59 protein-coding genes (2 of these 59 running past the window's edge) are annotated in these 56960 nt (G+C 42.7%); 27 read left to right on the top strand and 32 right to left on the bottom strand.

Translation table 11 applies throughout. The annotated features are described in order from the left end of the window. From FSB76_RS06895 to trmB, 3 genes are all read left to right on the top strand, one after another. Positions 1–266 carry the 3' portion of a phage holin family protein gene (locus FSB76_RS06895; RefSeq protein WP_147052899.1) on the top strand. The gene continues 85 nt to the left of window position 1, outside the view, so 266 of the gene's 351 nt are visible here — the last part of the coding sequence; its start codon lies off the left edge, out of view; it ends in the stop codon at positions 264–266. A 5-nt stretch (positions 267–271) separates the two neighbouring features. After that, positions 272–718, top strand: a complete 447-nt coding sequence (locus tag FSB76_RS06890; RefSeq protein ID WP_147052898.1) for a hypothetical protein — start codon at positions 272–274, stop codon at positions 716–718. 65 nt (positions 719–783) lie between these two features. Continuing rightward, positions 784–1434, top strand: a complete 651-nt coding sequence (gene trmB, locus FSB76_RS06885; protein ID WP_147052897.1) for a tRNA (guanosine(46)-N7)-methyltransferase TrmB — start codon at positions 784–786, stop codon at positions 1432–1434. Positions 1435–1469: 35 nt separating this feature from the next. On the opposite strand, the gene FSB76_RS06880 is transcribed toward trmB, so the two are convergent. Continuing rightward, a complete protein-coding gene (locus FSB76_RS06880; RefSeq protein WP_147052896.1) occupies positions 1470–2282 on the bottom strand; it encodes an SMI1/KNR4 family protein in 813 nt (270 codons plus the stop codon). A 174-nt stretch (positions 2283–2456) separates the two neighbouring features. Here FSB76_RS06880 and FSB76_RS06875 point away from each other — a divergent pair, with 174 nt between their 5' ends. Beyond that, positions 2457–2789, top strand: a complete 333-nt coding sequence (locus tag FSB76_RS06875) for an MGMT family protein (protein WP_147052895.1) — start codon at positions 2457–2459, stop codon at positions 2787–2789. A gap of 214 nt (positions 2790–3003) precedes the next feature. Here FSB76_RS06875 and FSB76_RS06870 read toward each other — a convergent pair whose 3' ends face one another. Continuing rightward, positions 3004–3363 (bottom strand): VOC family protein, encoded by a 360-nt coding sequence (locus FSB76_RS06870; protein WP_147052894.1) that lies wholly within the window; start codon positions 3361–3363, stop codon positions 3004–3006. A gap of 218 nt (positions 3364–3581) precedes the next feature. Here FSB76_RS06870 and FSB76_RS32335 point away from each other — a divergent pair, with 218 nt between their 5' ends. After that, positions 3582–3758 carry a DUF6496 domain-containing protein gene (locus FSB76_RS32335; RefSeq protein ID WP_192910132.1) on the top strand — a complete coding sequence of 59 codons (177 nt, stop codon included), beginning with the start codon at positions 3582–3584 and terminating at the stop codon, positions 3756–3758. Positions 3759–3825: 67 nt separating this feature from the next. Here FSB76_RS32335 and FSB76_RS06865 read toward each other — a convergent pair whose 3' ends face one another. The 10 genes from FSB76_RS06865 to FSB76_RS06820 form a co-directional block, all read right to left on the bottom strand. Next, positions 3826–4329, bottom strand: coding sequence for a hypothetical protein (locus FSB76_RS06865; protein ID WP_147052893.1), 504 nt, complete (start codon positions 4327–4329; stop codon positions 3826–3828). A gap of 70 nt (positions 4330–4399) precedes the next feature. Continuing rightward, a complete protein-coding gene (locus FSB76_RS06860) occupies positions 4400–5371 on the bottom strand; it encodes a Gfo/Idh/MocA family protein (RefSeq protein ID WP_147052892.1) in 972 nt (323 codons plus the stop codon). Positions 5372–5484: 113 nt separating this feature from the next. Next, the gene (gene mgrA / locus FSB76_RS06855) at positions 5485–6471 is read right to left on the bottom strand and encodes an L-glyceraldehyde 3-phosphate reductase (RefSeq protein ID WP_147052891.1); all 987 of its coding nucleotides are present in this window, start codon (positions 6469–6471) and stop codon (positions 5485–5487) included. Positions 6472–6624: 153 nt separating this feature from the next. After that, a complete protein-coding gene (locus FSB76_RS06850) occupies positions 6625–7950 on the bottom strand; it encodes a bifunctional folylpolyglutamate synthase/dihydrofolate synthase (protein ID WP_225976441.1) in 1326 nt (441 codons plus the stop codon). 159 nt (positions 7951–8109) lie between these two features. Further along, positions 8110–8928: an energy transducer TonB gene (locus FSB76_RS06845; protein WP_147052890.1), complete on the bottom strand. Its 819-nt coding sequence runs from the start codon at positions 8926–8928 to the stop codon at positions 8110–8112. Between the two features lie 86 nt (positions 8929–9014). After that, a complete protein-coding gene (locus FSB76_RS06840) occupies positions 9015–9413 on the bottom strand; it encodes an ExbD/TolR family protein (protein WP_090643595.1) in 399 nt (132 codons plus the stop codon). Next, positions 9410–10120 (bottom strand): MotA/TolQ/ExbB proton channel family protein, encoded by a 711-nt coding sequence (locus FSB76_RS06835; protein WP_147052889.1) that lies wholly within the window; start codon positions 10118–10120, stop codon positions 9410–9412. Before FSB76_RS06835 ends, FSB76_RS06840 begins: the two co-directional genes overlap by 4 nt. Then, the gene (locus tag FSB76_RS06830) at positions 10117–11253 is read right to left on the bottom strand and encodes an HU domain-containing protein (RefSeq protein WP_147052888.1); all 1137 of its coding nucleotides are present in this window, start codon (positions 11251–11253) and stop codon (positions 10117–10119) included. Before FSB76_RS06830 ends, FSB76_RS06835 begins: the two co-directional genes overlap by 4 nt. Positions 11254–11288: 35 nt before the next feature. Continuing rightward, the gene (locus tag FSB76_RS06825) at positions 11289–13166 is read right to left on the bottom strand and encodes a TonB-dependent receptor (RefSeq protein WP_147052887.1); all 1878 of its coding nucleotides are present in this window, start codon (positions 13164–13166) and stop codon (positions 11289–11291) included. A 36-nt stretch (positions 13167–13202) separates the two neighbouring features. Continuing rightward, positions 13203–16322, bottom strand: a complete 3120-nt coding sequence (locus FSB76_RS06820; protein ID WP_147052886.1) for a tetratricopeptide repeat protein — start codon at positions 16320–16322, stop codon at positions 13203–13205. Between the two features lie 382 nt (positions 16323–16704). On the opposite strand from FSB76_RS06820, the gene FSB76_RS06815 reads away from it, so the two are divergent. The 3 genes from FSB76_RS06815 (at position 16705) to FSB76_RS06805 (ending at position 18847) form a co-directional block, all read left to right on the top strand. Then, entirely contained in the window at positions 16705–17688 is a 984-nt protein-coding gene (locus FSB76_RS06815; RefSeq protein ID WP_147052885.1) for a hypothetical protein, read from the top strand. A 204-nt stretch (positions 17689–17892) separates the two neighbouring features. Further along, positions 17893–18399: a GbsR/MarR family transcriptional regulator gene (locus FSB76_RS06810; RefSeq protein ID WP_147052884.1), complete on the top strand. Its 507-nt coding sequence runs from the start codon at positions 17893–17895 to the stop codon at positions 18397–18399. Between the two features lie 73 nt (positions 18400–18472). Further along, complete coding sequence (locus FSB76_RS06805) at positions 18473–18847, top strand: hypothetical protein (RefSeq protein ID WP_147052883.1); 375 nt, start codon at positions 18473–18475, stop codon at positions 18845–18847. An 86-nt stretch (positions 18848–18933) separates the two neighbouring features. Here the strand turns inward: FSB76_RS06805 and FSB76_RS06800 are convergent, their stop codons facing one another. Both FSB76_RS06800 and FSB76_RS06795 read right to left on the bottom strand, forming a co-directional pair. Beyond that, positions 18934–19305, bottom strand: a complete 372-nt coding sequence (locus FSB76_RS06800; protein ID WP_147052882.1) for a response regulator — start codon at positions 19303–19305, stop codon at positions 18934–18936. Positions 19306–20266: 961 nt separating this feature from the next. Continuing rightward, on the bottom strand, positions 20267–20626 hold the full coding sequence (locus FSB76_RS06795) for a response regulator transcription factor (protein ID WP_147052881.1): 360 nt from the start codon (positions 20624–20626) through the stop codon (positions 20267–20269). A 372-nt stretch (positions 20627–20998) separates the two neighbouring features. Here FSB76_RS06795 and FSB76_RS06790 point away from each other — a divergent pair, with 372 nt between their 5' ends. The 5 genes from FSB76_RS06790 to FSB76_RS06770 all read left to right on the top strand — a co-directional run bounded on the left by FSB76_RS06790 (position 20999) and on the right by FSB76_RS06770 (position 26748). Continuing rightward, on the top strand, positions 20999–22315 hold the full coding sequence (locus FSB76_RS06790; protein ID WP_147052880.1) for a gluconate:H+ symporter: 1317 nt from the start codon (positions 20999–21001) through the stop codon (positions 22313–22315). 9 nt (positions 22316–22324) lie between these two features. Next, a complete protein-coding gene (locus FSB76_RS06785) occupies positions 22325–23134 on the top strand; it encodes an alpha/beta fold hydrolase (protein ID WP_225976440.1) in 810 nt (269 codons plus the stop codon). 414 nt (positions 23135–23548) lie between these two features. Then, on the top strand, positions 23549–23902 hold the full coding sequence (locus FSB76_RS06780; protein ID WP_147052879.1) for a hypothetical protein: 354 nt from the start codon (positions 23549–23551) through the stop codon (positions 23900–23902). A gap of 256 nt (positions 23903–24158) precedes the next feature. After that, positions 24159–25331 (top strand): BamA/TamA family outer membrane protein, encoded by a 1173-nt coding sequence (locus tag FSB76_RS06775; RefSeq protein ID WP_225976439.1) that lies wholly within the window; start codon positions 24159–24161, stop codon positions 25329–25331. A 190-nt stretch (positions 25332–25521) separates the two neighbouring features. Continuing rightward, complete coding sequence (locus FSB76_RS06770) at positions 25522–26748, top strand: multidrug effflux MFS transporter (protein WP_147052877.1); 1227 nt, start codon at positions 25522–25524, stop codon at positions 26746–26748. A gap of 238 nt (positions 26749–26986) precedes the next feature. Here FSB76_RS06770 and FSB76_RS06765 read toward each other — a convergent pair whose 3' ends face one another. The 5 genes from FSB76_RS06765 to FSB76_RS32070 form a co-directional block, all read right to left on the bottom strand. Then, on the bottom strand, positions 26987–27670 hold the full coding sequence (locus FSB76_RS06765; protein ID WP_147052876.1) for a ClpP family protease: 684 nt from the start codon (positions 27668–27670) through the stop codon (positions 26987–26989). A 114-nt stretch (positions 27671–27784) separates the two neighbouring features. Next, positions 27785–28057, bottom strand: a complete 273-nt coding sequence (locus tag FSB76_RS06760) for a hypothetical protein (protein ID WP_147052875.1) — start codon at positions 28055–28057, stop codon at positions 27785–27787. Then, positions 28038–28583 carry an RNA polymerase sigma factor gene (locus FSB76_RS06755; protein WP_147052874.1) on the bottom strand — a complete coding sequence of 182 codons (546 nt, stop codon included), beginning with the start codon at positions 28581–28583 and terminating at the stop codon, positions 28038–28040. The genes FSB76_RS06760 and FSB76_RS06755 overlap by 20 nt, the downstream gene beginning before the upstream one ends. 207 nt (positions 28584–28790) lie before the next feature. Next, positions 28791–29198: a lipocalin family protein gene (locus tag FSB76_RS06750; RefSeq protein WP_147052873.1), complete on the bottom strand. Its 408-nt coding sequence runs from the start codon at positions 29196–29198 to the stop codon at positions 28791–28793. Between the two features lie 58 nt (positions 29199–29256). Beyond that, complete coding sequence (locus FSB76_RS32070) at positions 29257–29409, bottom strand: hypothetical protein (protein ID WP_158642856.1); 153 nt, start codon at positions 29407–29409, stop codon at positions 29257–29259. A gap of 142 nt (positions 29410–29551) precedes the next feature. Here FSB76_RS32070 and FSB76_RS06745 point away from each other — a divergent pair, with 142 nt between their 5' ends. The 3 genes from FSB76_RS06745 (at position 29552) to FSB76_RS06735 (ending at position 32312) form a co-directional block, all read left to right on the top strand. Further along, complete coding sequence (locus FSB76_RS06745) at positions 29552–29785, top strand: type II toxin-antitoxin system Phd/YefM family antitoxin (RefSeq protein WP_147052872.1); 234 nt, start codon at positions 29552–29554, stop codon at positions 29783–29785. Next, positions 29782–30180 carry a type II toxin-antitoxin system VapC family toxin gene (locus FSB76_RS06740; protein WP_147052871.1) on the top strand — a complete coding sequence of 133 codons (399 nt, stop codon included), beginning with the start codon at positions 29782–29784 and terminating at the stop codon, positions 30178–30180. Before FSB76_RS06745 ends, FSB76_RS06740 begins: the two co-directional genes overlap by 4 nt. Positions 30181–30425: 245 nt before the next feature. Further along, positions 30426–32312, top strand: a complete 1887-nt coding sequence (locus FSB76_RS06735) for an SPFH domain-containing protein (protein ID WP_147052870.1) — start codon at positions 30426–30428, stop codon at positions 32310–32312. 237 nt (positions 32313–32549) lie between these two features. Here FSB76_RS06735 and FSB76_RS06730 read toward each other — a convergent pair whose 3' ends face one another. The 3 genes from FSB76_RS06730 to FSB76_RS06720 form a co-directional block, all read right to left on the bottom strand. After that, complete coding sequence (locus FSB76_RS06730) at positions 32550–33308, bottom strand: hypothetical protein (RefSeq protein WP_147052869.1); 759 nt, start codon at positions 33306–33308, stop codon at positions 32550–32552. 64 nt (positions 33309–33372) lie between these two features. Then, positions 33373–33876, bottom strand: a complete 504-nt coding sequence (locus FSB76_RS06725; RefSeq protein WP_147052868.1) for a hypothetical protein — start codon at positions 33874–33876, stop codon at positions 33373–33375. Beyond that, positions 33873–34352 carry a sigma-70 RNA polymerase sigma factor region 4 domain-containing protein gene (locus FSB76_RS06720; protein ID WP_147052867.1) on the bottom strand — a complete coding sequence of 160 codons (480 nt, stop codon included), beginning with the start codon at positions 34350–34352 and terminating at the stop codon, positions 33873–33875. Before FSB76_RS06720 ends, FSB76_RS06725 begins: the two co-directional genes overlap by 4 nt. Before the next feature lie 200 nt (positions 34353–34552). Here FSB76_RS06720 and FSB76_RS06715 point away from each other — a divergent pair, with 200 nt between their 5' ends. Continuing rightward, complete coding sequence (locus FSB76_RS06715) at positions 34553–35290, top strand: hypothetical protein (RefSeq protein WP_147052866.1); 738 nt, start codon at positions 34553–34555, stop codon at positions 35288–35290. Between the two features lie 7 nt (positions 35291–35297). Here the strand turns inward: FSB76_RS06715 and FSB76_RS06710 are convergent, their stop codons facing one another. Beyond that, the gene (locus tag FSB76_RS06710; protein WP_147052865.1) at positions 35298–35780 is read right to left on the bottom strand and encodes a GNAT family N-acetyltransferase; all 483 of its coding nucleotides are present in this window, start codon (positions 35778–35780) and stop codon (positions 35298–35300) included. Positions 35781–35935: 155 nt separating this feature from the next. On the opposite strand from FSB76_RS06710, the gene FSB76_RS06705 reads away from it, so the two are divergent. Together FSB76_RS06705 and FSB76_RS06700 are read left to right on the top strand one after the other, a co-directional pair. After that, a complete protein-coding gene (locus FSB76_RS06705; RefSeq protein WP_147052864.1) occupies positions 35936–37096 on the top strand; it encodes an acyltransferase family protein in 1161 nt (386 codons plus the stop codon). A 161-nt stretch (positions 37097–37257) separates the two neighbouring features. After that, positions 37258–37650, top strand: coding sequence for a DoxX family protein (locus FSB76_RS06700; protein WP_147052863.1), 393 nt, complete (start codon positions 37258–37260; stop codon positions 37648–37650). A 73-nt stretch (positions 37651–37723) separates the two neighbouring features. Here the strand turns inward: FSB76_RS06700 and FSB76_RS06695 are convergent, their stop codons facing one another. The 3 genes from FSB76_RS06695 to FSB76_RS06685 all read right to left on the bottom strand — a co-directional run bounded on the left by FSB76_RS06695 (position 37724) and on the right by FSB76_RS06685 (position 39622). Then, on the bottom strand, positions 37724–38290 hold the full coding sequence (locus tag FSB76_RS06695) for a hypothetical protein (RefSeq protein WP_147052862.1): 567 nt from the start codon (positions 38288–38290) through the stop codon (positions 37724–37726). 30 nt (positions 38291–38320) lie between these two features. After that, the gene (locus FSB76_RS06690) at positions 38321–38596 is read right to left on the bottom strand and encodes a DUF4342 domain-containing protein (RefSeq protein WP_147052861.1); all 276 of its coding nucleotides are present in this window, start codon (positions 38594–38596) and stop codon (positions 38321–38323) included. A 120-nt stretch (positions 38597–38716) separates the two neighbouring features. Then, positions 38717–39622, bottom strand: a complete 906-nt coding sequence (locus FSB76_RS06685; protein ID WP_147052860.1) for a helix-turn-helix domain-containing protein — start codon at positions 39620–39622, stop codon at positions 38717–38719. 221 nt (positions 39623–39843) lie between these two features. Between FSB76_RS06685 and FSB76_RS06680 the strand changes: the two genes are divergently transcribed. Together FSB76_RS06680 and FSB76_RS06675 are read left to right on the top strand one after the other, a co-directional pair. Beyond that, the gene (locus tag FSB76_RS06680) at positions 39844–41403 is read left to right on the top strand and encodes a DHA2 family efflux MFS transporter permease subunit (protein WP_147052859.1); all 1560 of its coding nucleotides are present in this window, start codon (positions 39844–39846) and stop codon (positions 41401–41403) included. Between the two features lie 98 nt (positions 41404–41501). Next, positions 41502–41831 carry a hypothetical protein gene (locus FSB76_RS06675; RefSeq protein WP_147052858.1) on the top strand — a complete coding sequence of 110 codons (330 nt, stop codon included), beginning with the start codon at positions 41502–41504 and terminating at the stop codon, positions 41829–41831. Between the two features lie 198 nt (positions 41832–42029). Here the strand turns inward: FSB76_RS06675 and FSB76_RS06670 are convergent, their stop codons facing one another. Continuing rightward, entirely contained in the window at positions 42030–43340 is a 1311-nt protein-coding gene (locus tag FSB76_RS06670; RefSeq protein WP_147052857.1) for a phosphatidylserine decarboxylase, read from the bottom strand. Between the two features lie 512 nt (positions 43341–43852). Here FSB76_RS06670 and FSB76_RS06665 point away from each other — a divergent pair. Further along, a complete protein-coding gene (locus FSB76_RS06665) occupies positions 43853–44620 on the top strand; it encodes a PLDc N-terminal domain-containing protein (RefSeq protein WP_225976438.1) in 768 nt (255 codons plus the stop codon). 416 nt (positions 44621–45036) lie between these two features. On the opposite strand, the gene FSB76_RS06660 is transcribed toward FSB76_RS06665, so the two are convergent. From FSB76_RS06660 to FSB76_RS06640, 5 genes are all read right to left on the bottom strand, one after another. Next, the gene (locus tag FSB76_RS06660) at positions 45037–45903 is read right to left on the bottom strand and encodes an aldose 1-epimerase family protein (RefSeq protein ID WP_147052856.1); all 867 of its coding nucleotides are present in this window, start codon (positions 45901–45903) and stop codon (positions 45037–45039) included. 201 nt (positions 45904–46104) lie between these two features. Beyond that, entirely contained in the window at positions 46105–48552 is a 2448-nt protein-coding gene (locus FSB76_RS06655) for a bifunctional YncE family protein/alkaline phosphatase family protein (protein WP_147052855.1), read from the bottom strand. 436 nt (positions 48553–48988) lie between these two features. Next, positions 48989–50470: a glycine--tRNA ligase gene (locus FSB76_RS06650; protein ID WP_147052854.1), complete on the bottom strand. Its 1482-nt coding sequence runs from the start codon at positions 50468–50470 to the stop codon at positions 48989–48991. Between the two features lie 665 nt (positions 50471–51135). Further along, entirely contained in the window at positions 51136–51786 is a 651-nt protein-coding gene (locus FSB76_RS06645; RefSeq protein ID WP_147052853.1) for a hypothetical protein, read from the bottom strand. Positions 51787–52114: 328 nt separating this feature from the next. Then, entirely contained in the window at positions 52115–53287 is a 1173-nt protein-coding gene (locus tag FSB76_RS06640) for a retropepsin-like aspartic protease (protein ID WP_147052852.1), read from the bottom strand. A 174-nt stretch (positions 53288–53461) separates the two neighbouring features. Between FSB76_RS06640 and FSB76_RS06635 the strand changes: the two genes are divergently transcribed. From FSB76_RS06635 to FSB76_RS06615, 5 genes are all read left to right on the top strand, one after another. Next, complete coding sequence (locus FSB76_RS06635) at positions 53462–54130, top strand: ferredoxin reductase domain-containing protein (protein WP_147052851.1); 669 nt, start codon at positions 53462–53464, stop codon at positions 54128–54130. 297 nt (positions 54131–54427) lie between these two features. Further along, positions 54428–55132: an ATP-binding cassette domain-containing protein gene (locus tag FSB76_RS06630; RefSeq protein WP_147052850.1), complete on the top strand. Its 705-nt coding sequence runs from the start codon at positions 54428–54430 to the stop codon at positions 55130–55132. 51 nt (positions 55133–55183) lie between these two features. After that, complete coding sequence (locus FSB76_RS06625) at positions 55184–55801, top strand: hypothetical protein (protein ID WP_147052849.1); 618 nt, start codon at positions 55184–55186, stop codon at positions 55799–55801. 148 nt (positions 55802–55949) lie between these two features. After that, complete coding sequence (locus FSB76_RS06620; protein WP_147052848.1) at positions 55950–56552, top strand: hypothetical protein; 603 nt, start codon at positions 55950–55952, stop codon at positions 56550–56552. A 77-nt stretch (positions 56553–56629) separates the two neighbouring features. After that, positions 56630–56960: the 5' portion of a hypothetical protein gene (locus FSB76_RS06615; RefSeq protein WP_147052847.1), read on the top strand. Its footprint extends 275 nt past the window's final position; only the first 331 of its 606 coding nucleotides appear in the window; it begins with the start codon at positions 56630–56632; the stop codon falls past the right edge of the window.

Raw genomic sequence — 56960 nt, 5'->3', positions numbered from 1 at the left:
TAAAATATGAGGCTATTGAAAATGGCACTTCAATTTTAGCAAGCGTTATTACAGATGTTGTTGTGGTAATTGGGATGGTGCTGTTCTTCATATTTGCCAGCCTAACCTTGGCGTTTTACCTGGCCGATATACTGCATTCCAACTGGATGGGCTTTGGATGCGTAGCGCTTATTTATCTGATTATCGCTATCATTATTAAGTTGAATAAGAGCCGGATAGAAAAACCGCTGGCCAATATTTTTATTCAAAAAATATTTAAAAGGTAAACATCATGAGCTACCAGATAAGAAGTATAAACGATTTGCAGGATGAAATATTCAGGCTTAAAACGCTGGAAAGCCAGCAAAGTACTGCCTTACGGGCGAGGGTAAGCAGTCCTTCTGCCATATTTTCATCTGTTATGTCGTTATTTCCGCGTTCAGTTGATAGTGATGGTATCCGCAATCCGGGGCTTTTCCATCCGGACATTATAAACCTTATATCAAGATTTGTAATTCCGCTTACTTTAAACAAAACGCTGTTTAAAAACTCCAATTTTTTAGTTAAAACTTTGGTAGGTCTGGTGTCGCAAAAAGCATCCAATTATGTTAACGAAGATTCTGTTTCGGGTGTTTGGGGCACAGTAAAAGGGCTTTTTGAAAAATTCACCAGGAAGAAAAGTAAGGACGAATATAAACCTGAGCCTTATAAAAGACCAATTGCCGGCCCGGTAGTTTAAAGGTATTTTGAACGCCACACCGCTCAATTAGCAGAAAAAGTTATTTTTGCACTTTATTTTATAAAGTGGGAAAAGATAAGTTAAAGCGATTTGCAGAGATTGATACCTTTAGCAATGTGCTACAATTGGATGCGGGCAAACCTTTTAAAGGCGATTGGAGCAAAGGTTTTTTTAATAATGATAATCCGGTAGTTTTAGAGTTGGCCTGCGGTAAAGGCGAATACACGGTAAACCTTGCCCGGCTTTTTCCTGAAAAAAATTTTATTGGTATTGATTATAAAGGCAACCGCATTTGGCGTGGCGCAAAAACTGCTATTGAAGATGGTGTACCCAATGTTGCTTTCTTACGCATCCAGATAGAAAACCTGCTGGATTATTTTGCCGATGGCGAAGTAGACGAGATATGGATTACCTTTCCCGACCCCCAGCCGCAATTAAGCCGCGAAAAAAAGCGCTTAACTTCTCCACGCTTTTTAGATAAATATATCAGGATACTGAAACCATCGGGCTGCGTTAACCTTAAAACCGACAACGATGGCCTGCATGCCTATACAGCCGAAAAGATTGAAGAGCTTAAACTAAAACTACACATCCGTACCGAGGATCTTTACCACTCGCCCTATGCCGATGAAGTGTTATCGATAAAAACCTATTACGAAAAAAAATATTTGAAGGATAACAAGAACATTAATTATCTTAAGTTTTCGTTTGAATAAAAAACAGATGTTTAATGCGCGCGTAAGTCGCACGATTATATCAAATCTTTTAATTTATTTATTGATAATCCATTTTCTATCAGCTTATTAATTAATTGTGCTCCTTGTGTTTCGTCCGATATATTTATGATCACGCTATTTTCGGGCACTTCCGGAAACCTAAGGGCCGTACCTTCCATTTGTGTTTTTAATTCTTCATATCTGTCTTCTGTCTCGCGAATAAATCCTCGTGGTACTTTATTGGGGCTTACCCAAACCCAGCTGCCATTAAACATTCCACGGTATACAGCGTAACCATGAGCAAAATAGTCGGGCTCTTCAAATTTTATATTGGTAATATTTGAAATTTGCGTTATAGTGTATTCAATAGATAAAGCCAACTGAATTATATATTCGTCCTCAACTTCGATTTCGAGCATATTCAAATAGCAGCTAAAATTTGATGCAATTAGTTCTTCAAAATCTGATTCTGTATCAATATATGTTATCTCAGGCTCTAAATTATTCTTCCTGTAATCGAGACAAAGATTCCAGTGACCATCGCCGTCGAATGGAAATAATCCTTCAAGGCTAAAACTCATGTAATCGTCGTATGACCTAAACCATTCAAAATCTGTAATTGACGGATAATTAAGCCCTATTCCTGCAATTACTGAATGAGGAGTGTTTTTTAGTGTATATCTTATGTATCCACCATTTTGAATTTTTAAAAGATTGACATATTCGTAGGGCAACCTAAAGCCAATCAAATTTTCAGCTTCTTTAACCATCTCGTCAGTAAGCGTTGGTTGAAGATACGGTAGATATATAGGAGCTTCCCAAATAGATTTTAGGCTTGATTTATTCATAAGTATTTTAATTACTGCCTTAAAGCTACAGTTTTCTTATAATCCTCAATAAAAAGCGTTCGACATTCGTATTTTTGGGTTCGGGTATTTATAGCCGAAACAAAAAGGATAAGGAGCCGGTCCCCTTTTGGTCAACTTTGTTATCAATATAATTGTATTAAATAAATCAGCTTAATGGACGATATTAACTTTTTTGATAAAGTATACCAGGTGGCCCGGCTGATACCTAAGGGCAGGGTAACCTCATACGGTGCTATCGCGTCTTATCTGGGCACCAAGGGTTCATCGCGCATGGTGGGTTACGCTATGCAGGCGGCAGGCAGGGCCAATCCGCCGGTACCGGCGCACCGGGTTGTAAACAGGCAGGGCTTGCTTACCGCCAAGTTTCATTTCGGAGGTAATACCATGCAGGAGATGCTGGAAAGCGAAGGCGTAAAAGTAACTGACGACCAGGTGCAGGACTTTAAAACGGTGTATTGGGACCCGAATATAGAACTGGCTTTATAGGCTAATGGTTTGAATTATGAGGTAATAGACCCACAATATGCCGGCAAGCTCTATAACGGGTATTATAATTGCTATTACAGGATGGTTTTTACCCTTCAACCATTTGTAAGTTAACCAGCAAATTCCAACTGGAATAATGATGCTAAATATAAAGGCAAACAGGATCAGTGTGAAATCAAATTTGGCTTGCCTGAAGCTGTGACTCATAATAATATTATTTAAGCATCTCCAATAATTCTATCCTGTTCCCAAACGGGTCTATAAAAGAAAATCGCTCCCGGCCAGGAATTGCCGGTTCTTCCATAAACTCCACCCCATGGTTTTGCAAATGCCGGCGTGCCGCGGCAATGCCGCTTATTTCAAAGGCATTATGCCTCGATGTGCGTGGCATGGCTTCCTCGGTACTTAAATGCAGCTGAATATTAGCTATGTTAAACCAATAACCCTTCGATTTGAATTTAGGCCGCTCGATTGGTTCAAGACCTATTACATCGGTATAAAAAATCCTCGCTTCCTCTAATCGTTCGGGAGGTACAACAATCTGGAAATGGTCGGCGCGTTTAAAATTAATCATCTGATTTTTAGAAAACAAAACTACTTATTTAGCATAGCCTGGCAATCTTAGTAACCTGTTATCAGGTAGTTGCCCTTTGATGTATTAAGTAGGCGTACACTTATAGTTTTGCACGAGGCTATCAGTCAAAAGTCGGCTAAAAAAAACAAACAGCAAATAGCCGGCTAAAATTGGCCTCTATTTTGCTTTGCCAAAATATCTACTTAAAAGTAAATATTATGGCAAAGTATTCAGAAAAAGCAAGTGAAAAAGTGGAGAAAACCATGCACGAAATGAAAGAGGGGAAACTTAAAAGCGGCAGCGGTGAAAAAGTGACCAGCAAGAAACAGGCCGTGGCTATCGGTTTATCAGAAGCCCGTAAGGAAGGTGCAAAGGTGCCTAAAAAGAAAAGCTGATATTTAAAAACAACAAAGCCATCAACTTAAAAAGCGATGGCTTTGTTATTATAACTGTTTTAAATATCTACTTAAAATCGGTAGCTATCCAGCTGGCCAGGTTGCCTTCTTTATTAATCTCTATCAGTTTTTCTACATCTTCATCCTTTTTGTGCGATTCTTCCATGCTGTATTTGGTTAGCATTGCCCTTAACGCTACCAGGTTGGCTGTGTTTTTGTCAAAATCGGTTTTATGCTGTAGGGCAAATTTGGCGTATTGCGAAGTGTAGGTAAACAGCAGTTCGGGATTAAGGTCACTAAGGTCATTTACGGCTTTATTAATAGATACAGAAACGCTGTGCGAGCCTTGTACCCAGGCCAAAATAAATAAGCGGGCCGCCTGCCTTTTTTCGCGTTTGTCTTTCCATCCGGTTTGTTGCAGCCAGTCGGCGGTGTTTATTACCTGTTGCTCGTACATATTAAAATCGGCATCAGTAGTTAGTTCGTAATGCATCGGCACATCATATTTTTGGGCCTTTGCTGTTAGTGTAAAAGCTGTGATGATTATAACCAGCGACAGAATTTGTTTCATATTTTAATTGCACTGTTAAATAAATGAACATAGTACTTATGCTCAAACTTCCTTATAAAGGATTTATTGCTCATTTAGTTTTAGTAAATGAATCCATAATATCCATTAAAACAATAGCCTCGTCAATGGAGCAGGGGTTGGGGCCTTCGTTTTTAAAATAAGTTACTATTTTTTCAATCATAGGTTGCTGTATGTGTTGCGGATGCTTAAACGTTACAGTTTCATCTTCAGTATCTGTTTTCCAGGTAACATAATTGCCAAAAAACGGGAAAGTTATTTTTCCTTTTGTGCCGATGATCTCGCAGGTATCAGTGGTTAAACTTTCGGCTACGCTAAAGCACCAGGAGCCATTTACAACCACTTTGTTTTTAAACAGGATTTCGCCGCAAACATGATCATCGGCCGGTGTTGAAGCAGATTGGTTGAGCGAGAAACCATGATATTTTTCCGGTTCGCCAAAATAATATAGCATCAGGTCCAACTGGTGCGGGGCCAGGTCGTGAAAATAACCGCCGCCCGAAAATTCGGGCAATACCCGCCAGTTGGTTTCGCTTTCGGCAATTAGTTTTGGCTTGCGGCTTTGCCACATCCGGATTTGCACCGTACGCACTTCGCCAATTTTTTGTTTGTCAAGCAAATCCTTCACCATTAAAAACATAGGCACTGCCCTGCGGTAATGGGCTACAGTGAGTTTTGCATTGCTTTGTTTTACGGCCGCAGCCATGGCCCTGGCTTCATCGGCATTGCGGGTAACAGGTTTCTCCACATATACATTAAAACCCTTTTCTAAAGCAGATAAAGCATACTCCAGGTGCGATGACGGCGGGGTAGCAATATAAATAGCATTAACACCGGCTTCGGCCATCATTTTATCAGCATCGCTGTACCATTTGCCTACCCGGTGGCGGCTGGCATAGTCGGCTGCTTTTGCTGCATCACGCCGCATAACGGCTAACAGATCACTATCGGCCACTTTTTTAAAGGCAGGCCCGCTTTTAAGTTCAGTCACGTCGCCGCAACCAATTATACCCCAGTTGATCATAGGAAGCCCCCTCTAAATCTCCCCCTGAAGGGGGAGACTTTTAAGAAATTTATTTGGTTAATTATCGTGTGTTAATGCCGCGTTCCAACTTCCCCTTCAGGGGGCCGGGGGGCTTACAATATCGCCTCAATCTGCGCCAGTTCATCGGCCGAAAAAGCAATATTGTCCAGCGCCTTTAACGAGTCGGCCAGTTGTTCGGCGCGGCTTGCGCCAATAAGTACCGATGTAACGCGTGTATCTTTCAGCAACCACGCCAATGCCATTTGTGCAAGTGTTTGGCCGCGTTGCAGGGCAAGATCATTAAGTTTTTTTATCTGGCTCAGGCGTTCTTCCGTTAATTGCGAAGCCTGTAAAAAGCCGGTTGATTTTGCAGCGCGCGAATCTTCGGGGATGCCGTGTAAATATTTGTTGGTTAACATACCCTGTGCCAGTGGCGAAAACGGGATACAGCCCACACCTTCGTTGCCCAATACATCCATTAAGCCACCTTCAACCCAACGCTCAAACATGGAATATTTTGGCTGGTGGATTAGGCACGGCGTACCCAACTCTTTTAATATTTTAATGGCTTTTGCGGCAACATCGGCAGGGTAGTTGGAAATACCTGCATATAAGGCTTTTCCCTGGCGAACGATGAGATCAAGCGCAGCCATGGTTTCTTCCAGCGGTGTTTCGGGATCCGGGCGGTGGTGGTAAAATATATCTACATAATCCAGGTCCATACGTTTAAGGCTTTGATCAAGGCTGGCAACCAAGTATTTTTTTGATCCCCAATCGCCATAAGGGCCATCCCACATGGTGTAACCAGCTTTGCTGCTGATGATCATCTCATCGCGGTAGCCGCGGAAGTCCTCTTTTAAAATGCGGCCAAAATTCTCTTCGGCCGAACCCGGGGGCGGGCCATAGTTGTTGGCCAAATCAAAATGGGTAATGCCGCTATCAAAAGCAAGGTGTAAAATTTTGCGGTAGTTTTCGGTAACATCAACGTGCCCGAAATTGTGCCACAAACCCAGCGAAATAGCCGGTAATTTAATGCCGCTGTTACCACAACGGCGATATTGCATTTTCTGGTATCTGTCTGCAGACGGTAGGTATGTCATATTTATAAAAGGTATGATTGAGATGGATTGTATCGGGAGTAAAAATAGAATTTTAATCAGAATATTTTGTCTGAATCAGAATTTACAGAATTTTAGAATTATCAGAATACGCTCTTATAATTCTGCTAATCGTAAAATTCTGTAAATTCTGATTCACACCACCTCCGCCACCACGAAAGTACTGCCTCCCACAAAAACCAGGTCGTCGTCACCGGCTGCGTTTTGAGCGGCCTGTAAGGCTTGTTTAACAGACGTGTATGTTAAACCCTGTAAACCTATGCTTTCTGCCTTCTGCTTTAAGCTTTCAGCCTCTAATCCCCTTGGGATATCGGGTTTGCAAAAGTAATAGGTAGCCTCTTTAGGGAGCATGCTTAAAACCTTAGTGATGTCCTTATCATTCACCATCCCGATTACAAAGTGGAGGTGTTTATAGTTAACGAACGCAATGTTTTTTAAAACCTCCTGTATACCGTCGGGGTTGTGGCCGGTGTCGCAAATGGTTAAGGGCTTTTCAGTTAATGTTTCCCAGCGGCCATGTAAACCGGTAAGGGTTTTTACCTGCGATAAGGCGGTACGAATATCATCATCACTAATATTGAAACCTTGAATACGCAGCTCATCAATAGCCGTTAAGACAGTCTTTACATTTTTGAGCTGATATGAGCCGGTAAGATCGAGCTGGATGAGTTGTGAGTTGTGAGTTGTGAATTGTGAGTTTTTTGTAGCAGTTAAATCAAGCAGATTTTCTTTTTGGCCTTTGACTTTTGACTTTTGAATTTCCCACGTATCTGATGCAAATAAAAGAGTGGTACGTTCTTTTGCCGCTTTTTCAACAAATACCTGCGCCGTTTCCGGCTGGTTTTCGCCAATAATAACCGGGACGCCGGGTTTAATAATACCCGCTTTTTCGCCCGCTATGAGTGGTAACGTATTGCCCAGGATATTCATGTGGTCCCAGCCGATGTTGGTGATGATGGAAAGTAGTGGGTTGATGATATTAGTAGAATCCAACCTGCCCCCCAGGCCAACTTCAATAATGGCAATATCTACCTGCTCCGTTGCAAAAACGTCAAAGGCAAGACCAACAGTCATTTCAAAGAATGAGGGCCGGATCTCATCAAAATCTTTAAGATGATTTTCAACAAAATCAATCACCGTTTGCTCGCTGATCATTTGCCCGTTAATGCGAATGCGTTCGCGAAAATCTTTTAAATGGGGCGATGTATATAAGCCCGTTTTGTAACCGGCCGTTTGCAATACAGCCGCCAGCATGTGCGATGTAGAACCTTTGCCATTGGTGCCGCCAACATGTACGCTTTTAAATTTATGCTGAGGGTTATCAAGGCGTTTACAAAGTTCGATGGTGTTATCCAGGTTAGCTTTGTAAGCCGAAGCCCCATCGCGTGTAAACATGGGGAGCTGAGTATATAGGTATTGGATGGTGTCTTTATAGTCCATAGTCCATAGTCCATAGTCCATAGTCCATAGCTATGGAGATGTATCTCAAATGTATAAAATAAACTATTGCAGTGAATTGTAAGAAATGATAGGAAAACTATTTTCGTGGTCTATGGCTATAGTCCATGGACTAGAACAAACTCCAACTATGGTCTATGGACCATCGACTATGGACTAAACTCAGTTAACCTTAAATACAAACACCACCGTGCCAACCTGGGTATCCGGTGCCGAATCAAGTGCATTTAGTTTGGAGTTTTTTACAGCATCTTCGCATTTTTGCAAAAGTGCTGCATCGGTTATGGTGGTACCACGGGCGCCGGCGCGCGCATATATCACGTTGCCATCTTTATCAACTCTTATATCAACCATTATTTTGCCAGTTTGACGGTTGTCGTCGCTAACCGACGGACGGCTTACAAAATTACGCTGAGCCATGTTAAGGCTGCCACCGTTGCCAGATCCTGTTCCGTTATAATTATTGGTTAAGGTACTGCCTTCCGGTTTGCCCTGGTTGCCGGGTTTATTGCCCGTACCATCGCCCTGGCCTGTACCGGTTGTAGCTTTGCCTTTATAAAGGGCATTTTGGTTCACTACAGGTTTTGCCACCGCTTTAGTAGGCTGTGGTGTAGCCACCGCGGTTGTTGGTTTTTTGGTTGGTGCGGCCACTTCGGGCGCATCTTCGGTATTTTGGGTAACAACAGTTTTTTCGCTGGCCTGCGGCGTTGGTTTATCCTCCGACGGCGGGGCGGGGGTAACCTTATCGGGCTTGGTATGGTTAGCTTTCTCGGCAACCGAAGGTTCTTCGGTGCTCATATAATCATTGCCCATCCCTTCATCGGTGGTGCCATAATTCACCAGGATACCGCCGGTACCTTCCTCTTGTTTTGGTGGGTTTTGAAACACAATAAAATAACATGCCGCTATCAGCAGGGTCATGATAATGCCTGTTGCTAAAAACGCCTTTGGATAGTTATTTTGCTCTTCCCTGTATTCCATTATTACTTTTAGTACTTAGTTCTGAGTTTTGAGTGATGAGTTTTGAAAATTGAATCAAATCAAAACTCATTACTTAAAACTTAAAACTATTTTGGTTCCGTTGCTAAAACCAGTTTTATGTTTAATTTTTGTGCTATATCCAATACCTGTACCACATCCTGTATGGCTACGGTTTTATCTACCGATAAAACAATGGTTAATTCTTTAGCCATGGTTTTGTAGGTTGATAGTTCGTCCATCAGCTTATCCACCGGTACTACCTTTTTATCAACGGTGTATACCAAGTCTTTAGTAATAGCTACGTTGATTGTTTTTTTGGAGATAGACTGCCCGCTTGACGATTTTGGCAATACCAGCTTAACCACGTTTGGGTTGGTTACCGTAGAAGCGATGAGAAAAAACAAAAGCAGGAAGAACATGATATCGTTCATTGCCGATGTATGTACCTCGGCAGATGCACTTTTATGTCTTTTTCTTAAATTCATTTGCTTGGCTCCTCTAACAGGTCAATAAATTCAATGGCATCGGTTTCCAGTTTCAGGATCACTTTATCAACCATCATATTTAAAATATGGTAGCACACGTAGGCCACAATACCTACAAACAAACCGGCAGCAGATGTTACCATTTTTACATATAACCCACCAGATATAACGCCCATACTGATGTTATCTGTTTTAGAAATATCGTAAAATATTTTGATTACCCCGGCAATAGTACCCAGGAAACCAAACATCGGTGCAATACCGGCAACTATACCCAAAATACCAATGTTTTTTTCCAGTTTGGATACCTCCAGCTTGCCAATGTTTTCTATAGCGCCTTCAATGTCTTTTATCGGGCGGCCAATGCGTAATAAGCCTTTTTGCAGCATGCGGCCCAAAGGTGTATTGCTGTTACGACATATAGCAATAGCCGATTCCAGGTTGCCCGAATGAATGCTTGACCGTACCTGTATCATCAGGTTCGACTCATTGCGGGATGCCTTTCGGATGGTAAAATAACGTTCAAAAAATATAACAAGCCCCAGTACGGCCAGTATGCCAATAGGTATCATTACCCAGCCCCCTTTTATCAGCAGGTCGCCAAAACGTAAATCTTCTGCGGGTGCTAATTGGGTGGCTGCATGGTTAGCGGTATCTACTAAGTGCTTTGCTGTATCTGTTACTGCTTGTATTAATAATAATGTCATTTCTGATGTTTAACGAGTTGATATGGATATGATTTTATATCTATTTTTTTTTCTTTTACTAACCTGTCCTTTTGCGCTTTTGCCTCTTCGTATGTAGTGAAGCTGCCCGTTACTACTTTAATAAGCTTGCCTGTACCCGGACCGCTGTAAACACGTGCATCAACACCCTTTTTCTGAAAGTGATCTGCCTCAGCCTGCGCTTTTGCCAACGTTTTAGTTGACTCCAGGATTATGGCGAAAACAGGACCTGTTGATGAATCGGCAGGTGGAGCAACAACACTTGCTTTATTTAACGTTGAATCGGGCTTTGAAATTGCCTTTTTGATCGTATCAGCAGGTTGTGCTACTTTTTTTACAGAGTCGGTATCACTTTTGGTGACAGGAGTCGCCTTTGGTTCAGGTAGTAGTTGCGTTTCCTGCCCTTTGTTCAGATGCAGCCACTGTGGTTTAAATTTGTAAACAGTTAATGCGGCGCTGGCTAAAATGATTACCACTATTAATATAATAGCCCATAGGCTTATACCACGCCTGATTTCTGGTTCGTCATCAATATATTCTTCGGGTTGATTAACAGTTTCTGTAAACTGAATATCCCTGATTGGCGGCGGCAACGGCAATGGCTCCGGCGATTGTACGGGTGTTGTTGTTGCCTGTATTGGCGTGCTAACATGCTCCGGCGCAACAGTGCCTGGTTGGGCTGTTACCTCTGGCGCGGCAGGCTGGTTTAACTTTTTTATGCTGACAGGTGCATACCCATAAAAAGATGCATTATCGGTATTGCTTACCTTCGATTTAAAAGCAATTCTGCCTTTATCCATAAAAAACCAACCCAAATCGGCAAAAGGAACCTCCTGCAACGCGGCCTCTTGTTTTAGGGCACTAATATATTTATCGGTAAAATATTTAGATGATGCCAGCGAAATCTTTTTCTTTTCGGCAATATATTTTGTTAAAGTGTCATCGCCATCAAGGGTTTGCGGATCAAACTGGATTTTATAACCGGGGGGATAGAATTTACGCTCGGCATCGTTATACCAGGCACCCACACGTACATGTACAAAATAGCCAAGGCCCGGCACACTTATTTCGCCGTGCTGGCCCAATAGTTCACTTAAGTAATTGGCTATATCCATTTGTTAAAATGCGGTTTTATGCTAATTCAATAATCTTAAAACGAGAAACCAACGCCGCCAAAGATATTAAATCCGTAGTTAGGATAGTATACCCAGTTTTGATAACCCGAGTTTAAAATGTTATTTGCCTGTGCAAATACCGTAATAACCGGTGTAACCCGGTATTCAACACCACCATTCAAATCAGCAAATGAAGCAATTTCGCGGTTTTGCGTTAACAGGCTTGTATTTGGCGATGGCGTTCCTAACGGACCCGGTACTATGCCAAATGGCCTGTCATAGGCAGTCCCTCTTATCAATAATGAGCCGGTTATGCTTACTTTGTTGTTAATATGAATGGCTGTACCTGCTGTTAACAAAAACTTAGGCAGGTTCCAGGCTTGCGCTTCTGTTGCCATTTTATAATCCTTAAACTCCACGCGGCCAAAAATGTTTACATCTTCGGTTGCCTTAAAATCAAGCTCGCCATTAAAGCCGCTTACACGCGATCGGCCTTTATCATATATCACGTCAAATTTATAACCTTGCGCGGTTTGCGTGCTTACAAATAGGGCCATATCTTTTACGCTGTTGCGGAATACAGCTGCTTTAAAGCTTAGCCCGGGTGCCAATGTGCCTTTTAAGCCGGCGCTGATATCCAACTGATCAACCGAGTTTTGAAGCTTTATGTTTTGGTTGATATAGGGGTTTGCGTTTGCAAAATCGTGTATTGAAGCCCTGTTTACGTCACCTTTGGCCTCAACAAAAAGGCGTACATATTTAGGAACTACCTGGTATTCAAGTTTAGCGGCAGGGAAAACAAAAAAGCGGTTATAATCGCCAAATTCTTTAGCGATGGTTACGCCGGCATCAATTTTATAGTTGGTGCCCTGGAATTTGATATAAGGGTTTAACCGCAGGATGCTGTTATTTAAGTTATAGGCGCTGTCTTTAGGGTTGGCCAGATCGACAGAAGCACCCAGGCCGGTATAAAACTGCTTAATGGTTTGGTTTACAAAACCCGAAAGCACGATGTTGCTTTCGCGGGCTTTGTAGGCATTGCCAAATGAATATCCATTTAATTTTACCGAGTAGGTAAAGTCGTTTTCAACATCCTTAAAGTTTTTGGCCAGCTCAACCTCGCCGCTGATATCATTAAAATATTGCTTTTGCGGGGTAAAGGTTAAAGGGATTGAATCCGGGTGACCATAAAAATAAACACCACGGCGTTTGTAATTAATGCGGCCGCTTATGTTATTTTCTGAATTGATGCTTTTGATAAATACGCCAACTTCGTCTTTACTTTCGGTTTGCTTATCCCATGAGCCGGATTGCGAAAGGTGTTTCAGGAATCCGCCAACCTGTAAAGCCTGGTCGCGACCATTACCAAAATACGCTTCGCCAAATAAGGTTTTCATGCTACCTACACCTGCTTTAACGTAGTTGTTAAGCAATACCGAGTCCTGCTCGGCAGGCCTCTTTTGGGCGTCAAGACGCTTAATTTCCGAATCCTGATCAAGTTTTTTATCCAGTGGGGTATAGGCTAAAGGGGCTTTAAAAGGCACCTTATCTTCCAGATCGGGGTTGCGCCGAATTTTTACCGCATCGGCCAATACAGGTTTGTAAGCAGTGGTTACCACAATTTCTTCTGATAAACTGCCGCCATTTGCCGGGCTGTTACCGTTAGCACCGCCTTTTTTGGTAGTATCCTGGCTGGCTCTGCTAACTGCATCGCCCAGCTTTTTTGCACCGGCATCGGTTTTTTTAACAGTGGTTTTGGTTGCGGCTTTTTTTACAGGTGCCTTGGCCGGTGTTTTGGTTTTGGTGGTTTTTACTGTTGCCTTTTTTGCAGGTTTCTTTGTTTGCGCTTGTGCAGGAACAAAGTATAATGCTATTATTAAGGTAAGCAGCGTATAGGTGTATCTTAATTTCATTGCTTGTCTTCTTTTATATTACTCTTCGTTATCCTGTTAATTTTGGGCTGGAGTTTTGGTAGTATCTGCAGGAGCCGCTTTATTGTCGCCGGTATCGGGCACTACAGGCGCAGCAATTTTGCCCGATTTGCCACCGTTTAATACATCCAGTTTTTGTTTGGCCGTTGGCAGTATATCATCATCGGCTTTATAATTATCAATAATACTTTGCAGGGTTGCTTTAGCCTGGAAATTGTCTTTCAGCGCCTTATAATTGTCGGCCAATAAAATATACGTTTTGGCTATCCAGTAGTCGTAGTTTGGCATTTCCTTAGCCAGGTCAAAACACATTTTTTGCGATGTTTTGTACCGGCCTTTTAAATACTCAACCAAGGCTACGTTGTATTTCGCTTCGGCAGCGGCAACTGTTTTGGTATTGGTTATGGTGTAGTTTAATTCTTTAATTGCGGTGGTTGTATCACCCCTTTGCAAATAAGCCTTACCTGCATATAACCCTGTGCGGAATTTATCTTCCTGTGCAGTTTTATCGTTTTCCCTAACCAGCTTCACATAGTTCAGTGCGTCATCCGGCATTTTCATTTCGGCATAGCACAGCAACAGGTTGTTAATGGCAAAGGTATAATCGGCCTTATATTCTGAGTTGGTTTCCAGGCGTTTCAGGAACACCACCGCTTCATTATATTTTTGCTGGCTGATGTAGAGTTTAGCCATGGCTATCAACGATTTTTCGCTGTAAGCGCTCGTCCAGTCGTTTAGTATCAGGTTATAATCTACAACGGCTTCCTGTGTCCTGTTCAGGTTGGTTAAGCTTTGTGCTCTTATAAATCGTGCCTGTTTTTCGTAAATCTGTTTGCCCGGAAACTTATCAAAGTAAGCGTTTACGGCACCCAGGGCACCTTGCCAGTCATTTTTTAAATAAAGGTTGTTGGCAGCGGTTATCATAATGCTTTCCTGATCGGCAGCGGTGTAATTACCTATCGGGGTGGTTGCCGCGTAAGTAATAAATGTTTGGGCATCACCCTTATCAGTATAAATTTTTTCTATCTGTTTAAGGGCCTGTTTGGCCTCATCGGTTGATGAGTAATCCTGGATCACTTTTTTGAATGATTCAACGGCTACGTCATCGTTACCCGCATTGTAATCAATTAACCCAATGGTCACCAGCGCACGCGGAATGTAGCTGCTGCGCGGATATTTCTGGATCATCGCCTGCAAACCTGTCTTGGCTTTTTCGCCGTCGGTTTTCAGGAAATACGTGTAAGCTATCTCGAACGATGCATCATCAGCGTAATCGGAGTTAGGGAATTTGTTCAGCACATCATTCAACGTGCTTATCTTGGTATCTAACGACCCCTGCAATCCCTGGATCATCCCACGCTGAAACAAAGCGTAGTCTTCGCCCTGGCTATGCCTGGCAATAATGCGGTTGTAGTAATCAAGTGCTTTGCCATAGCTTTTCAGTACAAAATAGCTATCGCCAATACGGGTTACCGCATCATTTTGCGTGCTTTCGTCTTTAACATCGCCGGCTATAAACTTCTCAAAATAATTAGCTGCTTTTTTGTATTGCTCGCCATAAAAAGCGGCGTAACCCACGGCGTAATTGGCGTAGTTGGCTACTTCGGTTTCCCTGGCTTCGGGCATATCCAAAAACTGCTCAAAAGTTTCAACCGATTCGGCATACTTACGTACCTCGTACATAGCCTCGGCCATCCAATAAGTGGTAAGGGCTGCGGTTTTTGGGTCGATAGGGTTTTTCAGCGAACGGAGAAAAATACCTATAGCGTTTTCAAACGCGCGCTCGTTATAAAATTCCAACCCGCGGTAATAAGTCACTTTTTGATATGCTATCTGAGCGCTTTCTGATTTGTTGGGGATAGGTTCCAGTATATCTACCGCCTCCTTATAATTGCGGGAGTTTAACAGTTCTTCGCCCAATAAAACCTTCATTTCATCGTTACGACGGGAGCGGGGATAATTTTTAAGGTATAAACGGGTAGCTGCAAGTGCCTCGGTGTTAAAATCCAGCTCGTATGATAGCTTGGCGTACTCGTACAAGGCATCTTCCTGTAGCTGCTTATCATAAGTAAGTTTGGATGCATTAAGGAAAGCATTACGCGCACTTTGCTTATTGTTCATCTTCAGGAACACATCACCAAGTGTGTAGTTACCATTTTGGCTATATACATCTTTTTGCTCCACCAGTTTTTCAAGCTCGCTGGCGGCCTGGGCGTAATTACCCACCTTGTAAAAGGTGTAACCTATCTGGTAGCTGTCCTGGGTGTTTTGGGTACGCCCCTGGTCCCGGTCCTGGAAACGGCCATAGTACTTAACCGCATTATCAAAATTACCTTTCGCAAAGTATGATGCGGCAATAATGCGCAGCATTTCGGTTTCGTTTTGCTGGTGGGTACTGTTAACAATTGGTACAGCGTAGTTTATTACATCATCGTAGCGCTTATCTAAAAAGTAAACTGCAGATATATAGTAAGGGTAGCTGTTTTCATACTTCTTTGATTTTTTTAACCGCTCAAAGTTCACCAATGCCAGGTGATAATCTTTATTAAGGTACGCTATGTATGCAAAGTAATAAGTGGCATCTTCGGTAAATTCAGTTTTCTTGGTTTTTACTTCGGCAAAAAGCAATTGGGCGTCTTTATAGTTGCCCAATGAAAAATAAGCATAACCTTTACGGAATTTGTACTCGGTGTTATCGTGTCCGTTAAGTTCGCCGGCTTGTACTTTATCAAACCATTCAATTGATTTTTCGTACTTTCCCTGTTTAAAATATGATTTACCTATCTGGAAATAAGCCAGCCTGGTAAGCGGGTTTTCGGGATGCTCCTTAATAAAACGCTGAAACATGCTTTCGGCATCATCATTATTAAGATTAAGGGCGCAAAAGGCTTCGTAATATTGGCTGTTTTCTTTTACCAGCGACAGGTCTGATTCAAACTTAGGCTGGTTGGCAGATTTAAGCCGGGAAGTTTCCAATAGCCGGAATTGCTCGGCGGCGGATGCGTATTTTCCTTTACTCATCAGGTCGATGGCAGTATGGTAAGTGCGGTAAACCTGGGTAGATGGATTTTGCTGTGCCAGAGCGGTTGAAGCTATAAAAACAGGAATTAGCAGGGGGATGTATCTTTTTTTGATCATAAAGCGCATACTAACGATGGTGCTAAAATAGCGAAACGAAAAGGGCTAATTAACACAAGTAGTTAACAAATGTGGAAAACACGTTTATAAAACGAAGGTAATACTAAAGATGATATGTGTGTGGAAAACTTTAAAATTGTTGACTGCTTTGCGCTACGGGGGCTTACCAAAAATAACCAATTAGTGTAAACCATTGCAATTTTTTAAACCTTTAAGCGTGTTTGATAATATGTTTATTTTCATGTGTTGCCCAATTTTCATATCCGCCGGGATATATCTTTCTGCAGGTAAAAAGCTTAAGGTGCTAATCATTTTGTTTTTTCCGTTGATTTGTAATGCACAAAAAACAAACGGGCCAATTGTTTTAACCGAAGCGAAAATTTTGCTGCCAGTTAGTGAGTTTTATGTAGCCGGCGTTGTTGATGAACGCGATGACCGAAGCCCGGTGGCCTGGTTGCTACCCGCAACACAGGCAACTGCAGCTACACCAAGGTTATCGTTGGATCTGCAAGGTGGCGTGTCAACGGCGGTTAAGCAATATTTTGACAAAAGTGTGCCTGCCAATAAAACATTACGGCCTATAATTATTCACATTAAAAAGATTAGGGTGGACGAAAAATTACAACCCGATGGCCGGGTTGAAGGTAAGGCAGGCATTATATTATCATTTTGGCTTAAAAAAGATGGTGAAGATATACACTTAGTTGATTACCGCGGTGGTACTGGCTATACCAGGAGCACCGGTCAGCAAATGGATATAGGCGGCTTATTAAGTAATTCGTTACAGGCGGGGCTGGCTTATTTTAGCACCTGGATAAATAAACAGGCAGATAGTAATATAAAATTGGCCAAAGGCGTAAAACTGATTTTTAGCGACTATACCGAAAAGCCTGAAGGCGATACCATTTACTACTCGGCTAAGCGGCCTTTAAAATGGGATGATTTTCAACAAAAGCCGCCCGCCAGTAAATATGAGGCCGAGGTTTTCCCAAGTATATCCTACGGGGAACAAGCTGAGGTTGTTAAAGGAATAGTTTGCGTACGTATAAGCCTCAAGCCGTATTTGCCAAAAAGCGCCTGCTGGGTAAAGAACGGCGCCCGTACACCTTATAGCTTAAATCACGAACAAAGGCATTTTGACATTGTAAAACTGGTGATGGAGCATTTTAAACAACATTTGTTAAAAGAAAAGCTCACGGTTGATAATTATGACGGCCCCATTAACATGCAATACCTGGATTCGTTCAGGGAGATGAACGATATGGAAAAGCGATATGATGATGAAACCAACCACGGGATGAATGAGAGTGTACAGGAGGAATGGAATAAGAAGATTGATAGGGAACTCTCTTTTAGTATAAAGTAGTAAGTATCAAATATCAAGATTTTTAGGGAAGTTGACTACATCAGTTGGTCAGTCTTAGGTACTTAAGTAACTGCGCGGTACAGTGCTCTAAAAACTAACTAACAGCAGAAAAAAGTCTTACTACTAGATATAGATACTTACTACTTACTACAATTCTATTTTTCATTTATTTTTGAAAGTTTGAAAACTCATTTATATTTGTGCATGGAATTGGCAGAAGGAAAACTTAAGTTTATTGAGGCCTGGGGCAAGTTGGGATCAGAATGGGGGATAAACCGCACAATGGCGCAGGTACATGCTTTACTTATGGTATCGCCAGAGGCTTTAACAACCGAAGAGGTAATGGCTGAGTTAAGTATATCCCGTGGCAATGCCAATATGACCCTGCGGGATTTGATTGATTGGGGTTTGGTTGAAAAACAACATAAGACCGGCGAGCGCAAAGAGTTTTTTTATGCCGAAAAAGATACCTGGGTAATTGCCCGCCGCGTGGCCGAAGAACGCAAAAAACGCGAGCTTGACCCGGTGCTTAAGATCCTTGCCCAGTTAACTGAAGTTAAAGGTGATGAAAACGACCCTGCTTATAAAACTTTTAAGACCTCGGTAAATGACATTAATAAGCTGGCGAAAAACGTGAATACAACTTTAGATACCATGCTAAAAGCGGAAGAAAACTGGTTTTTTGGGTCGATATTTAAAATGTTCAAGTAACATTTTTTTTGAATTTAACTTTCGATATTTATTGAAAATTCTATAATAATTATATTAAATAAATCGTAAAATCATGAACTATTTTATTTTAACTTATGTTGTTTACCTGTTGGTAAGCATCGCATTAACTGTTTGGGTTGCCAAAGTGCTATTCAAAAATGGCCGTATTTTTTTGGTAGATATTTTTCACGGTAATAATGAATTGGCCGACAGTGTGAATAAACTGCTTGTTGTGGGCTTTTACCTTATTAATATAGGGTACATGAGCCTGGCCTTAAAAGAAACTGGTACTATTGCCAATATACAAGTTGTAGTGGAGGTTTTGAGTTATAAATTGGGGTGGATAATTTTGATTTTAGGCGGTATGCACTTTTTAAACCTGGTTGTGTTTTTTAAACTACGAAACCGGGCTAAACGAGATAAGGCATTTAACGTTAATATTGAATAATCGTTACCGATCAGGTGCTGAAAAAGTAGCGTTTACAAAACCGGATACGGATAGCTGGAACCCCTCAGTTGCCTGCTATTTTGCTATCAGGCTGCCTGGTTGAGTTGAGCTTTTACGCTCCGTAATAAAACGTCGATGTCAAATGGTTTGGCTATAAAATCATCGGGGCCTCCATCATGTTGGAGCGAACGATCAGAAATATTGTGACTTGCCGAAATTAAGATAACCGGAATATTGTGGGTTTCTTTCATCGTTTTAATGTGTTTGCACAACTCTCGCCCGTCTAAACCGCCCAGCATAATATCAAGTAAAATCAAGTCGGGATTATGCTTCCTGATCCTATCAAAAATGTAGTGTGCATCTGATAATGTTTCAACTTCATAGCCCGATTCCTCAAGTATGTATTGTAAAACCTCCAATATGTCCTTATCATCATCAACCGCTAATATCCGTCTCATGGTAATGTCTTTTAGTATCTTCAAAAAAATGCTATTAATCATTAATTAATAACTTTACATTGATGATAAGCAAATGTTATACCAAATTGGTTTGATAAGTGCTTTTAAATCAGTATAATATTCTGTTTATACTTAATTTAAAAGTAATGTAAACAAATAAACCCGCCAGTGGATACGATAAAATTAAGTAGTGTTGTGTAAAAAGGAGTGTTTATAAGTAAAGATGTTACTTTGCAAAAATGTAACTTGCTTTTTTACACTTGGCACAAAAATACTTTTTTATGGGTAAAAAAAACAAAATCCTTTTAGTAAACCAACCGCGGCGCATTTTAAAGTGGAATGGAGTTCCACATTTTGAGCAATAATATACTTTTTTTGGTTTTTCGCTAATGTTTTGATCTTCTGTCATACTATATGGAGGGAGCAATTTACAATATAGCCCATACAAAACATCAAGCTATATATAAATACTACCAGTAAGTTAGTATCGGTATACTTTTGGTTTTTTAAATTAATTAATGGTTAATAAAGCACATATCGTTTTCGTTGGCAGCGATAGCAAATATACCGTTTGATTGGAAGGAAAAACAAGAAGTGCTTAGCAAAGAAGCCACGCGGAACCCTATCTGCGAGTTCTATTTTACATTTCGGACATGTCGCCCTTTTTTTTAGCAAAGGCTTTATATCTTGCTGCTGATTAATTTGTACAACCATAATACAATTAAGGGGTTATTGTATTTAATTATTATTCAATTTCACTATCACAAAGATAACTTTATTGTTAATATCTTAATCAATAAGGGTATTTATTATGGTATTGTTATTTTTAAGGCGTAAAAAACAAACTATTTTTAAAATACAAGGCGTTTTTGGGTCACTTTTTTTAATTGTTGCTATTTTGGGTAATGTACCCATAATGAGGAGGACGTTTTGGATAGCCTTTAGCAGAATAATGGCACCTTTACTTAATCAGGTTATTCACCTTCTCAACAAGTTCAATAAGGTCAAAAGGTTTATTGATAATACCATCACAACCATAGTTTAGAAGATGGTTGTCATTGCTTAAATATGCAGAAAATATGATAACGGGAATATCGCCAAATTTAGGGTGAACTTTGATGCTTTTGCAAATTTCGCCGCCATTTGTGCCTGCAACACGGTAATCCAATATAACCAGGTCTGGGGCAAATTCTTCTATCAGCGGTAATACGTCTTCGCTGTTTGATGTGCTGCGTACTTCAAATTGCTCATAGGTAAGTGTTTCATGAACAATTTCTAAAATGTCCTGATTGTCGTCCAATACTAAAATACGCTTTGACATAATAACATTACAAGTGAAGGACCGACATGGATTTAAGATCTCTCGCCAACTATATTGAACAAATTTGGAGTAACAAAGGGGATATTTATTTATCCATACGTCAGCATACAAACTTAAACATTTTTTGTATAACGACCGAAAAAAAGCATTGTGATTTAGTAATATTTTTGTTCTAATTAATATTTTATAAATAAAAGAACCCGGTTGTGGGTTTTTATTGATTTTTAACGAATAGTTAATGGGTGATCAGTTAAGTAAATTAGCAATTCGCAACGAAAGCTTTTGTCGGTGAAAAGCTTAAAATCAAATATTGTTGTTACTTTAGTCGGACAAGGTTTGGTTTAAGTGCCCAACTATTAACAGTTTGATATAATGGTATTAGCAATTATTCTTATTTGTATTATCCTGCTTATTTTATTGGTAAGCTGGGGGAAGGTAAACCCTTTTGTAGCCTTTCTTATTGTTGCCATAGCTGCGGGACTACTGTTGGGCATCCCGATAAATAAATTAATGGCTTCGATACAAAAAGGCATGGGCGATATCATGGGTAAATTGCTTATCATCATTTGCCTGGGCGCCATGCTGGGTAAGCTTGTGGCGGTAAGCGGGGCTGCCCAAAAAATAGCAGAGGTACTGGTTAAAGCAGTTGGTGAAAAACATATACAATGGGCTTTGGTTACTGCCGGTTTTATCATTGGTATCCCTCTTTTTTACGGCATTGGGTTTGTATTGATGGTTCCGCTCATATTTTCGGTAGTGTATAAATATAAATTGCCGGCTGTTTATATTGGCTTACCCATGCTGGCATCACTATCTGTTACCCATGGTTTTTTGCCTCCCCATCCGTCGCCATCGGCATTGGTAGCTATGTTTCATGCTAATATGGCCACAACCTTTATTTATGGTTTAATGATAGCCATACCGGCCATTATTATTGCCGGCCCGTTGTTTGCCAAGTTCTTAAAAAAAATACATTCCGAACCGTTGGCTACTTTCCGGGCCGATGAACTGCCCGCCGAAAAACTACCCGGAGCCTTAAATAGTTTTTTTACTGCTTTGCTGCCGGTAATATTGCTGATGCTTTCGGCCTTGTTTCCTTACCTGGGTATCAAAAATGTGGTTGCGGTAAAAGTGATTGCCTTCCTGGGCGATCCATCTATCGTTATGCTTATTGCCCTTGTTGTAGCTACTTTTACATTAGGCATTAAGCAGGGGAAAAAGATGAATGTGCTGGCAGGAAACTATACCGATGCTGTTAAAGACATAGCGCTTATACTGCTTATTATTGCCGGCTCGGGAGCCCTAAGCGAAGTTTTGACCACCAGCGGCGCAAGCGACCAGATAGCCGACCAGTTGAAAACGCTAAACATGCCTCCTTTGCTGTTAGGCTGGGTAATAGCGGCCATTATCCGGGTTAGCTTAGGATCGGCAACGGTGGCCGGGCTTACGGCAGCCGGCATTTTGGTAAAACTGGTGACCAAGAGCCACGTTGACGCCAATTTAATGGTGCTTTCGATAGGTGCCGGTAGCCTGGCGTTCTCGCACGTTAATGATTCAGGTTTCTGGTTGTTTAAAGAGTATTTTAACATCAGTATAAAAGATACCATCCGGTCATGGTCGTTAATGGAAACTTTGGTTTCGCTAACAGGTTTGGCAGGCGTGTTAATTATTAACCAGTTTGTAAAATAAATGCAGGTTGTGAAGAAAAATATAAAATCAGTAGCGCTGTTGTTAATAATGCTGGCTGTAAGCATTACTTGTTTTTCGCAGGAAACAGAGGGGAACTTTTACACCGCAGCCGATGGTGTAAAAATTTATTATGAAATTAAAGGCGACGGCTTTCCGGTAGTGCTTATCCATGGTTTTTCGGGTACAGGTCAGGGTTGGAAAAATGGGCACCTTTATCCTGATTTACTTGCTGCCGGTTATAAAGTGATTATACTTGATCAGCGGGGCAACGGACGGTCAGACAAGCCCCATACCGATGCCGGTTACGCCAACGATGCCGAGGCTAAAGATATTATTGGTTTGGTGAGCAGCCTGGGGATAAAAAAATATAATGTGGTAGGCTATTCGCGTGGTTCTATCATCGCATCGCGCTTGCTGATACTGGATAAGCGGGTGCAAAAACTGGTTATGGGGGGGATGGGCGATGCATACACCAATCCCGAATGGCCAAGACGCGTTCATGCATATAAAGCTTTGATGGGCGATACCAGTTTTCACGATGTAGATGGCATGATAAAGTATATTCATAGTAACCCGGCTTTTGATGTACCGGCATTGGCGTTACAGCAAAAGTACCAGCCTTCAACAAGTAAGCAGGAACTGGCAAAAGTAAAAATACCGGTATTGCTGATAAACGGCACAGAAGATCATGATGGCGGATCGGAAACAGAACTGCATAAATTGATTGCCACATCCAAACTAAGTTATGTACCCGGCGATCATAACGCTGCCTCAAAAACGGTACAGTTTTCGGCCAGTGTAATAGAGTTTTTTAAGTGAGTAGTGAGTAGTGAGTAGTGAGTAGTGAGTAGTGAGTAGTGAGTAGTGAGTAGTGAGTAGTGAGTAGTGAGTTGTGAGTAGTGAGTTGTGAGTTGGCATTATGTTAAATATTGCAGTTGAAAAATCCTGTTAATCTTGTTACAATCACTAAATCGTGTTTAAAATTCTGTTAATTCTTTAATTCTGAAAATCCTGATTTCAGACAAGTTGCGTAAGGGATAAAAGCGGATACCGGCCTCGCGCTTAATGCCTGTGCAGTATGAGCGGATAGCCCGGCCCGCAGGGATACGCCCAAACCAACATTAAGCTTAAAAACTTACTGCTGCAAACTGCACCCGGCTTACTGCAAACTGAATATTTGGCCTGCTATTTGTATAGGTGATAATTATTAACACTTATCAGATACATTATACCATGAAAAAGCTAATCATATTTGCCTGCCTGTTTTTCGCCCTGTTGTCAACATTTGCGCAGAACACCCAGGCTCAAACTTCAAAGAAAAAGGGAATAAGCGACCAGGGTAAGGGCGCTATAATAGGTGGTGCTGGTGGTGCCGTTGCAGGTGGCCTGATAGGGCATAATGTTGGCGGCGCTTTAATAGGAGGCGCTATAGGCGCCGGCGGCGGTTATATTATTGGTAATGAAACCCGTCGGGCAAGGGAGAAAAAAGAGCGCGCCCGCCGTATTGCGTGGCGCAGGGCCCACCCAAGACATCATGCACATCCATATAGCAAAACCACTACCGTAACTACCGTTAAGTACCAATAAAGGTTAAAAAAAGTTAAAAGTGTTTTATAAGCCCCGGTTTTACTACAACCGCGGGCTTTTTTTATTATCTTAAGTGTGCTATTATCAGCGAAGTGTAAAAATAAATTTTGCGAGATAAATGCGTTAAAGACGGGTTATCCGTTAAAAGTTTGGTTTTACCGGCAAAATGCCAAACAGCAGGTGTACATATTACGTTGAATAAATAATGGTTAAAACGTTTATAGCATTATTGTTTTGTTTAATACCTTTTGCTATAATGGCACAAACTGGCAGGCTTAATACCGATACAGGAAGAATGCCAACAGATACCATTCCGCAACGGGACTTGATAGACGTTTTTCGGTCGGTATTTAATGTTAAGCCAAGGAAGGTATCGGTTACCGAGAAAAAGAAATTTTATTTCTCATTTTTGCCTATCTCAACGTCTGACGGCCGGAGCGGGGGCAGGGCACTGTTTACCTCAACTACCGCAGGCTTTTACCTGGGCGATCAAAAGACTACCAATCTTTCTACCGTGGTATTTACCCCTTATTTTAATCTGAGGGGGCGGTACGGTTTGCCCATTCGTTCAAGCGTTTGGCTTAAAGATAATCAGTGGAATGTTATTGGAGACATCCGTTTATTGGTTTATCCGCAATATACGTGGGGGCTTGGGGGCAACATGAATAACCACCACAAATTTTTGGTTGACTATAATTACGTACGCTTTTATCAAACTGTGCTAAAAAGAATAAAGCCTTACTTTTATGCCGGTGTAGGGTATAATCTTGATTATTATGTTGATATAGATAGCCAGGGCCAACAAACACTGCACGATTTTACGAAGTATAAATATGGTACCGCTACAGGGCAGGATGCATTTTCATCGGGCGCTACCCTTAATTTGTTGTATGATACACGCAAAAACTCCATTGATCCTTTGCCCGGGGTTTATGCCAATGTTTCGTACCGGTTTAATACCAAAGCGCTGGGCAGTCATACCAACTGGCAATCATTATACATCGATTTGCGTAAGTATGTTTCACTAACCAACTCGGGCCCTAAAAATGTACTGGCATTCTGGACGTATTACTGGACATCGCTTACTCCGGGCACTCCTTATTTAAACCTGCCCAGTTTAGGCTGGGAGCCGTACCAGCGGTCGGGCAGGGGATTTCAGCAAAACCGTTACCGTGGCCAGCGACTGGCTTATTTTGAAACCGAGTATCGCCGCGATATTACCCGCAACGGCTTGCTGGGCTTTGTTTTATTTGCCAACGTGAACTCGGTAACCGAACCAGATACCTATAAATTTACCTATTGGCACCCTGCGGGAGGCACCGGTCTGCGGTTTAAGTTCAATAAAAAATCAGGTACAAATATTAGCCTCGATTATGGTGTAAGCCGCAATTACTCATCAATTAATCTGAATTTGGGAGAGACGTTTTAGTTGAGACGTCTATGGTCTTAGTAGACAGGTAATCTCTGGTTGATAATTTAGGATGTTATCCTATGGCAATAAAAGCACCTTTAATGATGCCTGGCAACCATTATCTGTTGTTAGTACTATCTTTGCCCACAGGTTTCTGATTAACAAAATCCATAAACAATGGTTTATCGATTATTGACCGCAAAATCACATGACTAAAAAAAGATACTTCTTCCTTATCCTTATATTAGGTTCGCTAACAGCGCTGGCGCCATTTTCAATTGATATGTATTTGCCGGCTTTTGATACCATTGCCGCGTATTTACATACCAGCCCAGAGCAGATGACGCTGACCATGTCGAGCTTTTTTATCGGCATATCGGCTGGCCAACTACTATATGGACCGTTACTTGACAGGTTTGGCCGTAAACGCCCCCTTTATTTCGGGCTCGTTTTGTATATCGTTGCTTCGGTAGGATGTTTTTTTTCGACGTCGCTACCGATGCTTGTGGGAATGCGTTTTTTTGAGGCCATTGGAGGCTGTGCTGCAACCGTGGCAGCAATGACCATGGTGCGCGATCTATTCCCGGTAAAGGACAATGCCAGGGTGTTTGCCCTGCTTATACTGGTGTTGGGCGCCTCGCCCATGCTTGCCCCAACCGCGGGCACCGCTATAGTTAATCATTTTGAATGGCAGGCAATATTTTTGGTACTTACTGTGATAGCTGTACTGATATTTATTGCCGTATTTTTCTTCCTGCCCGAGAGCTACAAGCCCGATCCTACTTATTCGCTTAAGCCTGTACCCATCATCACTAACTTTTGGGCGGTTATAAAAGAGCCTCAATTTTTTACTTACGCAGTAAGCGGCGCTTTTATATTTGCTGGTTTGTTTACCTATGTGGCATCGTCATCGCTTGTTTTTATCGGTATTTTTAAAATAAGCAAAGGTGCGTTCGGATGGGTTTTCGGCGGACTATCAATTGGCTTTATTGGAGCAAGCCAGGTGAACAGCCTGTTGGTTAGGTATTATAAAAGCGAGCGAATTATAAACGTTACGGTGATTTGCCTGGTCATCATTTCGGCGGTGTTTTTAACAGGCTCATTAAATGGCTGGTTTGGTATGGCTGGTACAATAGTTATGATATTTGGTGTTTTGTGCTGTGTTGGCATTTCCAGCCCCAACGCATCCGCCTTATCGTTGGCACCGTTTACCAAAAACGCGGGCTCGGCATCGGCATTAATGGGGGCGCTGCAAATGGCGATAGGTGCGCTTGCATCATACGGCATCACACTTATTCAAAATCAGGGCACATTGCCAATGGCCGGTGTAATGGCGGCATCATCGGTTGTGGCTTTTGTAGTATTATTTGTAGGAAAGCGGTTTATTAAGAATAAGGTGGAAGCGGTGGCTGGCGCGGCGATGGCTGCGCATTAATGTTTTTTTGAAAGAAAATAATATTGATAAATGATGTTGAACAAGTTATCCATGATGTGATAAATTTTCAGGGTAACGGGCCTGTCAGTCTGAGCCTGTCGAAGACCCGTGCGGAGAGGCCTTTACCCGCTATGGTTCGACAGGCTGCCAATGACAACCCTTTTTACAACTCGACATTGCCCCGATCTAAAATCAGCACCCCATCTGCACATTTGAAATCTATAATCTGCACATCCGCCTACACCAGCACCTCATCAATTATTCCAAATTCTTTGGCTTCGGCGGCTATCATCCAGTAATCCCTGTCAGATACCTGGTAAACTTTTTCGTAAGGCTGGCCGCTGTGTTTGGCAACTATTTCATACAATTCCTGTTTCATTAGTAATATTTGTTGCGCTGCTATCTGGATATCCGATGCCATGCCCTGTGCCCCACCTGATGGTTGATGCAGCATTATGCGCGAATGTTTTAAAGCAGCCCTTTTGCCCGCGGCGCCACCGCATAATAGTATCGCTCCCATGGATAGGGCAATGCCTGTACAAATGGTAGCCACATCGGGGCTGATGAAGTGCATGGTGTCGTAAATGCCCAGGCCGGCGTATACTGAACCTCCGGGCGAGTTAATGTACATCTGGATATCTTTTTTAGCATCTGTCGACTGCAGGAAAAGCAGTTGCGCCTGGATAATGTTGGCTACGTTATCATCAACGGCCTGGCCCATAAAAATGATGCGGTCCATCATCAGGCGTGAGAATACGTCCATCTGGGCTACGCGCATTTCGCGCTCTTCGGTAATATAGGGTGTCATGGCAGTTGGCAAAGCGCTTTTTTCGACCCCTGAAATGTAGCTGTCTACCAGCGAACCGGCAATAGCATGGTGCATGACCGCATATTTGCGGAATTCCTGTTTATCAATATTCATGGTTTGAAGTAGTGAGTGGTGAGTAGTGAGTTTTAAGTCGGAAGTTCTAAATCATAGCTCTGTTTTTGTTTATTAGGATCGGTGGCTTCAGGCTTAGAACTTTCGACTTCGGGCTTAAGGCCTCCCAAATAATCTTGCTATTTTTTGTTTGAAACTTAAATGTTCGGGCCGGGTAAATAGTTGCTCATGAGCTGCCTCTATCTCTTGCTTTAATTGTTTGCGGCTATATTGCTGCACCAGGCTATATACTTGCTTTTGGGCAGAAACATCAGCATACAGGCTATCGTCCAGTAACAGCGTGGCTTCAAACAGTAAAGCATCCATGGGTTTTTGGCTGCCAAGCAGGTGTGCTTCTATCCGGGCTATGTTATTTAAGGAAGTCCTCATAGGTTAGTGCTTTTTGTTTAACAGTTTCCCTTACTTTTTCTATGCACTTATATTTCTGCACGGTGGCCGATCGTACGCCCGAGAAGCCAAATGTTTCGGCAACCTGGGTCATGGGCAGCTTATCGTAATAAAACGAGCGGAGTAGTTCCATGCACTGCTTGCCTGCAGATTCCAAAAAGTGGAGTAGTTTGTTATCATCGGGAAAACTGATGTTTTCCTCCGCAGTGTTGACGATAAGAGTCTCATTTAGCGGCGACGTTTGGCCGCCTTCTTTATAACGTTTTATCCACAGATACCTGGCGGTACCGTAAATATAAGCTCCGTCGCTATTGTTAACAGATAACCCGGTCTGTCCAGTTTTTTCGTAATAATTGAGTAATGCGTCCTGGAAAACATCTTTAGCCTCATCAAACGAGCCCCCGCAGCGGGCCACGTACTTTGCAACAGCCGGGAACGTCTGTTTATATAGCCCTACAAAAAGCTCCTGCCTTCGCTGTGCCTGCTCCTGTAATTTAACTGTATCCATTGTTTACTGTTTATTACTATGTGCAAGTTAGGGAAGATATATCACCTTTTGAGAGAAAATATTTTTAGCGGGTCCGTAAAATGATTTCAGGTAACCAATTTAAGTTGCTGGTTTTCCTATGGATTATCAATTCTGGAAACGGTTAGCCGCTATCTGAACCTCGCCGCACACAACCAGAACCACGCCTCACGCCACAGGCAACCGACCTCAGAATTTACTCGCTCTTAACGCCGTCACCTTCGATCCATCAACACCGATAGTTTCAAAAATTATCTTGTTTTCCGTAAGTTCCGATACGGTGAAAACATAGCTGCGTGTTTTCCCATCTTCTAATTTTTCGGTCATGTTCATGTTGCCGCCATTAAGCGTAAAGGTGCCATGCGCTAAAAACTTACCACCCCACACAATCAAAAACTTCATTTCGGGTGTAAATTGAATGTATGGTGCCACTTCATCCAAATCGGCCTTTTTCATCGTATCGGGAGGGCTGGCGTTGGGGTGTTCTACCTTTACATATTTCCATTTGCCGGTAAGGGTGGTAACCGAAACCGATGGCTTGCAGGCACTGATGAACAGCAATACAACAGCAAACAATAAAAAGCTATGTTTAATCATAATGACGGGTATAATTGTTTGCCTAAGCTATAAAATTGCTGCCAAAATAAACAGAAAATTATTTGCCCTTCGTTTGTTTTTTCATTCGTTCTTCAGCTTTTTTTACTTCGTCTTTTTCGCTTAGTGGCAAATCGGTTTTAATCTCCTGTTTTTGAAGTTTATTGGTATCGGGAGTTGGTTTTTTTGTATTTGTTTTGTTTGATGCTGACATGATCATGGGGTTTAATGGTGATATATATTTTAAACTCATATTAATCGGAATTTGTTTATAGTTTTATTTAAAGTATCGGATACGGTATTTTAACTTGACAACTTGTTAAGTAAATCGTATTATTGTTAAAAAGAATGTTAGTATGAAAACTATGACTGTTGGTGAGTTTAAAGCTCATTTTGCCGAAGTACTTGAACAGGTTAAAGAAGGGGTTGGTTTTGCAGTTACTTACGGCAAAAAAAAAGAAATAGTTGGTTATTTTTTACCTGAATCACAACTAATAAAACCAAAACGTAAGCTTGGTTTATTGGAAGGAAAAGCAAGCGCTAACTTTAAACCGGACTTTAAGATGACCGAGGAGGAATTTTTGGGATGAGTTTTCTCCTTGATTCCCATACCCTATTATGGGCTATATCAGATCAGAAGAAACTGTCATCTAAAGTGATTAGAATTTTGGAAGATGGAAATAACGAGGTTTTTGTAAGCGCTGTAACGTTTTGGGAGATATCATTAAAATATTCATTAGGCAAACTCGATCTAAATGGTATAACTCCTGAACAATTACCAAAACTTTCTGAAGAAACCGGGTTTAGTTTACTGCCGCTTTTACCATCTGAATCATCAGGCTATTATCAATTGGCCGCGAACTGGCACCGGGATCCTTTTGATAGAATGTTGATATGGCAAGCTATTACTAATAACTTAACGCTACTTAGTAAAGATAAAAATGTGGAACAATACAAATCTGCTGGCCTTAAAGTAGTTTGGTAAGTTGTTGATTGTCAAAAAATAATTAATAAACTATTCTTGGTAAACCTTAACTCGAACATCCGAATTCCCAAATCAAAAAATATTTTTTAAAATTGTTGTAACAACCTATAACCGTAACTGTCTAAATGACACTAAATAGCCAAGGACTCCCTTCCAAAAGGTATGCTACTTAGTATTGTGAGGGCCCGCACCTTAAGGGTTCCGTTAAAAAATCAAAAAAAAATTAAATTCTAAATCTTAAAAAAATGGACAAATCAATTGTTATGTTGTTTTATGCTGTGCCCCTAATTTTATTATTGGTACTGTACAAATTTGTTTTACGCGTATTCTTTGGGATGGTGATCGTCCCTGATGATCGTATTGGCCTTGTAGTTAAAAAGTTTACACTATCGAGTAAATCCCGGTTGCCCGATGGACGTATCATTGCCACCAATGGCGAGGCAGGTATGCAGGCCAAAGCGCTTGCGCCGGGCTTGTACTGGGGCATGTGGCCCTGGCAATATGGTATTACCATGGAGCCCTTTACCATTATTGAGCAAAACAAGCTTGGGCTGGTAAAAGCAAAGGACGGTGCATCCTTTGATACAGGCCGTGTGCTTGGTAAACCGGTAAACTGCGATAAATTCCAGGATGCTATTGCGTTCCTTGATAACAATGGTCAAAAAGGCCCGCAGGCCGCTTTTCTTACCCCGGGTAGTTACCGTATCAATACTTTCTTGTTCGAGATTGTAACGGTACCTATTACCCAGATACAGGAAAACAAAGTAGGTATTATTACCACGCTGGATGGTGAGCCGCTGGCCAAAGGCGAAATTGCCGGCTACTCGGTAGAAGGGCATAAAAACTACCAGGACCCTATAGCGTTCATCAACGCCGGCGGCCGTAAGGGTTTGCAGGAGGATGTTATCCTGGCCGGTACTTATTACCTTAACCCCTGGTTTGTAATTGTTGAACAGGTAGATATGATATACATACCTATTGGTTATGTAGGTGTGGTTAACTCCTTTGTTGGCCCCGAAGGCAAAGATACCAGCGGTGATGCCTTTAAACATGGCAACATTGTAAAACGCAACGAAAAAGGTGTTTGGGACGAACCGCTTGACCCTGGTAAACACCCCGTAAACATTTATACCCACGCGGTTGAAATTGTGCCTACTACCAACATCGTGCTTAACTGGGCCGACAGCCGTACTGAAGCACATGAGCTGGACAAAAACCTGTGTACTATTACCGTAAGGTCGTCAGATGGTTTTACCTTCAACCTTGATGTGTCGCAAATTATACACGTTCCGCGTAACGAAGCACCAAAGGTGATAGCTCGTTTTGGTAAAATGAAAAACCTGGTATCGCAGGTATTGGAGCCTACTATTGCCAACTATTTCCGTAACTCGGCCCAACGGAGTGATGTTATCGGCTTTTTGGCTAACCGTATTGAAAGGCAAAACGATGCTAAAGAACACATTAGCACTGTGCTGCAAAGCTACAACGTAATTGGCGTAGATACCCTGATTGGCGATATAGTGCCACCGGCTGCTTTGATGAAAACCTTAACCGACCGTAAAATAGCCGAGCAGGAAAAAGTAACTTACGAGATACAACGCCACGCGCAAATTGAACGTAAAGAATTTGAAAGCGCCCGTGCCGGTGCAGACATGCAGCCAGAGGTTGTAAAATCAACCCGCCAGGTTGAGATAAATACACAAATGGCTGCATCAAGGGTTGCCGCATCACGTGGTGAGGCCGAAGCCAAAACCATTAACGCCAAAGCAGATGCGGAAGTGAGGATCACGATAGCCAAGGCTGATGCCGAAGCCAAAACTGTGAACGCCAAAGCTGATGCAAACGCTACCGAAGTGAATGGTATAGCCGAAGGTGCTAAAATTAAGGCCATAGGTATGGCCGAAGCCGAAGTTACCAAACAAAAAACCGAAGCCATGGGTACCGAACAATACGCTATTGTGCGAGTAGCCGAAGCCCTTGCCAGCAACGGAATCAAGTTAGTGCCAGAGATATTAGTAAGCGGCAAAGAAGGTGGCGGCAACGGTATTATTGACGCCTTAATTGGCAGCGAAATGCTTAAAAAACTGCAAAAAGCCAATGAAGAAGGTGGAGCAGTGAGTGGTGGTGAGTAGTAAGCAGTGAATAGTGAATAGTGGTAAAACAAGCGCTGTGGGATTCCTTCCTTGGGAAGGCAGGCGTTAGCTCAGGCGAAAAGCGGTGTGTTTGCAAGTTCTGAGACCCCCTGCTATGGCGCTCATCTCCTGTTCACCCTCTCGGGTCAAGAGAAATTTCAAAATCACCCACTATTAAACATAAATGGCGCATCGCGAGATGCGCCATTTATGTTTAAAGCGACCACTGACCACTGACTAAATAACCTTCATTACCTGCAATGCTAAAAAGCCAACTGCGGCAACCATGGTTAGCACCATAGTTAATATACCGGTTTTCATTTTGGCGCGGATGCCGGGCAGGCAAACTATTACGGATATCAGTACGAAAAAACTAATAACTATTATGTTCCGGATAACTTCGTCTGTTGATATGATATCGGCATAGCGGTCATTTAATTTAATATCCAGGTCTTTTTTAAAAAAGTAGGCCTGTTTAAGCGCGTTATACATTACGGCCCAGGACAGCATTATCCATCCTAATTTTTTTCTCAAACCAAAACCAATGGCGCCCAATGGCAACATTAAATAAGGCACTACAATAAATAAAAAAGACGGACGGTACGAGCTGGATTCGGTAATCATGCGCAAAACGGCGGTATCGCCCTGGGCAAGCGTAATGAAATAAACTGCCAACACGGTTAATGAAACAATGCCGATTACCCGCTTTGCCGAGAAGAACTGCTGGTTTACGGGCGCTTTTTTTGCTTGCTCCGCCTTTGGCGAATTTAGCTCCTGTGTTTGTTTGGTAACTTTACGCTTCAGGTAAAGATTAAATTCGTCATTTACTTCTTTAAACTGTTCTGGCGGCAGGTCCCTGCGCTGGAGTTCGATGTAAGCCGTTTCAACAGCAAGAGGCTGAAAGTTTCTTGAATTGCGGATAATAGCGATAAGTTCTGAGCTTTCAAGTCGTTCGTACTTGTACTCAAATGAGTTAGCATCAATAAGCTGGTTCATAATAAAGGTAAGGAGGTCAAATATATTACATCAGCCAACGTCATCATATACCAGTAAGTTGGTATTATTTTTTTACTTGTTTAAGCTCGGTTTTCAACTCCTGTATTTGTTGTTGTGCCTGTCTGTTCTCCAAATAAAAATAAATAGCGCAGCCTAAAAATATCTTACCCAGCACAAAAACAGCAGCAAAAACCCATTTCCAGTTTTTGTGTATTTTCATGTGACTCGATTCGGCTTCTACTTCTATATAATGATGTTTGTTGTTGTAATTTTTGTTGCCGTCAAATTCCTCTTCACTGTTTTGCCGGGCGTATTTTTCGGGTGGGGTGGCTTCGTGTAAAATAACGTCGTTTATTTCCTGCTCTATTTTATTCCAGGTATCGGCCGGCGGAGTAATTGCCATGTTTTGAGCTAAACGCTCCATATCCAGTTCCAATTGTAGCAAGGCTTCATTAACCTCCGGGAACATGGCTTTCATATACATTAGTTCTTTAACCTCATCCTCAGATGCAGCGCCCATTACAAAGGTTTCCAGTATCCCGCTCTCTATGTAATCCTCAATCCTCATTTACTGTTCCTGATAATCGTAAAACACTCCTTCAATATTTTCCTGATGTCGTTTTCAGACTTGTTTAATTCTGCTGCAACTTTACCAATGGTTTTGCCATGCCAGTGCAATCCACAAAAAACAAATTGTTGTTGGGCATTCATTTGTTGGATAAACTTGTTTGCGCCTGAAAACGGCTGTTGGTGTTGACTGTCGGCAATGTTGCATTCCCCGATACTTACAAAAATATCTGCCAGTTTTTTACGGGCCATCAGTTGCAGGCGGCAAAACGCATTTACGCCTGGTTTATAAAATTCATCAATCTGGCTTTGGGCGTCGGTAAAAACATCGATGAGGTATTGCTCGGCTTCTGATCGGTTTTTTACAACCTCAAATATATACCCCAATAGCATGGCCGCGTAGTTGTTGTACAGATTATGAACAGCTAATGATTTGCCCTCAACAACGGTTCCGGAAGATTGTAACTGTGTATTCAAAATCAAGTTTAAAGATTTCTGTTAAAAACCGACATCAAATATAATTACTTTTTTAAATTAAAAGTTAGTTTAAAAATTATCTTTTTTCAATAAAATGACTTTTAAGTATCTGAGGTATAATTATTTATAGTTAAATGTTAATTTTAGTTAAAATGCAATTTCGTTGCAGTTACAGATTGGATTTATGCTTATTTTTAAACATGCTTAAACATCTACTTTTATTACTACTGGGCGGCGTAATTCCGGCATTGGCCATTGGGCAAACTATCCAAACCGGGGTTGTATTTGAAAATAAAACACGTGTAACGCTGCAAGGCATCAGAATTGAAAACCAGGCCACTCATAAAGTTTTTATAACAGATAAAGGTGGCTCATTTACCATCGCAGGTAAAGTGGGAGAGGTGTTGGTGTTCAGTGGTAGTTTTTACAGGGCAGATACCGTGCTGTTGACCGACAATAAACCAATGGAAATTTTCCTGGTACCTGAACATAATATGCTTAAACAGGTTAATGTTACTGCAACCGAAGCCAAGCACACAGGCTCGTTCCAATCGCCCGATTATCATAATCAAACTGTGGTTTACCAGCCCGATGAAAAATATCCTCAATATTATAAAGGCGGCGTTGCCATAAGGTTACATTATTTTAAAAAGGATGAAAAACGAAAAGCTAAACAAGCCGCCTTTTTGAAGGATCAACAACAACAGGATGAGATAGCCAGGGTTTTTAATGCCGAAAATATGGCTAAGTACCTGCCCCTGAAAGGAAAGGATATGGATGATTTTCTGATCTTGTATACCCCATCAACCAAAAACTATTTTAGTGCTGCTTTTAACCTTGTTAGTTATTTGGATACCAGTTACAAAGCGTTTTTAAAGATCCCGGCAGATAAAAGAAATACCAATCTGAGCACTCCGCCCGTTTCAGGAAAGCAATAAGTTTAAGCTACAGGTTTCTGTACATAATATAGGTATCTACAAAGCCCAATTGCCGGTGCCTGAACCCGCCAGGAGTGGTCCCGATGATGGCGAAACCGTGTTTTTGCCAAAGCTTTACGGCTTTTTCATTAGTTGAAACCACAAAGTTAAATTGCATGCCGCGGTAACCCTGTTCTTTAGCTGTTTTAATAGAGTGCAGGCATAATAAACTGCCTATACCTTTGCCGCGGGTATCGGGATGCACCATATAGCCACAATTGGCAATGTGGCTGCCCAGGCCAGGCTGGTTGGGTTTTAATATATAAGTGCCCAGTATTTTGCCATCTTCTTCGGCAACAAAAGTTTCAATGGGGCTGCCAAACCAATATTTGTCTAAATCGGCCTTTGGGGTTTCAGGGTCAAATGCGTAGGTATCGCCGCGTTGTATAACGTTCGAGAATATTTCCCAAATTGAGTCGTAATCCTGTTTTGTAGCCGGCCTTATTTCCATGAGGATAAATGTTGATAGTTGTGATGCTTATTATGATGGCAAAAGTGCATTATTAGCCATTCAGATAAAAAAATAAAGGCAGATAATTTTACAGTATGCTGTAACAAGGGCGTAAAATTGCCGTCTGTTTCACAATATATTTTATCGAAAGCTTTATGCAAACAGAAACCGGTATCCCTGCGACAGCAAATGGCAACGGCCCCAAAATAGGTTATGTAGATAATTTAAAGGTAGTGCTTACCGTTTTGGTGATCATGCATCATGCATTTATTACCTATGGCGCGCCCGGAGGCTGGTATTTTAGCGAAAAAACCACGCTTAAGGCTGCGCTTATCCCTATGACTTTGTTTGTAGCTACCAACCAGGCGTTTTTCATGGGCTTCTTCTTTTTCCTTTCTGCATACTTTACCGAATCGTCATATAATAAAAAGGGCGCTTTGAAGTTTTTGGGCGACAGATTGAAACGTCTTGGTATCCCGCTCATATTTTATTCGTTTATACTTTCGCCGGTTTTAAGTTACCTTGTTTATAGATTTGCCCAGGGGAACAACATTACCTATCTGCAATTTCTGGGCGGCTTTCACCCCTGGATAAATTTTGGGGTGCTTTGGTTTGTAGCGGCTTTATTGTTATTCAGCGTGTTGTATGTTGTAGTAAGATTTTGGTTTGATAAAAAGCCAGGTGTAGTAAACCCAATGCCGCCAGGTGGCTGGAAAATTATTTTATTTACCATCGCGCTGGCACTTGCCAGCTACTTTACGCGGTGGCTTTTTCCCATCGGTTGGATCTTGAAACCGGTTGGTTTCCAGATAGGGCATTTTGCGCAGTATGTAGCTTTGTTTGCTTTGGGTATTATAGCTTCGCGGGGACGATGGCTGAATAATGTAAATTATCAATTGGGTAAAAAATTTGCCGTAATGGCGTTGATCATGATAGTAGTATTATTTCCTGTATTGTACGCCGTAGTAACTATCAGCAAAAGCCCTATCGAAACCCTCAATGGGCATGGCAACTGGCAATCATTAATGTATGCTGTTTGGGAGCAATTCACAGGTATTTTTATCATCGTTGCCCTGTTGGGGATAGCCTGCCAAACGTGGAACAATCAATCGGCTTTTTTTAAAAAGCTTTCCCGCCTAACTTTCTGCGTTTATATTTTTCACCCGCTGGTATTGATATCGTTATCGGTGTTGCTTAAACCATGGGCTGTCGATCCGGCCTTTAAGTTGTTAGTTGTTGCTCCAGGCGCTGTTGTTGGTTCATTTTTGCTGGCGGCGGTGTTAGTTAAGGTGCCGGGAGTAAAGGCCGTTGTGTAGGCAGATTTAACCTAAAAACCGTCAAGTAAAATGACTGTTGATTAATTCGATTCAACGGGCAGATAAAAATTGCTTTTTGCTGCCGCCGCAATTACCGGCCGGTAATATTTTATAGATGGAATGGTATTTGTATAGTTAATCAAAATTGTAAATAAACTACCGTGAAAGACGAAAACATAAAAACAGCCGCCCGGCTATTATTAGGCACAGGTTTAATATTTGCAGGTATCAGCCATCTTACATTTGCACGTAAAGATTTTAAAGCACAAGTGCCCGACTGGGTACCATTAAAAATAGACGATACCGTAGTGTACTCGGGTATTGCCGAAATAACATTAGGAGGCGCATTGGTGCTGGCCCCCAAAAAATACAAGGCTACTACAGGTAAAATAGCTGCCGCCTTCTTTACCGCTATATTCCCCGGCAATATCTCGCAATATGTAAACAAACGCAGCGCCTTTGGATTAGATACGGATGGTAAACGGTTTGCGAGGCTGTTTTTTCAGCCCGTGCTGGTGTACTGGGCGCTTAAAAGCACCGGTAATGTTAAATAGCTTCTTAGCTTTTTACCGAAGCATAAGGAGTAAATGCCTGTTTAATCTCGACACAGACAGATAACCGGTATGATTAGATAACCGTGGGTTTGTCATCTTGAACCTGGTGTCCTAAATCGATAAAAAACTGTTTTATTAACCTGTAGGCTTCGGCGTCCGCATTTATTTCTTCGGATGGTTGGATAGCCATGTATTCACAGCCAAGGCAAACGTTTAGTGTCGAGGTAATGTTGCCGTCCTTGTCATAGAATACCACCGCGTCGCGGTAAACAGGGGCACACATCCAATAGGGGATGTTAACAGCCGGGATATTCAATATCGTTATTAAGCGATCAACTTCAGCGGTCTGTCGTTTAAAAGTATTTGTTTTTATGGCTGATTGATGAAATTGCCCGTTTTCGTCAATAATACATTGTCCCACCTTATAATAAACATTGTTCAAATAGGCGTATCGTTCTTGTTCGTCGGTGCTGAGTCCTTCATTTTCGCTACGGATTTTAAGTGTATCAAGCTCAGCAGAGATTACATTTGATCTTAGTTGGTAATCACCTCCGCGCTGAAACGAATAGGTTTCAATATAGTCGAAACTGAAGCTGGTAACGTAATCTGGCGACGAAATATGGGGTGCAGGCATGTCCATTTTTTTTGTCGCCAAATTACGGTAGTTATTTTATATTTCTTCTTTTTCTTCGGCTTCCGGTTCTTTAGGTTCTTCCCGTTCAACAGTGATGGTACACTCGCCAACTAACGCGGCTACTGCGCCAACTGCCGCCAATACAGGCGCCAGGAAAATGCCCACCAGGCCCACCGCCAATGGGAAAGTCATTAGCTCTTTGCCTGAATGATCGGTTATAGTTATTTTTCTGATGTTGCCTTCGGCAATCAGGTCTTTTACTTTTTTAAGCAGGATGTCTCCGTTTATAGAGAATGATTCTTTTGTGGCCATGATAGGTGTTATTAATGGGTTAATTTTTAATAATAATTCAGCAAAACTTGCAGGTTGCGGTAATCTGTATTAATATACTTATGACGTTAACCAGTTCATTTTGTTACTGATAAAATATAATTAAACAATCAACGCCCTCGACACTCCTGGTGCCGCCCCTGTATGTTTTTTAAAAAAGTTGGTAAAATAGGCAGGTTCTTCAAAGCCAAGTCCATTGGCAATCTGGGCTATGGTCCAGTCGGTATGTTTCAGCAGGGCATGGGCTTCTTTCAAAATCCTCTCGCTAATGTGGTGGGTTGTTGTTTTTCCGGTTATCTCTTTTACAGACCGGTTTAAATGGTTTACATGCACAGCCAGGTTTTGGGCAAAATCGTTGGCAGTTTTCAGTTTAAGGTATTGCCCAGGCGAATCAATAGGAAACTGGCGCTCCAGGTGTTCTAAAAATAAACTGGTTATCCTTGCGGCCCCGCTCATGTTTTTTTCGGCAGTTTGTGGCGGCTGTATTTTCAACGCTTCATGCAGCATAATTTGAAGATAGCTGCGCAATAAATCGTATTTATTTGGATAGTCGGAATCCATCTCTTGCATCATTTTGTTAAGCACAGCTGATAGAAAGGCAAGTTGCGCATCGTCTAAAAAAAGAATGTGGTTGGTATCGGGCCTAAACAACGGGAAATTCCGGATGGCATGCTGATGCTCGTGCGATTCAATAAAGGCCTCGGTAAACAGGCAAAACCAGCCTGTTTGCTCCACGGAGTTTTGCTCCCATGACGATGGTACCAATGGGCCTGAAAATACCAGTGCCGGTCTGTCAATAATAACCTGGTTATCGGTGTAATGCATAATGCCGGTGCCTATTACAAGGGCTATCTTATAAAAATCCCGCCGCCCAAACGGAGATCGTTTAACGCAGCCCCTGCGCAAAAAAACGTTGAAATGCCCCTGCCCGGCATTGTTCATGCTAAAAGGATTGTTGGTTCCGTCGGGGTGGCGCTGGTAAAATTCCTGCAGGGTTTCTGTAAGCATATGTAAAGCTAAAGGGTTGCCTTTACTATTGCAAATTTGTGTTTGATTTTTATAGATTCAAAAGTCGCCAATTCGTGGTTGATTTGTCAATTTAAAGTAAGATTGTTCGCATTTAGCTATAAGTGCTTTTAATGTGTATTTGAATTTTATAATTATTTGATTGAATTCTATAAGCCGGTTTTTACAAGGTGCATCTACTTTTGTTTCAAAAAAAATGCCGTATGGAAACCGGTTTCAGAAAGTGGATCATCGTTATCACCATTATCACATCAACAATCATCGAACTTATTGATTCGACTATTGTAAACGTATCAATTAATACCATGAGCGGTAACCTGGGCTCCACTCTTGAGGATACAGCCTGGGTTATTACCTCGTACGCTATTGCCAACGTTATCATTATCCCGATGACCAGTTTCCTGGCGCAAACATTTGGCCGTAAGCAGTACTACATCGGGTCGATACTACTGTTTACGGCTGCATCGGTTATGTGTGGTTTCTCTACCAATTTATGGGAGTTAGTTATCTTCAGGTTTTTGCAGGGCATAGGCGGCGGGGCGTTGCTATCTACTTCACAATCTATTTTGTTTGATACATTTTCTGTTAAAGACAGGCCTATCGCCAGCGGTATTTTTAGCCTGGGTATCATCATAGGCCCTTCTATAGGCCCGGTGCTGGGAGGTTTTATTGTTGATAATTACCAATGGCAGTGGATTTTTTATGTTAACATCCCAATAGGCCTGGCGGCGGCATTTCTATCTTACATTTTTATAAAGGAAACACCCAGGCCGCCTGTTCAAAAGGCCATCGACTGGTGGGGCATCATATTATTGGTAATTGGCATAGGTGCTTTGCAGGTAGTTTTAGAGCGTGGTCAAACCGACGATTGGTTTGCCGCCAATTACATCATCGCCTTAAGTGTTATTGCCTTTATTAGCCTGTTCCTGTTAATATGGCGACAGTTGGTTATCGATAACCCGGTTATTAACCTGCGGGTACTTAAAAGCAGTACGCTTGCTATTTCGGCCGTCATGACATTTGTGCTGGGTTTTGGGCTGCTTAGTGCCTTGTTTGTTTTCCCGTTGTATACGCAGCGCATTATTGGCTATACTGCTTTCCAGACAGGAACTATCCTATTACCGGGGACGTTGATGGCTGCCATGATCTCGCCTTTTTTGGGTAAGATGATCCAGAGCGGCATCAGGCCGCAATACCTGATTATCTGCGGTTTTGGGTTGACGGCGGCTTTTGGTTACCTCATGTCGCGCAACAGCCTGCAATCCGGCGATGCCAATTTCCTGCTGCCGCTTATTTTCAGGGGTTTGGGGGCTGCTTTATTGATTGTGCCGCTTACTGCGCTGGCAGTGTCGGAGCTTAAGCCTGCCGACATACCCCAGGGGGCCGCTTTAAATAACATGATGCGGCAAATGGGCGGCTCATTCGGTATCGCACTCACCAATACGTATATTGCCCACCGTGAAGCTGCCAACCGGATGGCCCTGATAACCCACGTAACCGCTGCCGATGATTTAACTATACACCGCCAACAATCATACATCAGCAATTTTATGGCGCATGGTGCCAACTACCTACACGCCCTTGCCCAATCTATCGAGGCCCTGGAAAGGGTAGTGGTAAGGCAAACCTTTTTGCTGAGCTATATGGACGCGTTTTTGCTGCTGGCCATTTTAAATGCCTGCTGTATTCCGCTGGTTATCCTCACTATCAAAAAAAAGCAACAGGTTAAAGTTGGGAAAGTAGAAATTCCCGATGCCCACTAAAACCGCCCTCTTGCAACTCCTGTACCTGGTGCCTTGATTATGTTTTGCAAAAACACTGTCATTAAACTATCTTAGGCCATATAAATCCACAAAACCTTATGGAACCGATAAAAACCCAAAGGCCGACAGTAGGTTGGAAAGCGCAATTAGATGACGGCAGCGATTTTTTTACAGAAGAAGCTATTGCCGCAAGTGATGTTTTGCTGGATAATTACCTGGCCGCCCTGCAGGCTGCCACCAATGAAAGAACCATTTGGAAAGCTATCGAAACCGTTGTGAAAGGTTTTGACGAGTTAAATATTAAGCACGATTATTTTATTGAAACCATGGAGCGCGAAGACCTGGCCGAGTTTATCCAAAAGGCAGCCGAAGCAGCCGGATTGTTTTATGATGGCGACGTAACCGAAGAGTGGCGCGAGGAATGGTAGGCGTGATGTAAACATCATCAAAAATAGTACCCGCTATAGGGCTTAGGTTGTTAGTTTGAGCCGCTGGAAAGGGGAAATGATTTACGACCAGATATTGATTTTAACAACACTATCTCAGACCCATTAAAAGGGCGATCAAGTGAAAACACTGATCGCCTTTTTATTTATTCCGCGGGAAGTCTCCCTGTTATTAATTCATCATACAATAATAACAGAAGGCTCTCCATATCTGAAGTGAAATGAATTAACATCCTGATAGCTTGATGGTTCCTGGGCGTTTGCTACATCGGTGATAAACTTAAGGTCGTCAAGAGGTGGTTCAAAAAGCATAATAATATCAGATCCCCCAAAGGCAAAATAGCCAAACTCTTGTCCTTTATCTACTTGTTGCCCCTGCAGGGTATCTGTATACATGTTAACTGATGATACCTGGGCCATCCCGATAGGTATGGTAGCAACCAGCCCTACGTCAGATCCGCTTGTGCTGGTGTCAATTACCAATACGCCTCTGGCTTGGGTAAACTCATATCCGTCTTCGGCTGCATCGGGGGCATCAAACTGGTTATTGGTTATATTAACTGCAAGGTATACATTACCGGGTACCGCTACCAGGTCAAGGACGGTGCCGCTCACCGGTGTGTGAAAACGGTGATAGTCAAACGGGCTTAAAAAATAATGAACAAAAGTGCCGTTATAAAAATTACCGGCGTACTGGCTTCCCGCTTCGCCAAGTAAATCGTTGATATTGCCTATGGTATGCGTTTGCTTTAAGGTAACTGTTGTGAAATTTCCGTCGCTATCAATCACATTCCCGTCCTGGTCAATCTGGTAATATGCTTTAAAAGTACAATCGGCCGGCGAGCAGATGATGGTATTGTCATAAGGATTAGCAACCGGGCGCATAGGCGAGCCATCGGGTTGTGTTGAATTAAGTTGTCTGTAAAAAAAGGTGTTGAATGAAACCCAGTTAGGCGAGTCGTTAGCATAGTCGGGCAGGTTATATTCCGGATCGTTCCAGTAGGATTGAAGTGCTTCTGGTGTAAGCGAAGCGGGGGTATCTAAAAAACTACCCCAGGCCGTTGCGTATTGGTCAAGCCAGCCAGCAAACGTAAACTCATTAATGGAGCTTTGATAGTTTTGCAAGGTAACACCGGCGGCACCCTGGTCTACCAGCCAGTAAAATTGGCACAGGCGGTCATATATCTCCTGGCTATAGCCGTTTTGCCCTGGGGTATTTTCCCATGGATCATAAATGCCCGTGTTTTCGCTGGGTATTACTTCTGCAAAAAACGTAAGGTAGGTAATGTAATCGCCGGGGATGGTAGGCCACCCAAAGCCCGAGTATAAATCATTGAGTGCACTGTACAAATCAGGATCGAGGTTGTTAATAGCCAAATTATTTGCCGACACTAACGAGGCGGTTAGCGCGTTTGCAAAGTCGCTGTCATCATTGATCTGATTTTGAAGTTCCTGAATTACATCGTAAGAGGTTGCGGTTAATGTGCTCATAATACTGTTTTTGATAGTAGGTTTATGTAAAATGGTTATACTAATGTATGAACTATTTTTAATTAATAATAAACAAAAAGAATATTATTTTACTACGTTAATAAACTGTATTTATCAGATTATCAACATATGTTAAAAAAGATTATTGATATAAATAAATTGTATGGTTTGTGAATTTAATATTAAAAAATAGACAGGGGTAGCAGATTTTGTGATATCACCTGCTGCTGTCGCTTATATTCCGTAGGCGGGTTGCCAAATTGAAATCCGGCTTTGTTTACGCTTTTGAATCTTTCAGCCATTCGTGATTACAGCATTACCGCGAGCGTTGTTCATATTAGTTTGGCATCGGGCACAGTAATGGCGGGTCGCCTAAAATTAACTGCAACGGGCATTATTTATAAACATGAGGGCTGAAAGCAAAAAAGCATTATTTTAACTTAAAATGATGCCGGTAAACGCTGCAATTTTTTATTTTTGATGGTAACTACAACTCTAATACCTTTTGCAATATGAATATGCTTTTTGGCGGCGGCAGCTATTATTATTTGGTACTTATTTTAGAAGCCTTTTGTATTATTCATTGCCTGCGTAGGGGTACTCAACAACAATGGCTTTGGATACTTATTGTTATCCCTGTTTTGGGTTGCCTTATTTATATTTATAAAGAAATTTTAACCAACCGCCATTCCATCCGTATGCCTAAAGTGGACGTTGGCGCTGTGCTTAACCCCGGTGTAAAACTAAAACGGCTGGAAGATGAGCTGCGCTTTACTGATACCTTTGCAAACAAAGTAAAGCTGGCCGATGCGTACCTGGAGGCAGGTTTTACCGATAAAGCTGTGGAGATATACCAGGCCAGCCTAACGGGTGCCTTTGCCGAGAATGAACATGTGCTTGCCCAATTAATTATTGCCTATTACGAGCAGCAGCGTTACCAGGAGATTATCCCGTTAGCGCAGAAAATTTATAAACTACCCCAGTTTGCCCGCTCAAAAGCGCATATGAAGTACGCAGAAGCCCTGGAAAACACGGGTCAGGCTGATTTAGCCGAAAAGGAATTTAAGGCGATGAAGGGCCGCTACTCGTACTTTGAGCCCCGTTACCAGTACGGGTTGTTCCTGATAAGGCAAAACCGCGCAGATGATGCCTACCAGGTTTTTGCCGATATCCTGAACGAAGAACGCCAGCTAAGCGCCATGGAACGCAAAACCAATAAAGTTTGGTTTGCCAAAACCAAGGATGAGCTGAAGAAACTGGCGACGCAAAAGACGGCGTGATGGTAAGACTGTCATCTTGAGCTATAAAATTTTGCGAAACTTTAAAGGGGAAATAACATTCAAAGATAAAAGACTGTCATCCTGAGTGACCATCAGGATGATCCTGAAAAAGAGGGCATGACACGCAACGAAATATAGTTAAACGAATGTTCTAAACTACCGTCATTGCGAGGTACGAAGCAATCCAGAACTATGTGGGACTTAGCATGTAGGGGATTGCTTCGTACCTCGCAATGACGGTAGTTTTATATTGACAATCAGTTACTTATAAATATGTTATTATAAGGAAAGAAAGATCTGTTCGCGAACTTTTCTATCGGTCATACACAGCTGATAGATCCTTCGTACCTCAGGATGACAGGTAAATTGAATATGTCATGGGTATGAACGAAGTAATGATGATTTATACCCCCCCCCTAAAAACTTACAAAAAATGGCGCTTCAAAAACATGGCCGGGGCTAAGTTTTTGGATAGCTTCTTTGTGTTTAATGTCTTTTTGCTCGCCTGCGGTATCAGCGCAGCCTAACCAGGGCTCGATGCATACAAAATCGGCACCGGGTTTGGCCCAGATACCCAGGTAGCTAAAGTGGGGGAACTCAACCGATAGCGTTTGGCCGTGCTTGTCGCTTTTTATGGTTACCATCCTCGATTTTAACTCTTTAAACACCAGGGCATCGGCATTAAATAAATCGCGGGTTAATTGCAGCCTGTTTTTGGGCGTGGCTACCGGGTGACTTTCGCCATTAAAAAAACCATCGGCAGATAGTAGTTCTGTTTCCAGGTGTTCATCTGTTTCAAATTCAATGTAATAATCCTCGTATTTCTCGCCTTTGTTAAATGGAACGTTAAACGCCGGGTGGGCACCAACAGAAAAGTAGATTGTTTTTTTATCAAGGTTAATTACCTTGTAAGTTATCCTGAGGGCGTTATCTATCAACGTATACAGTACCTGGTAATCAAACTTAAAGGGGTATGCCTTTAACGTATTATCGCAATAAGGTAAGGAAAAGCTTGCCGAAACATCACCGGCATCTAATGTTATAAACTCCGATTGCCTGGCAAAGCCATGGCGGCCCATGGGATACTTGCTGCCATCAACCACCAGGTGGTTATCAATTAAGCCACCTACTACAGGGAATAAGTTGGGTGCATGCCAGGGCCAAATGGCGGCATCGGCCTGCCAAAGGTGTTCAACACCGGTTGCCTTATCAATTAATGAACTTAACTGCGCACCTTTGGTATCGATGCTTGCCTTCAGGTATTCGTTTTCGATGGTAATCATAACAATTAGAATTTGACAGAACCCGAAGTTAGGGATTTGTTTGAATTTCAGGAATTACTTCAAAGTTAGATTTTCTAATTTCAATTAATTCATATTTCCTTCACATAGTTAATGCTGTAATGAAGGATAGTCTTGAGTCGAAAGTTTTAAGTCAAAAGATAAATTAACTTTCGACTTAGTGCTTAGGACTAAGTACTTAAACTAATCATCATCTTCTTCTTTCTTTGGCTCCAATATCACAAAAGCGCTCCGTTTGGGCGCGGGCATAACCGCGCTTTCGCCTTTAACAAATTTCCAGATCACTTCATTCAAATCGATATCCGGTGCGGCATCTTCCCTGGCCAGGTTAAACAATTCCGACCGGCGGCTGCTCTCATTTACCGCAACGTTGCGCTGCTCCAGGTCAACCTGTGGGGCTTTGGCCACGTATGGGCTAAAGTCTGCTTTGCTGGTAAAGCAATCATATAACGGCATGGCGGCTGCATCGTACTGGCTCATGGGCGGCAGGCCTAATATCAGCTCGATGGTGCGTAAAACGCCCGAAGTGGAGTACATGCCATGTACCACCGTGTTGCGCTTTACATACGGCCCGGCAACAAATACCGGCGAGCGGTGCGCATCCACATGGTCGGGCCCGTTTTGGGCGTCATCCTCTAAAATAAATACGACCGACTCTTTCCAGATAGGGCTTTTTGAAAGATATTCAATAAACTGCCCTATTGCCTGGTCATTATCGCCAACAGCCGCTATGGGCGATAGGGCACCTTTACGCTGCCCGCTGGTATGGTCGTTCCCAATCCTCACGCTGTTAAAACGTGGCACAGCGTTAATAGCCAGTAATGAATCGAAATCGTGTTTCCAGATCTCTACGCGTTTAATATCCTTCACATTGAGGTCAAAACCCGGCGACTGCGTGCAGTAATGCCCCTCTAACGACTTAAGGCTGGCCTTGCCCGGGTTGCCATCGGTAACAAATTCGCCGTAGGTGCGGTAGCTTACACCGGCCCGTTTGCAGTAATCCCATATAAAGCCATCGCGGGGGTAGGCTGTTTTGCGGGTGCCCTCGTAGTCGTAATTACCACCACGGCTACCATAGCTGGTTGGCCATGTTTTCTCTACAAAATCGGTAGCGTAGGCGGCGTTGCTCCAGTTGTGTCCGTCCGCACTTACTTCTGCGTCTACATAAAAGTTATCAAGCAGTACAAACTCGCTGGCAATGGCGTGGTGGTTGGGCGTTACTTTTTTATCAAAAATACACAGCGAAGTATCGCCGTTGCCCTGCGGCATATCACCCAAAACCTGGTCGTAAGTGCGGTTTTCTTTAATAATATAAAACACATGCTTAATAGGCGATTTTTCGCCCATGCGGCGGGGGATAGGGTTGCCCTCTTCGCCCGGTGCCGTTTTGGCTATTTTATTGTTAAAAGGCGTGTTGGCATACACCTGTTTGGTATAGGCCTTAAGCTCATTTACCGATGGGGCGTTTATAAACGACAGTGCGCCTTTAAATAAGCCGCCAATGTATTGTTCCCTGCTATTGATAGCCCCCTTTTGATAGCCGCTGTTATCGGCCTTTTTTACAGGCTGCGGGCCTTTTGGGTTGGCCATTGATGTAAAACCTTTGCCGTTGGCAACCAGTATTTTTTTACCAAGCGTTTTAACGTTGGTAGGATACCAGCCTACAGGGATAAAGCCCATGCTATGGGCAGCCCCGGGTTTGCTTACATCAAACACGGCCAGGCAGTTGTTATCGGCATTGGCTATGTACAACGTTTTTTCATCGGCCGATAAGGCCAGGCCGTTGGTAGTTGAGCCGGTAAGATGGGTAGGGTATAAGGCTGTTGAAATAGTTTCAAGCGCCCTGTGTGTTGCCGTGTTTATTACCGATACCGAGTTGTCATTGGCGTTGGCTACAAACAGCAGGCTGCCTTTTTTATTCAGCAGCAATTCGTTAGGGTTGCTGCCTGTTTTAATAGTTTTAAGCGTTTGGGTAGCTACATCGTAAATACCAAGCTGGCCGCATCCCCATAAAGAAATATAAAGCGTTTTTTCATTTGGCGATAAGACGCAGCTATAACCCTCCGATGGCAGCTTAAGCCGTTGTAATGTTTTACCATCGTTAGGGTTAACCGTATAAAGTGTGCTATCCTCTTTAGTAACCACATACAGCCTGGTGTCGCTTTTATTGACAGCTATGCCACTCGGCGATACCTTGTCTTTGGGCCATGATTTTGGCGCCAGCTTAATAGTATCGGGTTTGCCCAGCTTAGTACCGGTTATATTAAAAACATAGATCAGGTTATCGTTACCGCCCGACGCGTAAAGTTTTTTCTCGTCTTTGCTAAAAGTAAGCCCGTACCATGATTTGGCTACCACCTTTTCATCCAGCAGCTTCTCGTTTTTTGGGTCGATAAGCTGGATGGACTGGGTACTTTGCCCGTTGTTGGTAACCGCCAGCAGCTTGCCCGAGGCCGATAGCTGGATGTTGAGCGGCAAATCGCCAAGTGGGAGGGATGTGCCTGCCGGGCTAAGCTTCCAGCCGTTGGGTAATAAAACCTGCCCTGTTTGGGCTATTTTGCCCGGTGTTTGGGCAAATGATGTAACTGACGATGCTAAAATAGCTAAGCCGATGAGTAGCTTTTGTTTCATAACCGGATGATTGTACATCAAAACTAAACAATCAAACGGTTATGATGTGTTACTTAACAAAAACATAATATGTAAGATTATTGCTATAATGAGCCGAAGCGGGGGCTATGTGCATGCGACAGCTGCAGAAGACTCACCCCGACATCGCTACGCTCGTCACCCCTCTCTCCGCTTCGCGCATAGAGGGGACAGAAAGTTTTGTTTTTCTTCCTCAACCCTCTTTGCGGCCTTAGCCGGAGAGAGGGTGGTCCAGCGAAGCGTAGACCGGGTGAGTCGTAGCCAGCGTTTTAATGAGGCGGTTTATCAGATTGCTAGTGCGCAAAGCAATCTCGTAGATGCACACATTCGCTCTGTACAGCTAAGAGATTGCCACGCTGCGCTCGCAATGACATGGTCAATATTTATTTTTCTCCTTTTAAAGAATTAACAAAGAGGGTTACTTCAGCAAATTTTTCCAGCTTACCTGGTCGCCGATGATTTTTTCCAGGTCGGCGCTGGCTACGCGTTCCTGGGCCATGGTATCGCGGTAGCGGATGGTTACGGTATCGTCCTCTAAACTCTGGTGATCTACCGTGATACAGAAAGGTGTACCTATCGCGTCCTGGCGGCGGTAGCGCTTGCCAATGGCATCTTTTTCTTCGTACTGTATGTTAAAGTCAAGCTTCAGGCGGTCCATAATTTCGCGGGCTTTCTCGGGCAAACCATCTTTTTTGGTAAGCGGGAAAATAGCGGCTTTAACTGGTGCAAGGCAAGGATGCAGGTGCAGCACGGTGCGGCTGTCCTGTTTCTCTTCGGTGCTCAGGTCTTCTTCTTCAAAAGCGTTTATCATGGTAAGCAGGAACATCCTGTCTAACCCTATCGAAGTTTCAATTACGTAAGGCACATAGTTGCCATAAGGTTTGCCTGTTTCAGGATCAACCTCGGGGTCAAAGTATTGCATCTTTTTGTTCGAGAATTTTTCGTGCTGGCTTAAATCAAAATCGGTACGGCTGTGTATGCCCTCTACTTCTTTAAATCCAAACGGAAACTCAAACTCAATATCAAAAGCGGCATCGGCATAATGGGCCAGTTTTACGTGTTCGTGGTAACGGTATTTGGCGGCATCGGTTCCCAGGGCAAGGTGCCATTTTAAACGGGCAGCTTTCCATTTTTCAAACCATTCCTTTTGCGTGCCAGGGCGTACAAAGTATTGCATCTCCATTTGTTCAAACTCGCGCATGCGGATAATGAACTGGCGGGCAATAACCTCGTTACGGAAAGCCTTACCTATTTGCGCTATACCGAAAGGAATTTTCATCCTGCCCGATTTTTGCACATTCAGGTAGTTCACAAAAATACCCTGCGCGGTTTCCGGGCGAAGGTAAATCAGGTCGGCATCATCGGCTACGGCGCCCATTTGGGTGCTAAACATCAGGTTAAACTGGCGTACATCTGTCCAGTTGCGGGTACCGCTTACCGGGCAGGCAATTTCGTGCTCAATAATCAGTTCTTTAAGGCGGGGCAGGTCCTCGTTTTTAAGGGCCTCGTCCATATCGTGCTGTAACTGCTCGGCTTTATCGGTTTTACCGTCTTTATCGTAACGGTCAATCTTATCCTCCAAAAGCTGATCGGCGCGGTAACGCTTCTTCGAATCCTTGTTATCAATCATCGGATCGCTGAAACCATCAACGTGGCCGCTGGCTTTCCAAATTTTGGGGTGCATAAATATGGCGCTATCAATACCAACAATGTTGTCATGCATTTGCACCATGGCTTTCCACCAGTAGGTTTTAATGTTGTTCTTCAGCTCGGCACCATTTTGGCCGTAATCGTAAACAGCGCTTAAACCATCATAAATTTCGCTGGATGGGAAAACAAAGCCATACTCCTTGGCATGCGATATAACATTTTTAAAAAGTTCGTCGGTTGATTTGCTCATAATAGCTGCAAAGATACAATTTAGGCGGAAAGGTAAAAGGTTAAAGGCGAAAGGTAAAAAGCATACTAATTTTTACCCTCGCCCGTAGGTTTAAACAAGCCGCAAATCAAAATAAATCCGAAATCGAAATTCCCACATCCGAAATAACAATGGCGTTCCCTGCGGGTCAGGCCATACACTCATACGCGCACAAAGCCTTAGGCGCGGGCCGGTATCCGTTTCTGTCCTTAACGCAAAACCCGGGAGCGATAAGGCCGTCCGTCCGCACAGTTGTCCTCACTCTATTTCGGACAAAAGCGGACGGGCATCGTTTGATGACTATTTTTTAATGCTTTTCTTTATTTTAAAGAAATTTCTGTATATTTGTAATGGGTCTGCTCTGTTTAAAAAAGCATTAAAAACTGTCCGCTTCCGTCCGATACTGTCCTACACCTGTGGGCGGACGGACACCACAACAGCCCCACACAAACTTGTCCGCCCTGTCCGACATGTACCGGGACACCAAAGCGGACGGACAAAAACACAACCAACCACATAAGCACACCAGATAGCATGCACCCGCCCGCTTTCCCCACTTTATATAAATTTAAGGTAAGGAGAGGTATTTTATAAAAACGCGGTTTTTATTAATTGAAGGGCAATAAAAAAATAAGGGCAGTAAAAAATCAGGGTAAACTGCTCAATATACTCTTTAACATATTTTTTGCTGTACCTCTTTGGGTAATTAATTGAATCGATATGCCAAAAAGGTAAAATGCCAAAAAAAATAAAATACCAATATATTGATGGTCTTTTATTAAAGCTATTGAAAGGGCAATAAATATAAGTAGTTGTACTGTTAAACTTGTGTAATAACTAAAGGTTACCAAAACCTCATCTCCCGATACGCTAAGCTCAAACTTTCCTCCATCCAACCGTGCTGTGGCTTCGTGCCTCCATCTTAATTTCCAGGTACTGTCATTGAATTCAACAATACTACTGGTTAAGTTAGTAATCCTATAGTCGTTGCCCTCTAACAGGGATACTATTTTGTCAACTACAACTCGAGGGGCAACATGCGTAGCTTGTGTTAGTTTGAACTTTATTTTCATTGCGATAAGTGCCGGTAAATTTACTAAAGTGCAAGCAATAATACGCGGCTGTTTGGTTGATTGATTGCCTGCGTAATAAAGCCTACTGCCAATGGCAGTGTAAATACCCTTGCCCCTAAACTTAAACGATGGTTGCCCTTTTTGGGTGTCCGTCCGCAAGGGGGAACAGGACAAAAACGGACAGGGGCGGACAGGCAAATTTTTGGCAAAACTGGTTTTAACCATACCCGTCCGGATTTGTCCGTTAAAGAGTGGCACACCTGGACGGACGGACAGCCATTTTTAATTAACGGAAGTTTGCGTTAAGGACAGAAACGGATACCGGCCTGCGAATAAGTTAAGAGAAAATAGAAGGTAAAAATAATATCGAACACTGAATTTCGAATATCCAACACCGAAGTTTTTCCTTCATTATTCGAAATTGGATATTCGGTGTTCGATATTAAATCAACTTTAACTCCATAATTAATTGGGATACCGGCCCGTGAATAAGGCCTGTGCAGTATGAGTGTATGGCCTTGCACACACTTATACCGGTGTGGGCAACGCCCGGCTACTCCTTCACTATTTGTACATTGCGTAGCTGGCCGCCGGCATCTTTTATGGTTATGGTGCCTGTTTCATAACCGGCAAGGGGCGGTTTGTTATTTAACATATCGCACAGGCTCACTTCCGAATAATCTTTGCCGTTAATAGCGGTAATCTGTTCGCCGGGCTTAACCAGGCTTGCGCCTTTTTGCCATACCACACCAACTACCAGTTTGTTGCCCTGCATAGTGGGAGAAAAGGGCCAATGCTTTTCGGCGAGATTGGTGGTTTCCGTACGGGGATCAAAGTAAAACTTGCCATGTATAAAATCGAGGGTGACGTTACCATAATCCAACAGTTTAGTGCCAAAGGCCGAATTGCCGGTTTTGTTGGTTTCGGCAGTTATATTATCAAAACGGGCGCGGCCTATGTTTAGCGATGCAACGCCCACCAGGAATTTATCGGCATTGGCCTGCAAACCAAACGCTCCAATCTGGCTGGCACCATAACCTTTATCAACTACCTGGCAGGCGTTTAGCTTACTAAGTTGGTTCATGTAATCGTCGGTGAAGCGCATAAATGCGCTTTGGCCACTGTCAAAAGCCATAAACGCGCTTACCTTATTTATAAATACCTTTATAACCGGGTCGCTTTGGTGGTTGTTATTGGCATCAAGCACCAGCGGTACGCTATACTTTTTGTTCAAGATCAGTTTGTCGGGCTCGTCTGTAATAATAATCACCTGCCTGTCGGCTACTATACTTACAATTGAATTGCGAAGCATATTGCTGCCCACCACCCCCTCAACATTCCAGCACTTATACATATCTGGCAGTAACACAAGCGCCGGGATGCCGCTAAAGATTACATCGCCCAGCCTGATATCATCAATGCCGACGATGGTGGTGGAGTCGGCCGCACCATTGGCATCGTTTATTACACCAACATGCATGGTTTTGGCATTTATTTGGGCCGCAAGTTGTTTGCTTAATGCTACGGGTGCCCCGGTATCAAACAAAAAGCGGTGTTTGCTGCCACCCAGTTCAACAGTTACCACCAGTTTGCCATAAATGTTTTGATAAGGCAGTTCGGTATAATAGTTTTTAACGGTTGGGCCACCCTGGTTAAACGTAAACGTTTGTGCAAATGCCGATGCGCCGGTAAGGATAAATGCCAGCGTAAAAATGAGTTTGTTCATAGTTGTTAATAAGGATAGTGTTTGGGATGCAACTTAAAATATTATATCGGCAGAAACAATATTTTAACATATTTTAAGCTAATTGACATAATGTTGGCGCAGTGTAAGCTTATACATAAGGGAAAACCAAATGGCAAAAAAAACTATTTACAGTAGTGTTAAAAACATAAAGCCATGGAAACCTCAGTAAAAATCATATCAACCCGGTATGTAACCCATAATGTAAAACAGTTCAGGCTTGAGAAACCTGCGGGTTTTACTTTTACACCGGGGCAGGCCACTGAACTCTCTGTAAACCAACCCGGCTGGAAAGACAAGAAAAACCCCTTTACCTTCACCGGCCTTATTACCGACCCTTACCTGGAGTTTACCATTAAAATATACCCGGATAGTGCCGAAGGCGTAACCAACCAGTTAAGTAAATTAGCCGTAGGCGACCACCTGATATTGCGCGATGCCTGGGGCGCTATTGAATACAAAGGCCCCGGTTACTTTATAGCGGGTGGCGCAGGCATTACCCCGTTTATTGCCATTTTAAGAGATTTGAACCAGAAAGGAAAAATGGCAGGCAATAAGCTGTTTTTTAGTAATAAAACTGATAAGGATATTATTTTGGCCGATGAACTGAAAAGCATGCTTGGCCCCGATGCTGTATTTTTAATAAGCAGCCAAAAGGATAGCGTTTATGACACCCGCCGTATAGATGAAGCCTTTTTAAAGGCGGAAGTAAGCGATTTTACCAAACACTTTTACGTTTGTGGCCCCGATGCGATGGTGGAGCAAATTAACGGTATTTTAACCAGCATGGGTGCAGATGCTGATTCGGTGGTGTTTGAGCGGTAGGTTGATGGATGATGGTTCATGGCCCCAGTGAAGTTTAAAACTATTGCCTCCTTCCTGCCATCTTGCGCCAATGACTAATGACCATCCACCAATGAACTAATAAACTAATGAACTAATGAACCAATGAACAATCCGTCCAAAGTGTTGGTCACCTCCAGACGGACGGACACCCAAAAAATCCTAATTGAAATACCCGGTTCCGGTAAAACCATGAACCATGATCTATGAACCATGAACAGCTAACAAATTCTTCCCTCTAATATCTCAAATCTCATATCTAACATCTATTTTTACCGCATGAGTATCCGGGTAGAAGCATTGACAAAAGTTTACGGCGAGCAAAAGGCAGTTGATAGCATCAGCTTTACTGCCCAAACAGGTGTGCTGGGTTTTTTGGGGCCTAACGGAGCCGGTAAATCAACCACCATGAAGATACTTACCGGCTTTATACCCCAAACATCGGGCTCGGCATCGGTTTGCGGGTTCGATGTGGTAACGCAATCGTTAGATGTGCGCAGGCATATTGGCTACCTGCCCGAGAGCAACCCGCTATACCTGGATATGTACGTGAAGGAATCATTGGCCTTTATTGCAGGCATCCACAAAATGGCCCAACCCGAAGCCCGCATTGCCGGAGTGATTGAGCAAACCGGCCTTGGCCCCGAGCAGCATAAAAAAATTGGGCAGCTATCTAAAGGTTACCGGCAGCGTGTTGGCCTTGCTCAGGCTATATTGCACAACCCCGATGTGCTTATTTTAGATGAGCCCACCTCGGGGCTGGATCCTAACCAGCTGATAGGCATCCGCCAGTTAATTACCGATTTGGGCAAAACCAAAACCATCATCCTATCTACCCATATTATGCAGGAGGTAGAAGCAGTGTGTGATAAGGTGATTATTATTAATAAAGGTAAAATAGTTGCCGATGATACACTGCAGGGTTTGCGGGCCGGTAACAACAATAAAACGCTCGAGAAAATTTTTATCAGCCTTACCAATTAAATGGCTTAAATATTTCTTTATTTTTGCGGGCTAATCAAACCTTATATTAATATGAAAAAAACCTTACTTTCTCTCGCAATTTTAATTTGTGCCGTTTTAACTGTTAAAGCCCAGGACGATGATCTGTTACCACGCTTTAGCGCCGGTTTTGGTGTTGGCGTTACAACCGGCCCGCAGCATTCAGGGTTCCCGGCAGCAGGCAGCGTTGGCTTAAAAGGAGAATACCCCATAGCCGGCAGCCCGGTATGTATTACAGCATCAGTGGCATACCAGTTTTACGTATCGAGCGATGGCTATAACTACAGTTATAATAGTAACTATGGTGAAAGCACCACCGGCACTATAGCATCATTTGTGCCGGTAATGGCTGGCGCAAGGGTATACGTTAACAAGCTTTTTTTTGAAGGCGATGTTGGCGCATCTTTCAACCTTAATTCTGGTAAATCATACACAGCCCAAAAGGTAGCACCTATACTTTCGCCAAGTATTGGTTATGGTTTCAGGTTTGGGTCGTCGCAAAAAATAGGGCTTGATTTAAGCCTGTCGTACGAAACCCGCCTGGAGAAAACACAAACGCCATCTGACCCATCAACGGTTAGCCCTTACATAAGCGGATATGGTGCCTATAACCTGGTTGCTTTTCACGTAGCTTTCAGCCTGGGATTGTAGTATCAACGAGATTTAATGAACGGCCCCGGCGATTGAGTTGCCGGGGCTTTTTGTTGGCCACGAAATCAATTCATAAAAAATATTAATAGCTTCACGCTGTAGCATTTAGCAATCTGAATGCGTAAATATGATAAAACCTCAAATCTGTATGGCAGTTAAATATATCCGTCTTTTAATATTGTTGATGTTTTGCGCGGCTTCAAGCAGGGTTAGCGCCCAATCGGGCAATAAAATGAGCCTCAGCATAGGGCCCGATGTGGGCATACCCATCAATGTCGATCACCCTAACGCCGTACATACCCGTGATATTTACCAGGATGGTTTAGGCGGAACGATAAGGGCCGAGTTTCCGTTAACCCCGGCTTTGCATGCTACGGCAAGCGTGGGGTATGTGGTATATCACTCCAACCTAAGGTATTTATACCTTACACCTACGCAGCTGAGCAATTATGCGGGCCCGTCAAATACAAGCAGCCCGCCACCGTATAAATATGTTCCTTTAAAAGCCGGGCTGAGGTATTACTATGTAAAATGCCTGTTTGTTAGTGCCGAAGCAGGGGATGCGCTAAAAATAGGCCACGAGGCTAAAGCATCGTTTATATACTCGGGAGGTGCAGGCGCGGCCGTTCCGTTTGGTGTTCACCACGCGCTCGATATTGGTTTCCGGTACGAAAGCGGTTATAAAAACATCGATTCGGATTTTAAAATGGGGCAAATAGGTATCGGCTTTTCGTATAAATACACATTTTAAAGTAACTGCCGGTGGCTGTGTTTAACGGATGTTTAACTCTTAAACGCTCTCGTCGGGTAATCCATACAGCTTATCACATGAAAAAAACATTACTCGCCCTGTTGGTCTTAACGGTTGCTGCCTTTACAGCAAAGGCACAAACCAACGATAACAGGCCTCCGAGGGTTGCAGTTGGTTTTAACCTGGGCGCTACCGTGGGGCCGCATAGCAATGAATATCCTATAGCCAGTGGCTTTGGTATTAAATTTGAATTTCCTATCAAATCAACCCCGGTTAGTATTATGGCTTCCGGGGCTTATACATTTATGCCGTCGGATGCTGCTTACCACAACGATAGGTATAATTACAATGACAGCTATAACGGCGACGTACATGTTGCCTCATTTGCTCCCCTTGAATTAGGTGTAA

This window comes from Mucilaginibacter ginsenosidivorax, assembly GCF_007971525.1.
GTDB lineage: Bacteria > Bacteroidota > Bacteroidia > Sphingobacteriales > Sphingobacteriaceae > Mucilaginibacter > Mucilaginibacter ginsenosidivorax.
This window is presented reverse-complemented; position numbering and strand designations above follow the sequence as displayed.

Coding starts and splice junctions, on each gene's coding strand:
- FSB76_RS06880 (WP_147052896.1), bottom strand. CDS start 2,282: ATGAATAAATCAAGCCTAAAATCTATTTGGGAAGCTCCTATATATCTA.
- FSB76_RS06715 (WP_147052866.1), top strand. CDS start 34,553: ATGCTTAAACATCTACTTTTATTACTACTGGGCGGCGTAATTCCGGCA.
- FSB76_RS06770 (WP_147052877.1), top strand. CDS start 25,522: ATGACTAAAAAAAGATACTTCTTCCTTATCCTTATATTAGGTTCGCTA.
- FSB76_RS06820 (WP_147052886.1), bottom strand. CDS start 16,322: ATGATCAAAAAAAGATACATCCCCCTGCTAATTCCTGTTTTTATAGCT.
- FSB76_RS06690 (WP_147052861.1), bottom strand. CDS start 38,596: ATGGCCACAAAAGAATCATTCTCTATAAACGGAGACATCCTGCTTAAA.
- mgrA (WP_147052891.1), bottom strand. CDS start 6,471: ATGACATACCTACCGTCTGCAGACAGATACCAGAAAATGCAATATCGC.
- FSB76_RS06795 (WP_147052881.1), bottom strand. CDS start 20,626: ATGTCAAAGCGTATTTTAGTATTGGACGACAATCAGGACATTTTAGAA.
- FSB76_RS06650 (WP_147052854.1), bottom strand. CDS start 50,470: ATGAGCAAATCAACCGACGAACTTTTTAAAAATGTTATATCGCATGCC.
- FSB76_RS06870 (WP_147052894.1), bottom strand. CDS start 3,363: ATGATTAATTTTAAACGCGCCGACCATTTCCAGATTGTTGTACCTCCC.
- FSB76_RS06845 (WP_147052890.1), bottom strand. CDS start 8,928: ATGGAATACAGGGAAGAGCAAAATAACTATCCAAAGGCGTTTTTAGCA.
- FSB76_RS06710 (WP_147052865.1), bottom strand. CDS start 35,780: ATGGAAATAAGGCCGGCTACAAAACAGGATTACGACTCAATTTGGGAA.
- FSB76_RS06865 (WP_147052893.1), bottom strand. CDS start 4,329: ATGAAACAAATTCTGTCGCTGGTTATAATCATCACAGCTTTTACACTA.
- FSB76_RS06645 (WP_147052853.1), bottom strand. CDS start 51,786: ATGGTTAAAACCAGTTTTGCCAAAAATTTGCCTGTCCGCCCCTGTCCG.
- FSB76_RS06765 (WP_147052876.1), bottom strand. CDS start 27,670: ATGAATATTGATAAACAGGAATTCCGCAAATATGCGGTCATGCACCAT.
- FSB76_RS06890 (WP_147052898.1), top strand. CDS start 272: ATGAGCTACCAGATAAGAAGTATAAACGATTTGCAGGATGAAATATTC.
- FSB76_RS06825 (WP_147052887.1), bottom strand. CDS start 13,166: ATGAAATTAAGATACACCTATACGCTGCTTACCTTAATAATAGCATTA.
- FSB76_RS06800 (WP_147052882.1), bottom strand. CDS start 19,305: ATGAGACGGATATTAGCGGTTGATGATGATAAGGACATATTGGAGGTT.
- FSB76_RS06805 (WP_147052883.1), top strand. CDS start 18,473: ATGAACTATTTTATTTTAACTTATGTTGTTTACCTGTTGGTAAGCATC.
- FSB76_RS06635 (WP_147052851.1), top strand. CDS start 53,462: ATGGAAACCTCAGTAAAAATCATATCAACCCGGTATGTAACCCATAAT.
- FSB76_RS06840 (WP_090643595.1), bottom strand. CDS start 9,413: ATGAATTTAAGAAAAAGACATAAAAGTGCATCTGCCGAGGTACATACA.
- FSB76_RS32070 (WP_158642856.1), bottom strand. CDS start 29,409: ATGTCAGCATCAAACAAAACAAATACAAAAAAACCAACTCCCGATACC.
- FSB76_RS06760 (WP_147052875.1), bottom strand. CDS start 28,057: ATGAGGACTTCCTTAAATAACATAGCCCGGATAGAAGCACACCTGCTT.
- FSB76_RS06755 (WP_147052874.1), bottom strand. CDS start 28,583: ATGGATACAGTTAAATTACAGGAGCAGGCACAGCGAAGGCAGGAGCTT.
- FSB76_RS06620 (WP_147052848.1), top strand. CDS start 55,950: ATGGCAGTTAAATATATCCGTCTTTTAATATTGTTGATGTTTTGCGCG.
- FSB76_RS06705 (WP_147052864.1), top strand. CDS start 35,936: ATGCAAACAGAAACCGGTATCCCTGCGACAGCAAATGGCAACGGCCCC.
- FSB76_RS06790 (WP_147052880.1), top strand. CDS start 20,999: ATGGTATTAGCAATTATTCTTATTTGTATTATCCTGCTTATTTTATTG.
- FSB76_RS06735 (WP_147052870.1), top strand. CDS start 30,426: ATGGACAAATCAATTGTTATGTTGTTTTATGCTGTGCCCCTAATTTTA.
- FSB76_RS06685 (WP_147052860.1), bottom strand. CDS start 39,622: ATGCTTACAGAAACCCTGCAGGAATTTTACCAGCGCCACCCCGACGGA.
- FSB76_RS06745 (WP_147052872.1), top strand. CDS start 29,552: ATGAAAACTATGACTGTTGGTGAGTTTAAAGCTCATTTTGCCGAAGTA.
- FSB76_RS06660 (WP_147052856.1), bottom strand. CDS start 45,903: ATGATTACCATCGAAAACGAATACCTGAAGGCAAGCATCGATACCAAA.
- FSB76_RS06740 (WP_147052871.1), top strand. CDS start 29,782: ATGAGTTTTCTCCTTGATTCCCATACCCTATTATGGGCTATATCAGAT.
- FSB76_RS06730 (WP_147052869.1), bottom strand. CDS start 33,308: ATGAACCAGCTTATTGATGCTAACTCATTTGAGTACAAGTACGAACGA.
- FSB76_RS06810 (WP_147052884.1), top strand. CDS start 17,893: ATGGAATTGGCAGAAGGAAAACTTAAGTTTATTGAGGCCTGGGGCAAG.
- FSB76_RS06750 (WP_147052873.1), bottom strand. CDS start 29,198: ATGATTAAACATAGCTTTTTATTGTTTGCTGTTGTATTGCTGTTCATC.
- FSB76_RS06630 (WP_147052850.1), top strand. CDS start 54,428: ATGAGTATCCGGGTAGAAGCATTGACAAAAGTTTACGGCGAGCAAAAG.
- FSB76_RS32335 (WP_192910132.1), top strand. CDS start 3,582: ATGGCAAAGTATTCAGAAAAAGCAAGTGAAAAAGTGGAGAAAACCATG.
- FSB76_RS06775 (WP_225976439.1), top strand. CDS start 24,159: ATGGCACAAACTGGCAGGCTTAATACCGATACAGGAAGAATGCCAACA.
- FSB76_RS06860 (WP_147052892.1), bottom strand. CDS start 5,371: ATGATCAACTGGGGTATAATTGGTTGCGGCGACGTGACTGAACTTAAA.
- FSB76_RS06640 (WP_147052852.1), bottom strand. CDS start 53,287: ATGAACAAACTCATTTTTACGCTGGCATTTATCCTTACCGGCGCATCG.
- FSB76_RS06665 (WP_225976438.1), top strand. CDS start 43,853: ATGAATATGCTTTTTGGCGGCGGCAGCTATTATTATTTGGTACTTATT.
- FSB76_RS06625 (WP_147052849.1), top strand. CDS start 55,184: ATGAAAAAAACCTTACTTTCTCTCGCAATTTTAATTTGTGCCGTTTTA.
- FSB76_RS06725 (WP_147052868.1), bottom strand. CDS start 33,876: ATGAGGATTGAGGATTACATAGAGAGCGGGATACTGGAAACCTTTGTA.
- FSB76_RS06695 (WP_147052862.1), bottom strand. CDS start 38,290: ATGGACATGCCTGCACCCCATATTTCGTCGCCAGATTACGTTACCAGC.
- FSB76_RS06780 (WP_147052879.1), top strand. CDS start 23,549: ATGAAAAAGCTAATCATATTTGCCTGCCTGTTTTTCGCCCTGTTGTCA.
- FSB76_RS06850 (WP_225976441.1), bottom strand. CDS start 7,950: ATGGACTATGGACTATGGACTATGGACTATAAAGACACCATCCAATAC.
- FSB76_RS06670 (WP_147052857.1), bottom strand. CDS start 43,340: ATGAGCACATTAACCGCAACCTCTTACGATGTAATTCAGGAACTTCAA.
- FSB76_RS06830 (WP_147052888.1), bottom strand. CDS start 11,253: ATGGATATAGCCAATTACTTAAGTGAACTATTGGGCCAGCACGGCGAA.
- FSB76_RS06655 (WP_147052855.1), bottom strand. CDS start 48,552: ATGAAACAAAAGCTACTCATCGGCTTAGCTATTTTAGCATCGTCAGTT.
- FSB76_RS06875 (WP_147052895.1), top strand. CDS start 2,457: ATGGACGATATTAACTTTTTTGATAAAGTATACCAGGTGGCCCGGCTG.
- FSB76_RS06680 (WP_147052859.1), top strand. CDS start 39,844: ATGGAAACCGGTTTCAGAAAGTGGATCATCGTTATCACCATTATCACA.
- FSB76_RS06835 (WP_147052889.1), bottom strand. CDS start 10,120: ATGACATTATTATTAATACAAGCAGTAACAGATACAGCAAAGCACTTA.
- FSB76_RS06675 (WP_147052858.1), top strand. CDS start 41,502: ATGGAACCGATAAAAACCCAAAGGCCGACAGTAGGTTGGAAAGCGCAA.